At 61.1% G+C, this 57,671-nt stretch carries 50 protein-coding genes (1 of these 50 running past the window's edge); 25 read left to right on the top strand and 25 right to left on the bottom strand.

The features are described 5' to 3' along the window. Nucleotides 1-418: the final stretch of a TRAP transporter permease gene (locus tag ABCS64_RS11185; RefSeq protein WP_418891977.1), read on the top strand. 2,180 nt of this gene lie to the left of the window's left edge; the window shows 418 of its 2,598 coding nt (coding positions 2,181-2,598); its start codon lies beyond the left edge, outside the window; its stop codon occupies nucleotides 416-418. Nucleotides 419-782: 364 nt separating this feature from the next. On the opposite strand, the gene ABCS64_RS11180 is transcribed toward ABCS64_RS11185, so the two are convergent. The 6 genes from ABCS64_RS11180 to waaC form a co-directional block, all read right to left on the bottom strand. Then, nucleotides 783-2,057 (bottom strand): TRAP transporter large permease, encoded by a 1,275-nt coding sequence (locus ABCS64_RS11180; RefSeq protein WP_418891976.1) that lies wholly within the window; start codon nucleotides 2,055-2,057, stop codon nucleotides 783-785. A 21-nt stretch (nucleotides 2,058-2,078) separates the two neighbouring features. Then, nucleotides 2,079-2,576 (bottom strand): TRAP transporter small permease, encoded by a 498-nt coding sequence (locus ABCS64_RS11175; protein ID WP_418891975.1) that lies wholly within the window; start codon nucleotides 2,574-2,576, stop codon nucleotides 2,079-2,081. Nucleotides 2,577-2,662: 86 nt separating this feature from the next. Next, nucleotides 2,663-3,640 carry a TRAP transporter substrate-binding protein gene (locus ABCS64_RS11170; RefSeq protein WP_418891974.1) on the bottom strand — a complete coding sequence of 326 codons (978 nt, stop codon included), beginning with the start codon at nucleotides 3,638-3,640 and terminating at the stop codon, nucleotides 2,663-2,665. A gap of 683 nt (nucleotides 3,641-4,323) precedes the next feature. Then, nucleotides 4,324-5,703 carry an IS1380 family transposase gene (locus ABCS64_RS11165; protein WP_418889980.1) on the bottom strand — a complete coding sequence of 460 codons (1,380 nt, stop codon included), beginning with the start codon at nucleotides 5,701-5,703 and terminating at the stop codon, nucleotides 4,324-4,326. A gap of 140 nt (nucleotides 5,704-5,843) precedes the next feature. Beyond that, nucleotides 5,844-7,109, bottom strand: coding sequence for a lipid IV(A) 3-deoxy-D-manno-octulosonic acid transferase (gene waaA / locus ABCS64_RS11160; RefSeq protein ID WP_418891973.1), 1,266 nt, complete (start codon nucleotides 7,107-7,109; stop codon nucleotides 5,844-5,846). A 37-nt stretch (nucleotides 7,110-7,146) separates the two neighbouring features. Then, nucleotides 7,147-8,229 (bottom strand): lipopolysaccharide heptosyltransferase I, encoded by a 1,083-nt coding sequence (gene waaC / locus ABCS64_RS11155; protein WP_418891972.1) that lies wholly within the window; start codon nucleotides 8,227-8,229, stop codon nucleotides 7,147-7,149. 156 nt (nucleotides 8,230-8,385) lie between these two features. On the opposite strand from waaC, the gene rfbB reads away from it, so the two are divergent. The 16 genes from rfbB (at nucleotide 8,386) to ABCS64_RS11075 (ending at nucleotide 26,656) form a co-directional block, all read left to right on the top strand. Further along, entirely contained in the window at nucleotides 8,386-9,453 is a 1,068-nt protein-coding gene (gene rfbB, locus ABCS64_RS11150; RefSeq protein ID WP_418892215.1) for a dTDP-glucose 4,6-dehydratase, read from the top strand. Further along, nucleotides 9,450-10,355, top strand: a complete 906-nt coding sequence (gene rfbD, locus ABCS64_RS11145; protein WP_418891971.1) for a dTDP-4-dehydrorhamnose reductase — start codon at nucleotides 9,450-9,452, stop codon at nucleotides 10,353-10,355. The genes rfbB and rfbD overlap by 4 nt, the downstream gene beginning before the upstream one ends. Before the next feature lie 37 nt (nucleotides 10,356-10,392). Then, on the top strand, nucleotides 10,393-11,280 hold the full coding sequence (gene rfbA / locus ABCS64_RS11140; RefSeq protein ID WP_418892214.1) for a glucose-1-phosphate thymidylyltransferase RfbA: 888 nt from the start codon (nucleotides 10,393-10,395) through the stop codon (nucleotides 11,278-11,280). 10 nt (nucleotides 11,281-11,290) lie between these two features. Continuing rightward, nucleotides 11,291-11,836, top strand: a complete 546-nt coding sequence (gene rfbC / locus ABCS64_RS11135) for a dTDP-4-dehydrorhamnose 3,5-epimerase (protein ID WP_418891970.1) — start codon at nucleotides 11,291-11,293, stop codon at nucleotides 11,834-11,836. A gap of 23 nt (nucleotides 11,837-11,859) precedes the next feature. Then, nucleotides 11,860-13,068, top strand: coding sequence for a type II secretion system F family protein (locus ABCS64_RS11130; protein ID WP_418891969.1), 1,209 nt, complete (start codon nucleotides 11,860-11,862; stop codon nucleotides 13,066-13,068). Beyond that, nucleotides 13,065-13,601 (top strand): type II secretion system major pseudopilin GspG, encoded by a 537-nt coding sequence (gspG, locus tag ABCS64_RS11125; protein ID WP_418891968.1) that lies wholly within the window; start codon nucleotides 13,065-13,067, stop codon nucleotides 13,599-13,601. Before ABCS64_RS11130 ends, gspG begins: the two co-directional genes overlap by 4 nt. 46 nt (nucleotides 13,602-13,647) lie before the next feature. Continuing rightward, entirely contained in the window at nucleotides 13,648-14,079 is a 432-nt protein-coding gene (locus tag ABCS64_RS11120; protein WP_418891967.1) for a prepilin-type N-terminal cleavage/methylation domain-containing protein, read from the top strand. Further along, a complete protein-coding gene (locus ABCS64_RS11115; RefSeq protein WP_418891966.1) occupies nucleotides 14,045-14,503 on the top strand; it encodes a hypothetical protein in 459 nt (152 codons plus the stop codon). The genes ABCS64_RS11120 and ABCS64_RS11115 overlap by 35 nt, the downstream gene beginning before the upstream one ends. 62 nt (nucleotides 14,504-14,565) lie before the next feature. Further along, entirely contained in the window at nucleotides 14,566-15,228 is a 663-nt protein-coding gene (locus tag ABCS64_RS11110) for a prepilin-type N-terminal cleavage/methylation domain-containing protein (protein ID WP_418891965.1), read from the top strand. An 11-nt stretch (nucleotides 15,229-15,239) separates the two neighbouring features. Then, complete coding sequence (locus ABCS64_RS11105) at nucleotides 15,240-16,286, top strand: type II secretion system minor pseudopilin (protein ID WP_418891964.1); 1,047 nt, start codon at nucleotides 15,240-15,242, stop codon at nucleotides 16,284-16,286. An 84-nt stretch (nucleotides 16,287-16,370) separates the two neighbouring features. Further along, nucleotides 16,371-17,600, top strand: coding sequence for a hypothetical protein (locus ABCS64_RS11100; protein WP_418891963.1), 1,230 nt, complete (start codon nucleotides 16,371-16,373; stop codon nucleotides 17,598-17,600). Next, nucleotides 17,587-18,687, top strand: coding sequence for a hypothetical protein (locus tag ABCS64_RS11095; protein WP_418891962.1), 1,101 nt, complete (start codon nucleotides 17,587-17,589; stop codon nucleotides 18,685-18,687). Before ABCS64_RS11100 ends, ABCS64_RS11095 begins: the two co-directional genes overlap by 14 nt. Then, nucleotides 18,684-19,148, top strand: coding sequence for a hypothetical protein (locus tag ABCS64_RS11090; RefSeq protein WP_418891961.1), 465 nt, complete (start codon nucleotides 18,684-18,686; stop codon nucleotides 19,146-19,148). Before ABCS64_RS11095 ends, ABCS64_RS11090 begins: the two co-directional genes overlap by 4 nt. A gap of 46 nt (nucleotides 19,149-19,194) precedes the next feature. Continuing rightward, nucleotides 19,195-22,182 carry a secretin N-terminal domain-containing protein gene (locus ABCS64_RS11085; protein WP_418891960.1) on the top strand — a complete coding sequence of 996 codons (2,988 nt, stop codon included), beginning with the start codon at nucleotides 19,195-19,197 and terminating at the stop codon, nucleotides 22,180-22,182. Nucleotides 22,183-22,491: 309 nt separating this feature from the next. After that, entirely contained in the window at nucleotides 22,492-23,871 is a 1,380-nt protein-coding gene (locus ABCS64_RS11080) for an IS1380 family transposase (protein WP_418889980.1), read from the top strand. Between the two features lie 925 nt (nucleotides 23,872-24,796). Beyond that, entirely contained in the window at nucleotides 24,797-26,656 is a 1,860-nt protein-coding gene (locus tag ABCS64_RS11075) for a hypothetical protein (RefSeq protein WP_418891959.1), read from the top strand. A 470-nt stretch (nucleotides 26,657-27,126) separates the two neighbouring features. Here ABCS64_RS11075 and ABCS64_RS11070 read toward each other — a convergent pair whose 3' ends face one another. Continuing rightward, complete coding sequence (locus ABCS64_RS11070; protein WP_418891958.1) at nucleotides 27,127-27,858, bottom strand: helix-turn-helix domain-containing protein; 732 nt, start codon at nucleotides 27,856-27,858, stop codon at nucleotides 27,127-27,129. Nucleotides 27,859-27,985: 127 nt separating this feature from the next. On the opposite strand from ABCS64_RS11070, the gene ABCS64_RS11065 reads away from it, so the two are divergent. The 5 genes from ABCS64_RS11065 to ABCS64_RS11045 all read left to right on the top strand — a co-directional run bounded on the left by ABCS64_RS11065 (nucleotide 27,986) and on the right by ABCS64_RS11045 (nucleotide 34,689). Next, nucleotides 27,986-28,762 carry a hypothetical protein gene (locus ABCS64_RS11065; protein WP_418891957.1) on the top strand — a complete coding sequence of 259 codons (777 nt, stop codon included), beginning with the start codon at nucleotides 27,986-27,988 and terminating at the stop codon, nucleotides 28,760-28,762. Between the two features lie 35 nt (nucleotides 28,763-28,797). Next, nucleotides 28,798-31,038: a bifunctional acyl-ACP--phospholipid O-acyltransferase/long-chain-fatty-acid--ACP ligase gene (gene aas / locus ABCS64_RS11060; RefSeq protein WP_418891956.1), complete on the top strand. Its 2,241-nt coding sequence runs from the start codon at nucleotides 28,798-28,800 to the stop codon at nucleotides 31,036-31,038. A 26-nt stretch (nucleotides 31,039-31,064) separates the two neighbouring features. Continuing rightward, nucleotides 31,065-33,026 carry an MFS transporter gene (locus tag ABCS64_RS11055; protein ID WP_418891955.1) on the top strand — a complete coding sequence of 654 codons (1,962 nt, stop codon included), beginning with the start codon at nucleotides 31,065-31,067 and terminating at the stop codon, nucleotides 33,024-33,026. A gap of 18 nt (nucleotides 33,027-33,044) precedes the next feature. Then, a complete protein-coding gene (locus ABCS64_RS11050; protein ID WP_418891954.1) occupies nucleotides 33,045-33,812 on the top strand; it encodes a DUF3750 domain-containing protein in 768 nt (255 codons plus the stop codon). A gap of 175 nt (nucleotides 33,813-33,987) precedes the next feature. Beyond that, nucleotides 33,988-34,689, top strand: coding sequence for an HAD-IA family hydrolase (locus ABCS64_RS11045; RefSeq protein WP_418891953.1), 702 nt, complete (start codon nucleotides 33,988-33,990; stop codon nucleotides 34,687-34,689). A 1,004-nt stretch (nucleotides 34,690-35,693) separates the two neighbouring features. Here ABCS64_RS11045 and ABCS64_RS11040 read toward each other — a convergent pair. From ABCS64_RS11040 to ABCS64_RS11025, 4 genes are all read right to left on the bottom strand, one after another. Then, the gene (locus ABCS64_RS11040; protein WP_418891952.1) at nucleotides 35,694-36,356 is read right to left on the bottom strand and encodes a YiiX/YebB-like N1pC/P60 family cysteine hydrolase; all 663 of its coding nucleotides are present in this window, start codon (nucleotides 36,354-36,356) and stop codon (nucleotides 35,694-35,696) included. Continuing rightward, entirely contained in the window at nucleotides 36,353-36,757 is a 405-nt protein-coding gene (locus ABCS64_RS11035) for a DUF4878 domain-containing protein (protein WP_418891951.1), read from the bottom strand. The genes ABCS64_RS11040 and ABCS64_RS11035 overlap by 4 nt, the downstream gene beginning before the upstream one ends. Nucleotides 36,758-36,965: 208 nt before the next feature. After that, entirely contained in the window at nucleotides 36,966-38,156 is a 1,191-nt protein-coding gene (locus tag ABCS64_RS11030; RefSeq protein WP_418891950.1) for an amino acid aminotransferase, read from the bottom strand. Between the two features lie 342 nt (nucleotides 38,157-38,498). Next, nucleotides 38,499-38,807 carry a hypothetical protein gene (locus ABCS64_RS11025; RefSeq protein WP_418891949.1) on the bottom strand — a complete coding sequence of 103 codons (309 nt, stop codon included), beginning with the start codon at nucleotides 38,805-38,807 and terminating at the stop codon, nucleotides 38,499-38,501. Nucleotides 38,808-39,537: 730 nt separating this feature from the next. Between ABCS64_RS11025 and hrpA the strand changes: the two genes are divergently transcribed. The 3 genes from hrpA to ABCS64_RS11010 all read left to right on the top strand — a co-directional run bounded on the left by hrpA (nucleotide 39,538) and on the right by ABCS64_RS11010 (nucleotide 45,126). Beyond that, on the top strand, nucleotides 39,538-43,497 hold the full coding sequence (gene hrpA / locus ABCS64_RS11020) for an ATP-dependent RNA helicase HrpA (RefSeq protein WP_418892213.1): 3,960 nt from the start codon (nucleotides 39,538-39,540) through the stop codon (nucleotides 43,495-43,497). Nucleotides 43,498-43,633: 136 nt separating this feature from the next. Beyond that, nucleotides 43,634-44,374, top strand: coding sequence for an EI24 domain-containing protein (locus ABCS64_RS11015; RefSeq protein WP_418891948.1), 741 nt, complete (start codon nucleotides 43,634-43,636; stop codon nucleotides 44,372-44,374). Next, entirely contained in the window at nucleotides 44,371-45,126 is a 756-nt protein-coding gene (locus ABCS64_RS11010) for a competence/damage-inducible protein A (RefSeq protein WP_418891947.1), read from the top strand. Before ABCS64_RS11015 ends, ABCS64_RS11010 begins: the two co-directional genes overlap by 4 nt. A gap of 54 nt (nucleotides 45,127-45,180) precedes the next feature. On the opposite strand, the gene bamE is transcribed toward ABCS64_RS11010, so the two are convergent. From bamE to ABCS64_RS10940, 14 genes are all read right to left on the bottom strand, one after another. Then, nucleotides 45,181-45,666 (bottom strand): outer membrane protein assembly factor BamE domain-containing protein, encoded by a 486-nt coding sequence (gene bamE, locus ABCS64_RS11005; RefSeq protein ID WP_418891946.1) that lies wholly within the window; start codon nucleotides 45,664-45,666, stop codon nucleotides 45,181-45,183. 672 nt (nucleotides 45,667-46,338) lie between these two features. Then, the gene (locus ABCS64_RS11000) at nucleotides 46,339-46,860 is read right to left on the bottom strand and encodes a hypothetical protein (protein WP_418890317.1); all 522 of its coding nucleotides are present in this window, start codon (nucleotides 46,858-46,860) and stop codon (nucleotides 46,339-46,341) included. Next, entirely contained in the window at nucleotides 46,853-47,116 is a 264-nt protein-coding gene (locus ABCS64_RS10995) for a hypothetical protein (RefSeq protein ID WP_418890316.1), read from the bottom strand. The genes ABCS64_RS11000 and ABCS64_RS10995 overlap by 8 nt, the downstream gene beginning before the upstream one ends. Beyond that, the gene (locus tag ABCS64_RS10990) at nucleotides 47,100-47,282 is read right to left on the bottom strand and encodes a hypothetical protein (protein WP_418890315.1); all 183 of its coding nucleotides are present in this window, start codon (nucleotides 47,280-47,282) and stop codon (nucleotides 47,100-47,102) included. The genes ABCS64_RS10995 and ABCS64_RS10990 overlap by 17 nt, the downstream gene beginning before the upstream one ends. A 9-nt stretch (nucleotides 47,283-47,291) precedes the next feature. Continuing rightward, nucleotides 47,292-47,633, bottom strand: a complete 342-nt coding sequence (locus ABCS64_RS10985) for a hypothetical protein (protein ID WP_418890314.1) — start codon at nucleotides 47,631-47,633, stop codon at nucleotides 47,292-47,294. 79 nt (nucleotides 47,634-47,712) lie between these two features. Continuing rightward, nucleotides 47,713-47,913, bottom strand: coding sequence for a type II toxin-antitoxin system CcdA family antitoxin (locus ABCS64_RS10980; RefSeq protein WP_418890313.1), 201 nt, complete (start codon nucleotides 47,911-47,913; stop codon nucleotides 47,713-47,715). A gap of 42 nt (nucleotides 47,914-47,955) precedes the next feature. Beyond that, entirely contained in the window at nucleotides 47,956-48,396 is a 441-nt protein-coding gene (locus tag ABCS64_RS10975; RefSeq protein WP_418890312.1) for a hypothetical protein, read from the bottom strand. A gap of 110 nt (nucleotides 48,397-48,506) precedes the next feature. Then, a complete protein-coding gene (locus tag ABCS64_RS10970) occupies nucleotides 48,507-49,352 on the bottom strand; it encodes a DNA adenine methylase (RefSeq protein WP_418890311.1) in 846 nt (281 codons plus the stop codon). Between the two features lie 154 nt (nucleotides 49,353-49,506). After that, nucleotides 49,507-50,691 carry a hypothetical protein gene (locus ABCS64_RS10965; RefSeq protein WP_418890310.1) on the bottom strand — a complete coding sequence of 395 codons (1,185 nt, stop codon included), beginning with the start codon at nucleotides 50,689-50,691 and terminating at the stop codon, nucleotides 49,507-49,509. Next, complete coding sequence (locus ABCS64_RS10960) at nucleotides 50,688-51,242, bottom strand: hypothetical protein (protein WP_418890309.1); 555 nt, start codon at nucleotides 51,240-51,242, stop codon at nucleotides 50,688-50,690. Before ABCS64_RS10960 ends, ABCS64_RS10965 begins: the two co-directional genes overlap by 4 nt. Beyond that, on the bottom strand, nucleotides 51,239-52,129 hold the full coding sequence (locus tag ABCS64_RS10955; RefSeq protein WP_418890308.1) for a hypothetical protein: 891 nt from the start codon (nucleotides 52,127-52,129) through the stop codon (nucleotides 51,239-51,241). The genes ABCS64_RS10960 and ABCS64_RS10955 overlap by 4 nt, the downstream gene beginning before the upstream one ends. Beyond that, nucleotides 52,129-57,060, bottom strand: coding sequence for a phage tail length tape measure family protein (locus ABCS64_RS10950; RefSeq protein ID WP_418891945.1), 4,932 nt, complete (start codon nucleotides 57,058-57,060; stop codon nucleotides 52,129-52,131). Before ABCS64_RS10950 ends, ABCS64_RS10955 begins: the two co-directional genes overlap by 1 nt. A 31-nt stretch (nucleotides 57,061-57,091) precedes the next feature. Further along, the gene (locus tag ABCS64_RS10945) at nucleotides 57,092-57,340 is read right to left on the bottom strand and encodes a DUF1799 domain-containing protein (protein WP_418892212.1); all 249 of its coding nucleotides are present in this window, start codon (nucleotides 57,338-57,340) and stop codon (nucleotides 57,092-57,094) included. 47 nt (nucleotides 57,341-57,387) lie between these two features. Further along, nucleotides 57,388-57,671, bottom strand: a 284-nt coding sequence (locus ABCS64_RS10940; protein WP_418891944.1) for a phage tail assembly chaperone, incomplete at its 5' end; no start/stop codon positions are given.

The following is a 57,671-nucleotide window of genomic DNA, read 5'->3' as shown; positions in this document are numbered from 1 at the left end:
CTGGATGGACATGATTTACCCACACTACACCCAGGTGCCGGCGGCCGATCTGATGCAAGTCGTTGAAAAAGCGCCGGATGGCAAGCGCCTGCGTCTCTGGGTTGAAGGCGAGGACGCCAACGGCAAACTGATTAAAAAGGGAATGCTGCTGTCGCTGGGTGAGGCCGGACCAGCCGCCAAGCGCCTGGATGCCTTTGGTGTTCGCCTGCTTGAGATGGGCGGGGAGACGAACGTGGTTTCCGTCCGCTTCCGCAGTCGGGCCGAGAAAATCGGCTTCCGGCAGGGGCAGAAGGTCATTGCCATGGAAGTGGCGAATGAACGGCCGGCAGCCGAGTGGATGTTCATCCCGGCGCTTGGGGTATTGGCGCTGATCATCGTCATGCAGCGGCGGCGCATCGCCGCCGGCGCACCCTCCTGATTCCCGCCGCGGCGGCCTCAGCGCCGTCGGCCGCCGCCACGCCTGCCCGGAAGCCCGCGTATTTCGGGCATTTCCGAGCGGGCGCCCGGAAGCCCTTATAAACAGGGCGTCTCCGGGCATTTTGTCCGGAGATCCTTTATCCATAAGGGTTTCAGAGGTGCCTGCCCGCAAGCGCCCTATTTACGCGGGGTTCCGGGCATGTCCCTAAACGCCCTAGCCACGCGGACTCCGGCGGCGGTCTGGGCGGTATGGCGGCGGAGATGATGGGCCGCGGGCTCGTGTCAGTCAATGCGCAATGCCCTAAAGCCGAGGGGGCGCATGCGGCCGCCTCTCGCTTCAGTAGGGGGCATGGCAGCAGAGGCGATTACCGCATCGCGTAGGGCAATACGGTAACGAACCACGGGAACAGCGTCAGAATGACGAGCGTGACCAGCAGCGCGCCCAGATAGGGCAATGAAGCGATCATGACCCGTTCGATGGGAACCTTGGTAATGGCGCTGGCGACGAAAAGGTCGAGTCCAACCGGCGGCGTGATACAGCCGATGGCGAGGTTGACGACCATGAGAACGCCAAAAAACAAGGGATCGATCCCCAGCGTTTTGGCGACCGGCAGGAAAATCGGCGTCAGAATGACGACAGCCGCCGAAGCGTTGACCATCGTCCCGGCGATGAGCAGCAGAACGTTGAGGGCCATCAGAAACATGATGGGCGAGGTGGTGATCGAGACGACGAACTCGCCAAGCCGGTGCGGGATTTGCAGACTGGTCAGCAGCCAGCCGAAGACGTTGGCCGCGCCGACCAGCAGCATGATCATCGTTGTGCCGATGACGGCCTGGAAAATGATTTGCGGAAAATCCCTGAACTTGAGTTCCTTGTAGATGAACAGGCCGACGAAGATGCCGTAGACGGCAGCGACTGCGGCCGCTTCGGTCGGCGTGAAAATGCCGCCGTAAATACCGCCGATGATGATGACCGGCGTCATCAGGGCAAAAAAGGATTCCTTGAATGCCTTGGCCAGGTGGGCAAAAGAGAAATTTCCCTCCGGGCGAATGCCGCGTTTTTTCGCCATGTACCAGCTGACCAGCATCATTGACGCGCCCATCATCATGCCGGGAATGAAGCCGCCGATGAAAAGATCACCGATCGAGGTGTCGGCAATGACGCCATAAACAACCATGGTGATCGACGGCGGAATGACGATGCCGACAACGCCGCTGGAGGCCACGACGCCGGTCGCCCAATCACGGGCATATCCCTTTTTCTCCATTTCGTTAACCATTGTCGTGCCCAGCGCGGCGGTGGTGGCTGCCGACGATCCGGAAATGGCGGCAAAGAAACAGCCGGAAACGGAGACGGTTTGCGCCAGGCCGCCGGTGAATGAGCCGACTAGCGCTTGCGAAAACTGAACCAGGCGCGTCGTGACGCCGCCGGCAGACATGAACGAACCGGCCAGCATGAAAAAGGGAACGGCCATGAACGAAAATGAGTCGATCCCCGAAAACATGATCTGTGTGATCATGACGAGCGGCTTGTCCATGAAAAAGATCAGGATGCTGGCAACCGACAGGCACAGCGAAAAAGCTACGGGTACGCCGAGCGCCGTCAGCAGCAAGAACAACCCCAACAATACGTATTCCATGCCAGTTCTCCCTGTCGAGTGTCAGGTACTGCTGCCTTGGGCTGTTGGATCATTGCCCTTGAATAAACGCAGTGTGTTGCGAATCAGGTAAAGCAGCATCAGTACGCTGCTGACCGGAATGACCGCATAAACGTAGCTCATTGAAATTTCCAGTCCCGGCGCTTCCTGAAAGGTCATGACCTGAACCATTTTCGATCCCTGGAAGAACAAAATGGCGGTGAATAGATAACCGGCGACGAGCGAGATGAATTGCAGCACTTTTCCGAACGGGCGTCCTTTATAGTGGTTTGGCAGAAACTCGACGGCCAGGTGTCCGGATTCGCCCATGATCAGCGCAGAACCAAGGAATACGACGTAAACAAACAAGAAACGCGCCAGTTCTTCCGACCACTCGGGCGTGTAATTAAAGCAATAGCGTGTGATGACCTGGGCAAAAATGGTGATCAGCATGGTCGTCATGGCAAAACATGAAAACCAGTACAGAACCGCTCTCACTTTTTCCAGCAGCCTGTCGAGCATGAGCTTTCTCCTACGAAACCCGGACATCTCCATGTCCGGGTTTTTGGGGCACAACGCAATAGGTGATGACTATGCTGCCTTGCCGTTTATTTCTCCAGCGCCTTGATCTTGTCGATATTGCTCTGGCCGACGGTCTTGGCTAGTTGTTTATAGACGCTTTGGGTCGCTTCCATAAATGGCTTGCGGTCGACGTCGATAACCTCAATCTTGCCGGTGGCCTTGATCTTCTCCCAGAACGCCTGGTCCTCTTTCTCGGAGAGCTGGCGCTGCCAGGCAATCGCTTCGTTCGCCGCGGACTGGATGATCTCCTGCTGCGCCGGCGTCAGTTTTTTCCATGCCATCATTGAGATCAGCACGGGTTCGGGGGCGTAGGCGTGGCCGGTCAGCGATGCATATTTCTGAACTTCATAGAAGCGCTTGGTGAAAATATGCGCGCTGGGGTTTTCCTGACCATCGACCGTGCCCTGTTGCAGCGCGGAATACAGTTCCGAGAAGGCCATGGGTGTCGGCGAGGCACCCAGTGCCTTGACCATCTCGACGTATACCTTGTTGTTCATGACGCGAACTTTCAGCCCCTTCATGTCGGCGGGCGATTTGACCGGGCGGACATTGTTGGTCACATGGCGAATCCCGTTCTCCATGTAGCCGAGCAGCTTGATGCCTTTGGCTTCAAGCGGCTTGCCCAGTTCCATGCCGACCGTATCAAGCGCTTTGTAGGCGTGCGCGCGGTCCTTGAACAGGAACGGCATGTCGAAGATCGCCATTTGCGGCTGGAAGGTGCCCAGCTCGGCGGTGCCGGTCAGCGTCATGTCGACGGTGCCGTAGATCAGTCCTTCGATCAGCTCTTTTTGCGCGCCCAGTTGGGAGGAGGGGAAGACCTTGATTTCAATCTCGCCGTTCGATTTTTTCTTGACGAGTTCGGCGAAGTGGTCAGCGCCCATGGCATAGGGATTGGTTTTCTCGGCAATGTGCCCGAGTTTAAGCACTATGCCCGAAGCAAACGCCAGCGATGAGGAAAACAGCGTAACCAGGAAGGCGGAAAGATATTTCGAACGCTTTTGCATAATTACCTCTAATCTGTTGGTCTGGTGGGAAATGGCCGAACCGGCCTGCTACTGCTGCCACTGCAATTCCGGTTCGGTATGGCATCTATCCTGCCATGCCGCAAATGCAGATCGACGATAGCACGTCCGCCAGTTCATAGACAATACTGCGGCGAGGTGTTTTCTCGATATGCTGCGACCGCCTATTCGTCAGGGGCTACGACAGGTTCTTGCAGACTTTGGAACACTGAAAACCGTGCCTGCACATTCCGGTGCCGGTAATCCATCAAACGCCCCTTCCGGGAAACGGTTGAGCCGGACGCGGCGGGCAGCGGATGGCAGTCGATGGCGGTTGGGCGGCGGACTACGCGCCGTCGGCAATGATTGATGGGGGATTCGTCGGCATGCGGCGGAATTTATCCGCGGTGGAAAGGTGCTCTCGAGCGTTCTCGAACCGGATGTTTCGGCGTTAGCCCACATTTCTCACACCCTCACGGTTCGGCCCCCGTTGGCGCGGTTTTTTCCTTCACGCGTCGCCGTGACCGCGAGGATTCAGGCCTGCGAGCGGCCAATGGAGTGCAGGCGGGTGAGGTTCTGCGAGCGGTCAGGTGCGTTGAGGGGGCAAGCGGCGCTGTTTGGGCATGAGACCGCCTCGCGCGAACGGGAGCGCGATCGGATCAGCAGGGCCACGGTGGCGTGGCGGATCAGCCGGGGGCGAGTCTGGCCTGGGCCAGGCGCCAGGTGGTCTGGAACGGATGACTGCTGGCCATGCTGACATGGATGCGGCGCACGCTGATCTTGACCCGTGCGCCGATCTTGAGCAGTTTCAGGCGCAGGCTCTCGCAGGTGGCCTCGGCCAGTTCGGTGCCAGCCAGCCCGATGCGGCGCAGCGCTTCGAGCATGACGTAGGCGAAGGAGGCGAACCACAGCCGCAGCTGATTGGCCCGCATCGTCGCCGTTGAGGTGCGATCGGCGAACAGGTGTAGCTGGCACTCCTTGATGCGGTTCTCCATTTCGCCTCGGGCGCAGTACAGCGCCTCGTACAGTTCGCGTGCCGGCCAGCGCTGAGCGTCCAGGCTGGTGACGATGAAGCGCGGATTGGCCTTGCCCGGCAGCTGCTCGGCCTTGCCGACGACCCGCCGGGCGCACGACCAGCTGTCAAGGGTGCGGTAGGTGAAGTCGCGAAACCGCCGTGCGGGCTTGCCGGTCTGGGTGCATTCGGCCTGCGCCTGGCTCATCTCGGTTTCGATCTGGGCCTTGAGCCGGTCGTTCTTGGCCAGCCCGAAGACGAAGTCGATGTGCGTCTGCTCGCACCAACTCATCAAGGCATCGCGCGCAAAGCCCGAGTCGGCACGCAGCACGATGCGCACCTCCGGCCAGTGGCGGCGGATCTGGGTGACGATGCGTTCGAGTTCATCGATGCTGCCCGCCGAGGCATCCGTGTTGGCCCGGCGCAGCTTGGCGGCGAGCAGATGTCGGCCGCAGAAGATGTACAGCGGCAGGTAGCAGTAGCCGCCGTAGTAACCATGGAAGAAACGCCCTTCCTGCTGGCCGTGCAGCGGGTCGTCGGTGGCGTCCAGATCGAGGATGATCTCGTCAGGTGCCTGCTCGTGCGCCTCAATGAAGCACGCGACGAACAGCGACTCGAAGGCCGCCGGATCGTGAGCGATCTTGTGATAGCGCGAACCGTCCTTGGTGTCGGGGGCATGTTCGAGCCGGTTCAAGGTCGACTTGCCCGCCAGCGGCTCGCAGCCCTTGCGCCGAGCGCTGAGCTTACCGGCCAGCGTGGCCAGTACCGGGTCACGGCGCAATTGATCGTGATCGTTCAGGTCCTCGTAGCCCAGCGCGATCCCCACGATCCGTTGCATCACCAACGTGTGCACCGTGTGTTCGATCAGCTCCGGATCGCGCCCATCCTCGAAGCAGGCCGCCACCCGTTCGGTCAGCCGCAAGGTGCGATCGACCTCGCGCAGCAACAGCGCGCCCGCATCCGAACTGATCTGCCCTCCGTCGAAATCCACCGCCACCTGGCGGCCATCAATACGCTTCGCGCATGGGCTGACTACGGTACACTGTGTCGGCATCGCGGCTTCCTCAGAGATATGGTTAAGTCGTTCTCGCAAAAAAACTTTCTCATATCTCCGGCCGCGATGCACCTTCTATCTGTGAGAAATGCGGGGTAGTGCCGAAACCGCCAGAACCGCGGCCGGCGAGGCCTTGTCCGCTACCCGCCGTTTCCCATTAGCGTTTGAACCAGCGCCACGGTGCGAGTGGTCGCGCCGCGGTGTGCCTGACTAAATGCGCGGGCAGCCGCACGCATCCTGTCGAGTGTCGCATGGTCGCCCAGCAGGTGCGCGGCTGCGCGGGCAGCCGCATCGGCGCTGCCGATCTGCTGCGCCGCGCCGCAGGCCAGCGCGTCTTCGGTCGCCTGGGCGAAATTGTACGTATGCGGGCCGACCAGCACCGGACAGCCGCAGGCTGCGGCTTCGATCAGGTTCTGCCCGCCGAAAGGCAGCAATGTGCCGCCGATCAGCGCCAGATCGGCCAGCGTGAAATAAGCCGGCATTTCCCCCATGCTGTCGCCCAGCCAGAGACGGGTTGTGGCATCCGGCAGGCCGCTGCTGCGTCGCCGGCTGTTGACGCCGCGCGATGCAAGCATGGCGGCGACTTCATCGAAGCGTTCAGGATGGCGGGGCACGAGAACAAGCAGCGCTTCCGGCGGCAGCGTCTGGAGGAAAGCATCGACGATCAGCGTTTCCTCGCCTTCGCGGGTGCTGGCGGCTAGGCAGACGGGACGACGGCCGATCGCTGTGCGCCAGCTTTGGCCGAGCGCAATTTTTTCCGGCGCGGGGTCGGCGTCGAATTTGAGGTTGCCGAAGCTACGTACATTTTCGGCGCCGATGGCGGTCAGTCGTTCGGCATCGGCCGGAGTTTGCGCGGCAACGGCGGCCAGTTGCCGCATCATCGGCCGAACCAGCGGCGCGAAACGCAGATAGCCTCGTTGCGAATGTGCGGAAAGGCGGGCATTGATCAGCAGGATCGGTATTTGCCGCGCCTGGCCGAGGGCGATCAGGTTCGGCCAGAGTTCGGTTTCCATAAGCAGGCCGATTTGTGGGCGGAAATGCCGGAAGAAACGGCGGCAGGCGCCCGGTAGATCGTAAGGCAGGTAAGCCTGATGCAGGCGTGCGCCGTATTTGGCAACCAGTTCGCTGCCTGTCGCGCGGCCGGTCGGCGTCATGTGCGTCAGCAAAAGTTCGTGCCTGGGGAAGGCGGCAAGCAGGGCGCGGATCAGGGGTTCGGCCGCACGCGTTTCGCCGACTGAGACAACGTGCAGCCAGAGTAGGTGCGGCGACGCAGCGTGCGCATAGAAACCGTAACGTTCGCCCAGATGGCGCAGGTATTCGGGCTGTCGGCGCGCCCGCCAGAGCAGGCGCAGCCAGATCAGCGGCTGGACGAGGGTGAAAAGCAGGGTATAAATCAGGCGGGACATGGGTACGTTCGTGGTTCGTGTATTGAGTGGGGCTTCGTCACGTTGGCGAGAACGTCGCCGTCAAGGCCTGCTCTGCGGCAGTGAGAACGTCCGCAACGCTCGGTGGCGAGCCTTTACCGCCGAGGTTACGGGCAAAACCCGTGCCGAGTACGCCGGTCAGGGCCGGATCGGTGGCCGTATAGAGTGCAATCGTTGGCGTGCGCAGTGCCGTAGCCAGATGCGACAGTCCCGTATCGACGCCGATGCAGAGGCGGGCGTGACCGAGCAGTGCGGCCAATTCGCGCAGCCCCAGCGTCGGCGCGACGCAGGCGGAGGGGATGCCCGCCGCAATACGTTCCGCGCGTTGCCGCTCGGCTGCGTTACCGGAGGGGAAAACCGGCGTCAGACCGCGCTGGCTCAACGCTTGCCCGACTTCGCGCCAGTGGGCTTCATCCCACAGCTTGTCAGTGCGGCTGGTTGCGGTCAGCAGGACGGCATAGCGAACGACGCGGCTGCCATCAGGCGCCTTGCCCAGCCAGGGGAAATCCATTGCCGGCGGGCGAATGCCGTAATCGAGCGGCAAGGGGCTGGCGGACGGGGGCAGGAAAGCGACCTCAGGGATTTCGGTGGCTTCCGGGGCTTTAGGGTGTGGCGCGGGCGCCACGCCGACGGCGCCCAGTGCCAGAGCGGCAAGCCGGCGATTGCGCTCGACAGCGTGCAGATGGGTGGGGACGATGAACGTGCGGTCATAGAAACAGGCGGCCAGCGGTTCGCGTGCGACCTCTCGCGCGTAACCCAGTGTTTTGCCTCGCGCCTGGCGGGCGATCAGCGCGCTTTTGATCAAACCCTGCGTATCAAGGATGGCGTCGTAGGGCTGTGCCCGGAGCTGCGCTCGGGCGGCGCGGATTTCCCGTCCGAGCGTCGACCAGTGTGCCAGCTGGCAGAGCGACCTGCGCCAGCGGCGGACAGCGACGGGAATGACTTCTTGAACGGCCGGATGTAGGCGCGGGATGTCGGCAAACGCCTCTTCGACGCACCAGTCGATTCGTGCGTCGGGAAAACGGCGGGACAGATCGCTGGCGACCGGCAGGTTGTGCACGACATCGCCGAGTGAGGAGGTCTTGACCAACAAAATACGCATCAGCGGGTAGAATATCGGCAGGGATTTGCGTGGGCGCCTGTTTATATTGCGCATGGCGCTAAAAACGCTGCGCATTATATCGGGGATTGCCGCTTGCCTCGGCGCCCCGGATTTTTTGATGACCTGAGTTTATAAAAATACGAGAAAGGCTTGAACGTGATACTCGTCACCGGCGGCGCCGGTTTCATCGGCGCCAATTTCATTCTGGACTGGCTGCGCGCGGGCGATGAGCCAGTTCTCAACCTTGACAAACTGACCTACGCCGGCAATCTGGAAAATCTGGCCGAACTGGCCGGGGATCCGCGCTATGCTTTCGTGCAGGGCGACATCTGCGACAAAGCCCTGGTTGAACGGCTCTTCCGGCAGCATGCGCCACGGGCGGTGATCAATTTTGCCGCCGAAAGCCACGTCGATCGCTCGATTCACGGGCCGGGAGAATTCATCCAGACCAATATCCTGGGTACGTTCAACCTGCTCGAATGCGCACGCGCCCATTTGGGCGGCTTGGATGACGCTGCGCGCAAGGCGTTTCGCTTCCTGCACGTATCCACCGACGAGGTTTATGGCTCTCTGGCCAAGGATGACCCGGCTTTCACGGAACGTCACCGCTATGAACCCAACAGCCCGTATTCCGCGTCCAAGGCAGCGTCCGACCATCTCGTGCGCGCCTATTGCCATACCTACGGCCTGCCGGTGCTGACCACCAACTGCTCGAACAATTACGGCCCCTACCAATTTCCCGAAAAACTGATTCCGCTGATGATCGTCAATGCGCTAGCCGGCAAATCCCTGCCAATTTACGGCGACGGCCAGCAGATCCGGGACTGGCTCTATGTCGGCGACCACTGCGCCGCTATCCGGCGCGTGCTGGCAGCCGGGCAACCGGGAGAAACCTACAACATCGGCGGCTGGAACGAGAAGCCCAATCTCGACATCGTGCATGCCGTCTGCGCGCTGCTCGATGAATTGCGTCCGCGCGCCGACGGCCAATCCTATCGTGAGCAGATCACTTACGTGACCGACCGTCCCGGCCATGATCGGCGCTACGCGATCGACGCGACCAGGATTGAGCGCGAGCTTGGCTGGAAGCCGCAGGAAACCTTTGAAACCGGCATTCGCAAGACAGTTGCCTGGTATCTCGATCATCCTCAATGGATCGCTAACGTGCAGTCGGGTGCGTACCGCGAGTGGGTGGAGAAAAACTACGGCGGACGGGCGTCATGAAAATCCTTCTTTTTGGCAAGGGCGGCCAGCTCGGTTGGGAATTACAGCGGAGTCTGGTGGCGCTGGGCGAACTTGTCGCGCTCGACTTCGATACGCCGGGTGAGTTGTGCGGCGACTTCACCCGTCTGGCCGACATCGCGGCAACGGTGCGTCAGGTCAGGCCGGATGTTGTCGTCAATGCCGCTGCCTATACGGCCGTCGACAAGGCCGAGTCCGAGCCGGAGCTGGCGCGCCGGATCAATGCCGAAGCGCCGGGCGCGCTTGCCGATGCGGCCGAAGAAATCGGTGCCTGGTTCGTCCATTACTCGACCGATTACGTGTTTGACGGCAGCGGTGAGCGTCCCTGGCGGGAAGAGGATGCGACAAACCCGCTCAGCGTCTATGGGCAGACCAAGCGCGACGGCGAAATCGCCGTCGCCCGTTGCCGGAAGCATCTCATTTTCCGTACCAGCTGGGTTTATGCCGCACGCGGTGGCAATTTCATCCGCACCATGCTTAAACTGGCGCAGGAACGCGAGCGCCTGACGGTGATTGATGATCAGGTCGGCGCGCCTACTGGCGCCGATCTGCTGGCCGATGTGACGGCGCACGCCGTGCGTGCGGTATGCGCCGCGCCGGCGCGTTCTGATCTTACCGGCCTCTACCATCTGGTAGCGGGCGGCGAGACTTCCTGGTACGGCTATGCCCGTCTGATCATCGAGCAGGCGCGTAATGCCGGGCTGCCGGTGCGGGTTGCGCCGGATGCGGTCGTGCCGATTCCGACCGAGGCCTATCCGCTGCCCGCGCCGCGGCCGCGCAATTCCCGGCTTGATACGTCCAAACTACGGGCGGCCTATGACCTGGTTCTGCCCGACTGGCGCAGCGGCGTTCTGCGGGCGTTGACCGAAATCCTGAAACAGTAGTGATTAACACCTGCACAGAAAATCTCCCATGACCTCCATGAATCATCGTAAAGGCATCATTCTTGCCGGCGGCTCCGGCACCCGGCTCTATCCGGCAACGCAGGTCGTCTCCAAGCAACTGCTGCCCATTTTCGACAAGCCGATGATCTATTACCCGCTCAGTACGCTGATGCTGGCCGGCATACGTGACATTCTGGTTATCTCTACGCCGCAGGATACGCCGCGTTTTGAACAGCTGCTTGGTGACGGCGGGCAGTGGGGCATCCACCTCGAATATGCGGTGCAGCCCTCGCCCGACGGCTTGGCGCAAGCCTTTCTGATCGGCGAATCGTTTGTCGGCGATTCACCTTCGGCGCTTGTGCTGGGTGACAACATTTTCTACGGGCATGATTTTGCCCGCCTGCTGCGTGAGGCCGATGCCAAACGCGAGGGTGCAACCGTTTTTGCCTACCCGGTGACCGACCCTGAACGTTACGGTGTCGTCGAGTTCGATGAAAAATGGCAGGCAATCAGCCTGGAGGAAAAGCCCAAAGCGCCGCGTTCGCGCTACGCCGTGACCGGGTTGTATTTTTACGATCGGCAGATCGTCGAACTGGCCAAGAGCGTCAAACCCTCGGCGCGCGGCGAGCTGGAGATCACCGACCTCAACCGGCTGTACCTTGAACGCGGTCAGCTCAGCGTCAAGACGCTGGGGCGCGGCTATGCCTGGCTCGATACCGGCACGCATGAATCCATGCTCGACGCCAGCCAGTTCATTCATACCATCGAGCGCCGCCAGGGACTGAAAGTTGCCTGCCCGGAAGAAATCGCCTGGCGCAACGGCTGGATCGACGCCCGTCAGCTGGAAAGCATGGCGCAGGCGCTTGCCAAGTCCGGATATGGCCAGTATCTGCTCGGCCTGTTCCGGGACAAAATTCTGTCATGAGGACGCAGCCATGAAAGTCACCCCGCTGGCGATTCCCGACGTGCTGCGCATCGAACCCAAGGTATTCGGCGATGCGCGCGGCTTCTTTTTTGAGAGTTTCAACCGGCAAAGCTTTAAACAGGCGACCGGCCTGGAGGTCGATTTCGTCCAGGACAATCACTCGCGCAGCGTCCGGCACGTCCTGCGTGGCCTGCACTATCAGCTGCCGCCGAGGGCGCAGGGCAAGCTGGTGCGCATCGTCGTTGGCGAAGTGTTCGATGTGGCCGTCGACATCCGTCCGGAATCGGCCACTTTCGGCACCTGGGTCGGCGAAACGCTTTCAGCGGAAAACAAGCGCCAGCTCTGGATTCCGCCTGGATTCGCCCACGGCTTCCTCGTGCTCAGCGAAGCGGCCGAGTTTCTCTACAAGACGACCGATTACTGGGCGCCGGAACTGGAACGCTGCATCCGCTGGGACGATCCGCAGCTGAACATCCGCTGGCCGCTTTCCGCTGCGCCGCAGGTGTCGGCCAAAGATGCGACGGGCGCCGCGTTCGCATCATTGCTGTCGCGGTAGTCTGGAAATTTTCTGCATCGATCATGTTATTTTCCTACCGCGTACTCGATGCTTCCGGCGCTGTTAGACAAGGCGCAATTGAAGCGTCTTGCCAGGCAGATGCACTGGAGTTGCTACGGGAAAAAGGCCAGGTTCCACTGGAGCTGAAAGCGCAGACGGTTGCGGAGAATCATCGCAAAGTCATCTCCGGGGCGCAGAAGATCCGCCATACCGATGTGGTTGCCTTTGTCCGCGAACTTGCAACGCTCCTGAAATCCGGCGTGGGCTTGTCCGACGCATTCTCGACCCTGTTGGAGACGACCGATCATCCGCGCATGAAAGAATCGCTCTCGCGCCTTAATACGGCGGTTTTGGCGGGTGAACGCTTTTCTGCGGCGCTGGAAAAATCGGACTTTGGGCTGCCGCAATATGTGCATGCGCTGGCGCGTGCCGGCGAAGCCACCGGCGATCTCGGCAATGCGCTGGCCAGAAGTGCCGATCAGCTTGAATTCGAAGAGAAAATGAAGAACGAGGCGCGGGAAGCGCTGACCTATCCGATGATTCTGGTGTTTACCGGCATCGTCGCCATCAGCTTCATTTTTGCCTTCGTTGTCCCCCGTTTTGCGGGCATGTTCCAGGGGCGCAAGGTCGATTTGCCGTTGTTGTCCCAATGGGTGCTCGGCACGGGCGTTTATGTCCATGATCACTGGGTGGGCGTGCTGTTCGGATTTGCTGGCGTTGCCGTGGGCGCCTATCTGCTTTTCCGGAGTCGCGCCGCCAGACAGCACATGGCGCGTGTTTCTGCACGGCTGCCCATCATGTCCGGCTGGATTGCCGGCGCGGAAACGACGCGCTGGACCTCGATGCTTGCCGTGCTGGTGCAGAGCAAGGTGCCCATCCTGATGTGTATGGACCTGGCGGCGCTTTCGGTGCTGCTGCCGGAAAATGCAAACCGGCTGCGCAGTGTCCAAGATGATGTCCGCCGCGGCAAGCGTCTTTCCTCGGCGATAGAAGAGCGGCGCTTGCTGGAAGGAGCCTCCTTGACGATGCTGAAAGTCGGCGAAAAATCCGGCCAGCTTGGCGCGATGCTGGAGCATGTGGCAAGCTACGCGTCCGATAAGCACCGTGCCTTGCAGCGCAGTGTCGTAGCGCTGATCGAGCCGGTCAGTATTCTCGTCATCGGCCTTGTCTTGGGCGTTGTCATGGTCGGTGTCGTGATGGCCATGACCAGTCTTACTGAGATCAAACTATGAACAATCATCTTTACGCCAAACCCTCGAAAAAAAATCGAAGCCATCCAAGTCGCCCGCGCAACCGCTGCTGTGCGCGATATGCCGTCGCTGGTCGGGGTTTTACCCTGCTGGAGATGCTGGTGGTGCTCGTCATCATTGGCCTGCTCGTCAGCCTGGTCGGGCCGCGCCTGTTTGCCAAGGTCGATGCGGCCAAGGCGCAGACGGCGGCAGCCCAGATCAAACTGTTGCGCGGCGCAATCGAAACCATGCGGATGGATATCAATGTCTATCCGAGCGAAGAGCAGGGGTTGCGTCTGCTCACCGATGCGCCGAACGAGCCGGATATGAAACGGCGCTGGAAAGGCCCTTATCTGGAAGGGGCGGTACCGCTCGATCCCTGGGGCAATCCCTACCAGTATCGCCCGCCGGAGGTCAGCGGCCAGCCGTTTACGCTGATCTCGCTGGGTGGTGACGGCAAGCCGGGCGGCGAAGGCGTCGATCAGGACATCGGCGGCGATACCGGCACCAGTAGCAATTACGGTAAGTCGCAGTGAATCTCCATTATGGCGAAGACGGCGCCGCTGCCAGATGATGTCCGGAGTGTGGACAGAGCGCAGTGCGGCGGGCTTCACGCTGCTCGAAGTCCTCTTTGTGGTTTTCATCGTCGGCCTGTTGACCTCGTTGCTGGCGCCGCGCATCGGCGCCAGTCTGAGCAGCTTCGAAGCGGTATCGCAGCGCCGGCTGATCGAAGATCAACTGCTGCAGTTACCGCGTCGCGTTCGTTACATCGGGTGCGGGCTCGAATTGCCGCGCGACCAGGGGAAGAAAGATATCGGCGACGGCGCGCCGGCGTTGCAGCTTCCCGAGGGCTGGACGGCCGACATACAACCGCCGCTGGTCATCTCGCCGGTGGGCGCCTGTTCCGCCGCCGTCATCAAGCTGGTTTGCACCGACAGTCCAGGCGCTTCCGCGCGTTATGGCATTCACGAGATCAGCTGTGAAATCGAAAAACTGGCGGACGTGGCGGACTGACAGCAGTGAGCGCGGCTTCGGCCTGCTGGAAGCCCTGGTTGCACTCGTCCTGCTTTCCAGCATCGGGTTTACGCTGCTCGCCTGGGTGCAGCAAAACCTTGATACCCTGCAACGTATGCGCGGTTTTTATGCAGAACAGGAAGCGCGCAAGCTGGTCGCGGAATGGCTGCATTCGCTCAATCCAATGGAACGGCCAAACGGCGAAACGTCGATCGGCGAAACGATCCGGCTGGAATGGAAAGCCGCGCCGCAAGGCGACGCGATCAGGCAGATGGGCTACCCTCGGGGTATCGGCATCTATGACGTGCGGCTCTACGATATCGCCGTATCCGTTTACCGTCGTGAAGAAACACAGCCCTGGTTCGTCGAAACCGTTACTGGCATCGGCTACAGGAAAGAACGCACGATGGATATGCCGTTCTGATGAAGCGGCGATGGCCTTTTGCGGCCCCTCACGCCGCATCTTCCCGCGGCCTCAGCCATAACATGCGGCGCCGGCGCGCAGCGCGGCATTCGGCAGGTGCAGGTGGTTTTACGCTTGTCGAAGTCATGGTTGCGCTGGTGGTCACCAGTCTGCTGGTTGCCGTGCTGATGGGAGCGCTGTTTTATATGTATCGCGTGCAGGAAAGCCTGCAGGATGAACTGATCACGCGGGAAAAAGTGCTCAGGACGAGAGCCTGGTTTGAGGACGTGCTTTCCGCCTGTTTGCCTATCAAGGCCGACTCCGGACTGACCAATGTGCCTTTTTCCGGCAGCACGAGCGAAATCCGCTGTGAGACGACGCAGTCCCTGCGCCCTATGCTTGGCAACGCGCCTGTGCCCGTGCACCTCTCTTTAGTGCGCGGAGACCGGCGGACTCGGCTTGCCTACGACGAATACCGCCCCGGCTCGGAAGCCGCCGAAGGTACGCGCTTTACGCTGGCGGAATGGGAAGAGGCTGAAGTCGAATTTCGTTTCGCGGATCATGACGGCAAAGAAAGCGAACGCTGGCCGAAGGAGGATGGCCGCCAGGAGGAAACGCTGCCCGCGCTCGTCATGCTGCGCATCAGGCAAAAAGATACGCCGGAACAAGTCTGGATCGTGGGACTGCGCAACGATCCGTGGTTTGAACCGCCGCGGAAAATGCCTTTCGGCCTGGGAATCAAATGAGGCAATTTTTTGTGACAAAACCACCGCGCCGCCAGAAAGGCTACATTCTGGCGCTGAATATCGCCGTTCTGGCATTGATGCTGGTTGGCGCAGCCTACATGGAAAACCGTATCTCCTTGGCCAGAGACCTCGCCCGTGCCGAAAAGCAGCGGATCGACGGCGAGTTCGCCGTCGCCTCGGCCAAAGCGCGGGTGCTTTACCTGCTGAGCGCCGCGCCGCGCAGCCGCTTCGGCCTGGGCACGCTGCCGAACGCCAGCATTGCGCTCGACGGCACGCCGTATCGCATCGGCCGTGAGGTCATCGTAAACCTGCAAGACATCAAAGGCTTGTTCAGCCTCAATACGCAGGCGCTGGAAGGCAATGGGCGCACTATGCTCGAACGCCTGCTGGCAACCTACGACCTTGATGGAGAAACCGTGGGGCGTCTGGCCGACTCCTTGCTTGACTATCGTGACGGCGACGATCTGCGCCATATTAACGGCGCCGAAAAAGAAGATTACGCGCACGCTGGCAAAGCCGGCGATATCCGCAACGCTGATTTTTTATCGCCGACCGAGATTTCCCGTGTGCTCGGTTTTTCAGAAATTTTCCAACGCTGGCCGGAAACGGGATCGCTGGTTGATCATCTGCATGTTTCGCGCGTTCTTCTGTTTAATCCCAACACGGCTGACTGGCGCATCCTCGTTGCCATGACCGGCATCCCGGCCGAACTGGCGCAAAGCCTTGAGGCCTCGCGCCGGCGGGGAGAAACGCCCGACATCTCGCAGCTTCTGCTTTCCGGGACATCCAGCAACCCGTTTTCCGGCGCAGTCATGACGACGCTTTTCCCTTCGGAAACGATCATCGTCACGCTGCGTTACGTCGGCAGCCCGAGCGGGGTGCGTATGGCGGTCAAACATACGCCGACCTTCGCCCATTCGCCCTGGATTGTCCAGTACACATACCGCGTTCCGCTGCCTACGCTGACGCAGGAAGAAATCGATGCGTTGCCTGAATTGCCGCCGCTCTCATCGGTACGCAACCTGAACGCACCATATCAAGTACAATTCCCGTTTTGATTGAAGAGTCATGGACTTGCGCACGAAACCCGATGCGTAACGGAAAGTTGAGAGGCGGTTTTGTTCGGAACGCTGTTGGTAAAAATGAAGCAAATGCGCGCAGAGCGTTCGCCGCGCTGTTCCCGCCTGTTCGACGCTTGCCTGAAGTTTTTTGGCTGGAAACGCGACTTGTTGACCGTGCCGCGCAGCCAGGCGCGCTGGCTGAAGCTCGACGTGCGCGGCGTGCCGGCGCGCTTTCTGACCTCCGCCCTGGCACTGCAGCTCAATCAGTTGCTGGGCGCGGGGCGCTATGGCTTTTGCTATCGCGTATTCGACGACACGGCACATCTCTGGTACTGGGATGAGTCGCCTGAGGGCGTGCTGGCGGCCGCCTGGGGCGACAATACCCACGATGCCGAATATGCGCCCTGGCCGGAATCCCTGCTGCGCCCGCACCTGGCCGATGGCGTTCACCTGCTCGATTGCCTGGAAGGTTGCGAAGCGGTTTCGGTTACCGGCGGCCGTTTGACAAAAACGCGCTGGTTCGCCGCACCGCCAGATGAAGCGCAATGGCGCGCATTTGCCCGCGATGCGGGCTTCGACCCTGAGCGCTATCCCTTGCCGCTCGTGCGAAGCCTGCGCCTGGGGAAAACGCCGGAACCGGGCTGGAAGCTCTCCACGCGGCTTATCCGGCCGATTTCTCCCGTCGTCTGGCTGTCCGCCGCCGTGGTTGCCCTCGTCGGCGCCGTCATCGTTGCTTTTGGGATTTACAGCCTCAAACTCAGCTGGGCGATCGCCTCCGAACGGGCCGCCTACGAAAGAATAACCACCGAGCACGCCGAAACCATTGCGCTGCAAAAGCGGATCGACCGCAGCGTCGAATTTCTCGACGCCTTCAATGGCGTGCGGCCGTCCTGGGCGCAGCTCGAACTGATGCAGGCGGTTGCCGATGCAGGCCTCATTTCCGAATCGACGCGGATTCGTCTGACGGAATGGGAATATCGCGGCGACCGGCTGCGCCTGCAATTTGCCGTCCCCGCCGACAACTTCAGCCTCGGCCTGTTTCTCGGTGTGCTGGAAAGCCTGCCAGCGTTCAGGGAAATTCGCCTGATCACCGACTCGCCGCCCGGCACGGTCGGTATCCAGGCGCGCGTGGCGGAAACCCCGCCTGCGGCGGACGCCGGCGAATCGGAGGAAAAAGAGTCGCAGAACAAAACCGGCACAACGCCCGCCGCACCCGCTGCGGGCGCAAATGCGCCGGCCGCCAAACCGAAAGATGAAGCGACACCGGAAGAACGATTGACGACAGGGAAGGCAGCGCATGGCGGATCGTAAAGACGCATGGCTCGGGCACATCCGTGCGCTGACGGATGAAGTGCGCGCAAACCGCAAGCTGCAATACGGCCTGCTTGCCATCGCCGCCATTATTGTCGTCGAGCTGGGGTTGGACTGGTCGGACGCGATTTCCGCCCGCGAGCGCCGCTTGCAGGAACTGCGCACCGAATTGCGCCAGTTGCGCGGGCAATCGCGCGATGAGACGGCGCTGAAAGCGACTCTGAGCGATCTCGAAAGACAGCAGGCGGCAATCGAAAAACGCCTCTGGACCGTTTCTTCCGACCCGGTTGGCCAGGCAAAGCTCAAAGACTGGCTGACGACGCTAGCCAAAGAGACCGGCGCCAAAGAATTCAAACTCGTCCTCGCCACGCCCAAGGCCATTGGCGAGCGCACGGCGGCAAGCGCTGCCAGCAACAAGGAAAACGCACTGGGGCTGCGCGAATTTCGTGCCGACATCGGCTTTGTGTTTACGCCGGAAACGCTTGAGCGGATGCTCTATGCCATTGAAAGTGGCGAGACGCTGGCCAGCGTCGAATCCTTAAGTATCGTTTCCCGCACGCGCAAGGCCGAACTGGGCGTCAGCGTCGTCATGCGCCTTGGACAGCCGATGGATGCCGCCGAAGCGGCGCGCGCCGCTGCCCGGTTGAATGAAACCGCCGGGCAAAGCAAGGCCGCAGGCGGCGAAGAACAGGCGGCCTCCGAGGCGGCGCTTCCCGCCACGCAGCCCCAGGCACAGCCACACACTGCACCGACTGTTGCATCCGTGCCACCGGCGCCGGCCGTGCCTGACGCCGGCGCGCAAAACAATGGATCGCCGCCCGCGTCACCGGACGGGCCGCCTGCATCAGCGCACGCCCCTGCGCCGGCTACTGGCAGTCCGACTGTTCCCGAACCCGCCGGCAAGCCGCCGACACCGGCAAATATATCGCCATCGCCTTCTGCTGAAACCGGAACATTGCCCCCGTCGTCCGCTATGCCGCTTGCGCAGCCCGTCGAAAAGCCGCCTCTTGATCTGTCACAACCATCGGCCATGCCGCAGTTGCCGTCAGGGCAGGGCACAATGCCGGAAGGGGGCCAGCCGCAATGACCAAACCCGTACTGCTGCGCCTCCTCAGCCTGCTGGGGGCGGTATGGCTGGTCACGGCTCTCGCCGTCTGGCTGCTCGCCGACCCGTCGGATAATCTCGTCGTTACGCGCGGCGGCCGCGGCGGTGCGCGCCCGGACTACAATCTTGCTCTGCGCGACTTGCGCCCAGCCGCACAAGCCCTGGAGAAAAACCCGCTCTGGGGGCTTCGCCGCGACGGCTCCGTTGCCCCCAAGCCCGAGGCGAAAAAGGGCGAGGAAAAACCGCCTGAATGGCGTGTCATGGCACTGGTTGCCAAGGACAATGAAAAACACCTCCTGATCCGCATTGTCGGCCAGCCTTCGGCCACGGTCAGGGAAAATGAGCGCCTGCCCGACGGCCGCCGCGTCATTCGTATCGAACCCAAGCTGTACGTCGTTGAAAACGCCGATGGCGAAGAAGAAACCGTCATTCTGACATTCTGAACATGCCCAATTACCAGACCCTCTTTAGCTCATAGTGAATTCGCTCATGCACGACCACATCCTCCCCGCCGCCCGTCCCCTGATGCCGCAGCTTCTAGCGCACCGCGTTTCTGCGCGGCGTGCGGCGAACCTGGCATTCCTCGCCTGCCTGTTCCTGAGCGGCTGCGCCGAAACGCCTTTCGTCCGTTCGTCCCTGCCCATCGAAAAACGGGACAAAACGCACGAAACCGTGATCACCGGCCAGATGCACGAAGACCGGCGCACAGCCTTCTATCAGACGCCGCCGCCAGCTGCTGCCGAAAAAAATAGTGCCGGCAATGCGCCGCCGCCGACCAACCTGAAAAAAGGCGGCGAAAAGGGCGTGACGCTCAACCTGCAAAGCATGCCGCTGCCGGAATTCGTCAATGCCGTTTTTGGCGCCGTGCTCAAGCTCAATGTTTCCATCGACCCGCAAGTCGCGCAGCGCACGGATATGGTCAGCCTGCGCAGCGGCGCACCGATGGATGCAGACCAGATCTTTGCCGCCGCGCAGGCCGTACTGCGCTCCTACGGCATCGCCGCGCAGGAGTTCAACGGACTCGTCCGTGTCGTGCCGGAAAACAGTCAGAGCGGCTATCTGCCCGAAATCCGGCGCGGCCGCGCCATGCCCGACGTGCCGGAAAGCCTGCGCCCGGTTTTCTTTCTGGTCGAACTGGAGCACACGCAATCGACCCAGGCGGTGACCTGGCTGCGCACGCTGTTCGGCAACCGGGTCACCGCCACCGAGGACGCGCGGCGCAACATGATTCTGCTCAGTGGCCAGTCGGACGCCATCCGCACGGCGCTCGAAGCGATCCAGCTGCTCGATCAGCCGCAGATGCGCGGGCGCTACAGCGTGCGTATCGCGCCGGTGTTCTGGTCGGCCGAAGAGCTGGCGCGCCGTCTGGTCGATCTGCTCACTGCCGAGGGTTATGCCGCCTCGACGCTATCGTCCTCGCCCTCGCCGGTGCTGATCGTGCCGGTGGCGCCGATCAATTCGGTCATCGTTTTTGCCGCTAACCAGCAAATCCTCGAACATACCTTGCACTGGGCGCAGGAGCTTGACCAGACGCCGCCGAGCCGTAGCGGCGGCTACATTACCTACCATGTGCGCAACGTCGATGCCGCCGATCTGGCGGCCACCCTTGCGCAGGTCATGGGTGAGAGCACTGCAACTTCGGAACCGGCAGCGACGCCCGTACCTGCCGCACCAGGCGGCGCGGCGGTGCCCGGCGCGGCGGCGACGCCGGCATCCTCCGCAGTACGCCAGAATCCCAGCTCGCGCGTCGTCGTCAATAAAGCGGGGAACAGCATCATCATCAAGACGACGCCGGCCGAATACCAGCAATGGTACGGCCTGCTTCAGGAACTCGACCGCCCGGCGCGCGCCGCGCTGGTGATGGCGACGATCGCGGAAATTCGTTTGAATAAAAAAGACACCTTCGGTTTCAACTGGATGCTCCAACAGTTCCAGATGCACGGTCACAATATCAGCACTGGCACTTCTTTGCCGGTACTTCCGGGAAAGTCCGTTGAAACTGGTACTTTCCGCATTGGGATGGCGACGCTGAAGGGTGATCCGCGCGCCTTGCTTAGCATGCTATCGACCGAAAACCGCATCAAGGTGCTTTCCAACCCCAGCCTCATGGCGCGCAATGGCGAAACGGCCACTATCCAGGTCGGCACCGACGTGCCGATCCTGAGCAGCCAGATCACCACGCCGGTTGGCAACGCGGGCGGGGCTGCGAATCCTCCTTCGGTGGCCAGCCTGCAAACCGTGCAGTACCGCCAGACCGGCGTTATGCTGAAGGTCAAGCCCGTCATCCACGCCGGCGGCCGCATCGAAATCGACGTGACGCAGGAGGTGAGTCTCGTGCAGGAAGTGACTTCGGAAAGCGGTGCACAAAAACAACAAAGCCTGACGCCGCCAGTGCTGTCACGCAAGCTCGATACCAAAGTCAGCGTCGCTGATGGCAACACCATCGTTCTCGGCGGCCTCATTCAGGAAAATAAGTCGGAAGGTAAATCCGGCATCCCCTTCCTCAAGGACATTCCCTATCTCGGTGCGCTTTTCCGCACCAGCATGGCGAATGCGGTCGATCGCACGGAACTGATCGTCCTGCTGACGCCCTACGTCGTTGAGGACGATTTCGACGCCAACGCCATTACCGACACCTTCCGCAACCAGTTTTCCTGGGCGCAGGAGATCAAACCCAAGGATCTTTCCACAAAAAATACCGACGGCGACGCGCTGACCGAAAACGCCGTGCAGCCGCCGGCGCCCGTCGAGCGCCGCCCCGTACCGGGCAGCGAGGTCAGCGGCGGAACGGGCAGCGAAGCCGGCAATGGCGCAGGCAGTGCGGGCAGTGCCGGACTGACCGACACCGGCGGCAGCCACCGTTTCAGCGGTGGATTCGGCCAGGCGGGGGCACTGGGGACGCAAAACGGCGCGGCGCCGACCGCCGTGCCGACCACGCGCCCGAATGCTGGAACAACGCCCGACGACGCGCCGCCTCCGTCCTACCGCTCCCGTCCCTACCACCTCACCGACCTGAGTGAGGCAAAAAATGCGGCGCAGAACGCGCGGCGGCGGTCGGCAAATGCGGTGCATGAGCAGTCGCGCATCTTTGTCCCGCCCGATGACCTGCCCAAAACGGGCGCTTCCGATAAATCCGCTGCTGCGGCTTCCGGCGTGGCTGCTTCTGCAGCACGCTCCACTGCACCCGCGGCGCGGCGAAGCGCTGCATCGGGAGCACCGGCGTCTGGGCTGCGCGGCGCTTCCAGTCAGCAGGGCGCGACTGCCACTACGCCAGCTGGCACATCAGCCAATGCACCGGCCGGTACAACGCGCAATGCATCGGCGGGTGCCTCAACCAATACCGCGGCCGAGAGCGAGCGCAAACCGGTGACTGACGAAGCCATGAAAAAAGAACTGCTCGAACTCATGCGCGGCGCTGGTGGCGCGGGGGCCGCTGGTGCTACTGGCGCTTCTTCCGGCACAAGTTCCGGCAAATAACGGACGGAGATTGTCGGGCCGCGGCGTCGCTATTTCGCCGCCATTCCGCCGAACGCCCCGCGCGGCCCATGTCTTATCCGCCTCGGCGCAGTGCATCCGGCGGGGCGCTCTGCGAATATTCTGGCGGGATGCTGCCGGTCGTCTCTCGTCGTAGTCCTGTTCTACTAGCTGCTTCGGCGGCAGCGCACGCAGCGGTGCGGCGTTGGCCGCTTAGCCCGCATTTCTCACAGATAGAAGGTGCATCGCGGCCGGAGATATAAGAAAGTTTTTTTGCGAGAACGACTTAACCATATCTCTGAGGAAGCCGCGATGCCGACACAGTGTACCGTAGTCAGCCCATGCGCGAAGCGTATTGATGGCCGCCAGGTGGCGGTGGATTTCGACGGAGGGCAGATCAGTTCGGATGCGGGCGCGCTGTTGCTGCGCGAGGTCGATCGCACCTTGCGGCTGACCGAACGGGTGGCGGCCTGCTTCGAGGATGGGCGCGATCCGGAGCTGATCGAACACACGGTGCACACGTTGGTGATGCAACGGATCGTGGGGATCGCGCTGGGCTACGAGGACCTGAACGATCACGATCAATTGCGCCGTGACCCGGTACTGGCCACGCTGGCCGGTAAGCTCAGCGCTCGGCGCAAGGGCTGCGAGCCGCTGGCGGGCAAGTCGACCTTGAACCGGCTCGAACATGCCCCCGACACCAAGGACGGTTCGCGCTATCACAAGATCGCTCACGATCCGGCGGCCTTCGAGTCGCTGTTCGTCGCGTGCTTCATTGAGGCGCACGAGCAGGCACCTGACGAGATCATCCTCGATCTGGACGCCACCGACGACCCGCTGCACGGCCAGCAGGAAGGGCGTTTCTTCCATGGTTACTACGGCGGCTACTGCTACCTGCCGCTGTACATCTTCTGCGGCCGACATCTGCTCGCCGCCAAGCTGCGCCGGGCCAACACGGATGCCTCGGCGGGCAGCATCGATGAACTCGAACGCATCGTCACCCAGATCCGCCGCCACTGGCCGGAGGTGCGCATCGTGCTGCGTGCCGACTCGGGCTTTGCGCGCGATGCCTTGATGAGTTGGTGCGAGCAGACGCACATCGACTTCGTCTTCGGGCTGGCCAAGAACGACCGGCTCAAGGCCCAGATCGAAACCGAGATGAGCCAGGCGCAGGCCGAATGCACCCAGACCGGCAAGCCCGCACGGCGGTTTCGCGACTTCACCTACCGCACCCTTGACAGCTGGTCGTGCGCCCGGCGGGTCGTCGGCAAGGCCGAGCAGCTGCCGGGCAAGGCCAATCCGCGCTTCATCGTCACCAGCCTGGACGCTCAGCGCTGGCCGGCACGCGAACTGTACGAGGCGCTGTACTGCGCCCGAGGCGAAATGGAGAACCGCATCAAGGAGTGCCAGCTACACCTGTTCGCCGATCGCACCTCAACGGCGACGATGCGGGCCAATCAGCTGCGGCTGTGGTTCGCCTCCTTCGCCTACGTCATGCTCGAAGCGCTGCGCCGCATCGGGCTGGCTGGCACCGAACTGGCCGAGGCCACCTGCGAGAGCCTGCGCCTGAAACTGCTCAAGATCGGCGCACGGGTCAAGATCAGCGTGCGCCGCATCCATGTCAGCATGGCCAGCAGTCATCCGTTCCAGACCACCTGGCGCCTGGCCCAGGCCAGACTCGCCCCCGGCTGATCCGCCACGCCACCGTGGCCCTGCTGATCCGATCGCGCTCCCGTTCGCGCGAGGCGGTCTCATGCCCAAACAGCGCCGCTTGCCCCCTCAACGCACCTGACCGCTCGCAGAACCTCACCCGCCTGCACTCCATTGGCCGCTCGCAGGCCTGAATCCTCGCGGTCACGGCGACGCGTGAAGGAAAAAACCGCGCCAACGGGGGCCGAACCGTGAGAGTGTGAGAAATGCGGGTTAGCCCTTTATCGCCACCGGGTGCGCCAGCCGGTCTATGTCGCCAGACTGCCAAACCGGCTCCATGCGATCTCGTAGCTCATGCTACCGTGGAACCACTCCGTGTAGCTTCACCGTGGTGTCTGTGTCCGACGCTTTTCGGGCGGGTGCTCCTTGAACGCATCCGGCGCGAAAATCACTTACGGCCTCGCATCCCGCATTCCTTGGGCGAGTGCAACGGGGCGGCAAACTTTCGGAATCAGTAGGGGAGTGCGGATCGGGCGCAGGGCGAAACCGTCAGCGTTTCTTGCGTGCCGTTACCGGCCGGGCTAATCGAAAAACCGGCATAAATACCGACTGCAGTGTCCGCTTCTGATACAGTGCTCGATATTTTGGTCGCTGTATTTTTTTACATTTATGTTGCGTATGAGACAAAGTGAAAAAATATGGGCGGATATTCGCCCTAAATCTTGTCAATCTCACTGGTTTGTGTAAAATTATGCGAAACCTTGTAAAAGTGAGTGGCGTTCCGTGCTGCGGTGTATGCAGGCAGAGCGCGACAAGTACGGGAATTTCAAGGTTTTGTTGTTGTTTGTTCACCTTTGGGCGGCGCGGTCAGTCGACTGGTCGCGCAGCGTATCGGCAGGGCGGCTTGCTTGTTCTGTCCGTTTGACTGCCAGGCGCAACGCTTAAATTTTTTTTTGAGGATCCCTAGATGAATAAAACTCTTGCTTCACGTTTAGTCGTTGGCGCCCTCGCTGCCATCGCTGCCGGCGGCGTCATGGCCGGTCAGATCCAGTCATCTTCGACGCCGATCGCGCGCGAAGTCATTACCGCCGATGACATGAACATCGTTTCGCCGCAGATCGCTTACCGCTTCACCGGTGACGTTACCGCGACGGCGAACCACCAAGTCTTTCAGATGCAGTTCACCCTGTCCGCAGGCAAGTGGGTTGCAGTTCCGGGTGACGGAGCTTTTTCCATTACCGACGGTATAAGCAACGTGGTTCAGGACCAGACGGCCGGCGCGCCTGGCGGCGGCGCCCAGGCTGCCTATCAGATCGTCGGCAAGGGCCTGACCGCTGACGGCAAGACCCTGTGGGTGACCTTCGACGTGGCGCAGGGGCCAAATGCAACGATCCGCCAGCCCCTTATTTCCGTCAACACGACGAAGAACACAATCAATGGCGTGGCTTTGACGGACGTTTCCGCGCAGCGTAACGAAATTAACAACCTCAAGTCGGTTGTCGGCGATATCGTCGCCGATTATGAAGGGACGGCCGGTACGAACGACAACAACTTCGCCGCCAAGTGTATCGATAACAAAGAAATCAAGGTCGACATCAAGCACTTTATCGGCTTGGCTAATCCGGCTGCGATGGCTGTGGCAGGGACGAACGGTACGCCTGACGAACACACACGTGCCGCTTCGACCAACGAGGGCACGCTGTTTACCTTCCCGACCAACATCAAGATTAATGTAGAGCCGTCGACCGGCGCGGTGCGCCTGTCCCCGGGCGGTTCGATGCAATTCCAAATGGCAAGGCCGGGTGAAGCCTTTGTCAACCCCACACTGGCCAATATGGGTAAGGTCACGCTGGTGCAGAATGCGGTGGGTTCTGATGCAAACGTCACTGACAAGTACCTGCTGTCGGCTGGGCCGGGCGTGCTGGGGCAAGCGCCGGCAACCCGGAATGACGGCCCGGTAGAAGTGGAAAGCTTCAAGGTTAAGGTTTATGCATCTAATGGCTTTGTTCCGGGCGGCCGCGTCTTTATCTCCGAACAGGTGAACTGTGGCACCGACCTCGGCGGCGTTGACATTAACGCGGCCAATGCGGCCGGCCCGGTGACGCCGACCGTGCCTACCGGATCCATCAATACGCTCTTCCCGGTAGCCGGTACGGGTCCTGCCTATATCTGTTACCGTGTGCCCGGTGCGGAGACGATTCCTGCCTCCAGTTTCTGGGCGCGCGCCGATCTGGACAAGCCAACCGCCAATCCTAATTTGTTTGAACAGGACAACGTCTGTAACGGCCAGTTGTTCGGCATGGGCGGTGGCCTGAAGATCGACGTGCGTAACTACGCGCCGGCCGCAGGCGTTGCCACCAGCGGCTGGATGTCGGTGATTCGCCTCATCAACAACAGCGACAGCTCGGCGGCGGACGTCTACGCCCAGATCATCCATCAGGATGGCAAGATCGGCAAGTGGGGCAAGATTGCCCAACTGCCGGTGCGCGGCGTCACCAACCTGACCTCGCCACAGCTCGAAGCGATGCTGGTCAATGAACCTGAAGCGGCCGATGCAAACGCCAACAACGGCGAGGCAGCAAATCTGCGCGCCGACGAAAATCAAACCGGTGCGCCGCGTCTGCGTATCACCTCCAATACCGCTCAATCGCTGCGTGTTCAAAACTACGTCGTCAATAACGCTACCGGCGAAATGTTCGAAGCCTCGAACAGCCAGGGTGTTGACTTCGAAGGCCGCGAAGACCGTGCTGCGAAGACTACGCCAGACGACGTTAGCGGTCAGCAGTTCATCAGCCAGGACGCCAACAGCGGTCTCAACCTCCGCTAATTGGGTGCTGTCTTTCCGGGGTCGCCCGCCGATCCCGGAAGGCGCAAAAACGGCAAAGCCGGCAACCTTGCCGGCAGCAGTTACAAAGAGGGGCATTGCCCCTCTTTTTTTGCCCGTATTTCTGCCCTCTCCACAAGGAGAAGGCTCTTTTATAGCGGGTTAAATTAGCTTTCGATACAAAGCAGCCAGCCGCGAATAGTACAAGTAGTACGGCAAGGCGCAGCAACGCCGTAGCAAACGTTAAGTGAATTCGCTACAGTGCCCGACAGGGCGCAGGGCTTTTCAAGAGATGCCCTGAAACCCGCGTGGATAAAGGGCTTCCGGGTAGGGGGTCCGGAGATGCCCTATTTACAAGGATTCCAGAGCACCCTTTCGGAGATGCCCGACTGACACGGGCTTGCGAGCCCCCTTTTAGAAATGATGGCCTGTCACGCCAAGTGGGTAATGCGCTGCCTGCATTTGTCTAAGGCTTAGCGGCGCAGGGCGCTGAACGCGCCGATTTCCCACTCGCGCAAGGCGATCAGCATGCCCGTGCCGTGGCGTTTGGGCAGGGGCGAAGCGAGGCTTTCTTCGTGCAGCTCGGCGAATTTCTGGCGCAGCCGGCGCATTTCCGTCTGCATTCTGGCGATGGCGGCATCGGTCAGCATGGCGTGGGAAAAAGCCATGACGGCGTTTTCGCCGGCAAACTCGCCGGAGAGAAAGTCATGCATGCCGTGTTCGCGGAAGTAGGAGCGAATCGGCCCGTGCGGCAGCCAGTCAAAGTCGCGGGCGACGTTTAGGCGAATGCGGTTGCCGGGCATCAGCGTGATTAGCCGCAGGCGGTCGAGCCGGACGAGTCGTCCGATGCATTCGGCTTCGCTGATTTGGTAGCGTTCGACGATGTCGGCGATTTCCCACTGGTTGAGCACACAGACGGCGACGAGCAGGAGCTTTACGTCGGAAACCAGTTCCTTTTCCTGCACTGCGCTCAGCGTGTGCAGGCGCTTTTCCGCCACCGCCGCTTCCTGCGCCAGTTCGGCGAGCGTGTAGCCGAGCAGATGCGCGATGTCGACGATCCGGTCGAGGCTGAAGCGCCCGGAAGCGAACAGGCGCTTGACGCTGGCTTCTGACAGATGCAGCGCCTGCCCCAGATCGCGGTAAGTCATGCCCTGGATTTTGAGGCGGCGTTTGAGCGTGTTGACGAGCTGACGGGTTTCATTCATGGCATGCACCTTAAAAAGTCTCGATATTTAATACTAAATAAGATTATACCTAATACGAATAATGAATTAGTATCTTTTTAATCTCCCTTTTGGCATTCTGAGCGCACCTTGTTTGAGGAGAACAATGATGAAAAACATCGCTCGATGCCTGCCCTGGGCGGCGCTCTGCGCCCTGCTGCTGGCCGCACTGTGCCACGGGCCGGTTGGCCAGTTGCCTCATTACCATGATTTTGCCGACCAGACGCCGGTGCTGGGGATTCCCCATGCGCGAGATGTCGTTTCCAACCTGGGCTTTGCCCTCGTCGCGCTCTGGGGTTGGGCGCGGCTGAGAGGCGGTGAGCGTTTCCGCGCGCTGGGTGGCGGCGCGCCGGGCTACCGGCTGTTTCTGGCCGCCCTGTTGCTGACGGCGTTCGGCTCGGCCTGGTATCACCTGGCGCCGGATAACGCCCGCCTGATCTGGGATCGGCTGCCCATCGCGCTGGCCTGCGCCGGCCTGCTGGCGGGGGTTTGGGGCGAAACGCACGCGGCGAGCAGGTGCAGCGGCGCTTGGCTGAGCGCGCTGCTCGCGGTTTTCGCCGTGTTCAGCGTGTTCTGGTGGTATGCCACGGAATTGCGCGGGCAGGGCGACCTGCGCTGCTACCTGCTGCTGCAAATCGCGCCTTTCGTTCTGGTGCCGATGTGGCAATGGCTGCGCGGCCGTCCGGTGGCCGAGCGTCGTGCATTTGGCATCGCTTTGCTACTATACGCCGTAGCCAAAGCGGCCGAGCTGTACGACCACGAAATCGGCCGTCTGCTCGGCGGGCTGACCGGCCACACGCTCAAGCATCTGCTGGCAACGGCCGCCGCCGGCGTCATTGTGGCCGACCTGGTGCGGCGATCCCGTCAGCCTGCCCGTCAGAAATAAAGAAATAACGAGAGACAAAAAAGAAAGGAACTCCCATGCTCAAAGCCTTGCTGCGCTTTGTAATGAAAGCCCTGTTCCGCGTCGAACTACAGGGCGACACGGCAGTATTTAGCAATGAGAGAACGTTGATTGTAGCCAATCACGAGTCGTTTCTCGACGGCCTGCTGATCGGGCTGATGATGCCGGTCGATGCCGTGTTTGTCATTCATTCGCAAATTGCGGCGCGCCCGTTTTTCCGCTTCATGCTGCGCTTTGTGCCGCATTTGACGGTCGAGTCCACCAGCCCGCTGGCCATGAAGCAGATCGTCAAGCTGGTGGAAACCGGCCAGCCGGTAGTGATTTTTCCCGAAGGGCGCATCACCAAAACCGGCTCGCTGATGAAGGTCTATGACGGCGCCGCCTTCGTGGCCGCCCGAACCGGCGCGACCGTCGTGCCCGTGCGCATCGACGGGGCGGCGCGCAGCTATTTTGGCCGGCTGGCGGGCATCTATCCGCGCAAGCTGTTCCCGAAGGTGACGATGACGGTACTGCCGCGCCGCGCGATTCCCATGCCCGATTTGCCTTCCGCCAAAGAGCGCCGCCGCCGCGCCGGCGAGCTGATGCGCCACATCCTGCTCGACATGCTGGTGGCGACGCGGCCGCAGCGTACGCTGTTCGAGGCGTTCCTCGAAGGCCGCGCGATTTTCGGCGCGCAGTACAAGCTGGTCGAGGATATCCGCCTCGTCGAGGAATCCTACGGCTCGCTGCTCAAAATGTCGCTGGGGCTGTCGCGCATTACCGGCCGGCTGAGCCAGCCCGGCGAAATCGTCGGCCTGCTCATGCCCAACGCCGCGCCCGCCATGGGGCTGATTCTGGCGCTGTCGATCGGCAGGCGCGTGCCGGCGCTGCTCAACTATACGGCCGGCGCGGACGGCATGCGTTCGGCCTGCGTCGCAGCCGGCATCAAAACCGTCATCGCTTCGCGCGGCTTCATCGAAAAGGCGCGCCTGACGGCGACGGTTGCGCAGCTGGCCGAGGCGGGAGCGATTCGGATCGTCTATGTGGAAGACTTCCGCGCACAGATCACCTCGGCCGATAAGCTCTGGCTGCTCTGGCGCATGTATTTCCCCGCCGGCGCGGCCGTGCCGCAAACGCCCGACGACCCCGCCGTGGTGCTGTTTACTTCCGGCTCCGAGGGTAAGCCCAAGGGCGTCGTGCATTCGCACAATTCGCTGCTTTCCAACGTTGCGCAGATTCGCGCCGTCGCCGATTTTACGCCGCACGACAAGTTCATGATGGCGCTGCCGCTGTTCCACTCCTTCGGCCTCACCTGCGGCGTGCTGCTGCCGCTGGTGGCCGGCTGCAAGGTGTTTCTCTACCCCAGCCCGTTGCACTACCGCATCATTCCGGAGATCGTTTATGACCGCGACTGCACCGTGCTGTTCGGGACGTCTACCTTCCTCGGCAACTACGGCAAGTACGCGCATCCCTACGATTTCGGGCGGCTGCGCTACGTCGTTGCCGGCGCCGAAAAACTTTCCGAAGAAGTGCGCCGCCTATGGATTGAGAAGTTCGGCATCCGCATTCTGGAGGGCTACGGCGTCACCGAATGCGCGCCGGTCGTCGCCGTCAATGTGCCCATGGCCTGCAAGATCGGCACGGTCGGCCAGCTTCTGCCCGGCATTGAACAGGTGCTGGAGCCGGTGCCCGGCATCGATAACGGCGGGGCGCTGTACGTGAAGGGGCCGAACGTGATGAAGGGCTACCTGCTCTACGACCAGCCCGGCGTGATTCAGCCGCCGGCCGCCAAGGGTGCGGGCTGGTACGCAACGGGCGACATCGTGACGATCGACGATGAAGGCTTTGTGACCATTCGCGGGCGAATCAAGCGCTTTGCCAAGATTGCCGGTGAAATGATTTCGCTCGAAGTCGTCGAGAAGAACGCGGCCGACGCTGCGCCAGGCTTTGCCCACGCCGCATCAACGCGCAGCGACGCGGCCAAGGGCGAGGCGTTGGTGCTGTTCACCACGGCGCCCGCGCTCACGCGCGAGCAGCTGCTTGCCGCTGCCAAGGCCGCCGGTTCCACAGAACTTTCGGTGCCGCGCATCATTCGCCATGTGGCGGCCATTCCGCTGCTCGGCTCCGGCAAAACCGATTACGTCACGCTCAAGCGCATGGCCGAGGAGAACGCAGGCGATGAGGGCGGTAAAAACAGTGGGAACGGTGAAAGCAGTGAGAGTGGACAAAGCACACCAAGCGACCCCTCCGCCCGGAGCGCGGCCACTGCCGGCGCCTGAGCAAACACGCTGGAGAAATCATCACCATGAGTAACCAGTTTCAACTGATGCGCGAGCAGCGCTTCCGTCCCTTCTTTTTCACCCAGTTTCTCGGCGCGTTTAACGACAATGCGTTCAAGACGGCGCTGATCACGCTGGTCACTTTTCGCGCCGGGCAGCTCACCACGCTGGACGGCAAGATGCTGGCGACCCTGCTGCCCGGCCTGTTCATCCTGCCGTTCTTTCTCTTTTCGGCGACTAGTGGGCAGATCGCCGACAAATACGAAAAATCGATGCTGGTGCGCCTGACCAAATGCCTCGAAATCGGCATCATGCTGCTCGCTGCCTGGGGCTTCATGGCTCGCAGCTTCTGGCCGCTTGTTGCCGCCCTGTTTCTGATGGGCGCGCAATCGACGCTGTTCGGCCCGGTCAAGTACGCCTATTTGCCGCAGCATCTGCGCGAGGAAGAACTGATCGGCGGCAACGGCATGGTCGAAATGGGCACCTTCGTCGCCATCCTGGCCGGCGAGATTCTCGGCGCGTGGCTGGCAATGGCCAATGACGGCGCACTGCTGACGTCGGCGACGGTTATCGCCGTGGCCGTTGCGGGGTACTGGGTCAGCCGCGGCGTGCCGCATTCGCCAGCCGCCGACCCCCAGCTGCGCATCAACTGGAATCCGGTGAGCGAAACCTGGCGCAACCTGAAATTTGCGCGCGGCAACCGCACCGTCTGGCTGTCTCTGCTCGGGACTTCGTGGTTCTGGTTTTACGGGGCAACGATTCTGGCGCAGTTTCCCACCTTCACCAAAGACGTGCTGCACGGCGATGAAAGCGTTTTCATCCTGCTCCTGACGGTGTTCTCGCTCGGCATCGGCATCGGTTCGCTGCTGTGCGAAAAACTCTCCGGCGGCAAGGTGGAAATCGGCCTGGTGCCTTTCGGCGCTATCGGCCTGACGGTTTTCGGCGTCGACCTCTACTGGGCGAGCCTGAACGCTGGCGCAGCCAGCCTGCCCGCCGGGCTTGCCCACGGCGCTTATGATTTTCTGGGCGCGCTGGGGCAAGCCACGCACTGGCGCGTGCTGCTGGACATCGCCTTGCTGGGGCTGTTTGGCGGCTTCTACATCGTGCCGCTCTACGCCCTCATCCAGACGCGCAGCGAGAAAAGCCACCAGTCGCGCATCATCGCCGCCAACAATATTCTCAACGCCCTGTTCATGGTGATTTCCGCTGTCGTTTCCATGGCGCTGTTCGCGCTGGGGCTGTCGATTCCGCAGCTCTTTCTGGCGACGGCGCTGTTCAATGTCGTCGTGGCGGCGTACATCTACCGCCTGGTGCCGGAGTTCCTCATCCGCTTTGTCGTCTGGCTGCTCGTTCATTCCGCCTACCGGCTGGAGAAACGGGGCATTGAACAGGTGCCGGAAAGCGGCGGCGCGCTGCTGGTCAGCAACCATACCAGCCTTGCCGATGTCCTTCTGATTACAGCCGCCAGCGTCCGCCCGCCGCGTTTTGCCATCGACCCGAGGCACTTTGCGCGGCCGCTGCTCGGCGCCGTGCTGCGTGAAGGCCGGGCGATCCCTTTGCCTGGGGAGGCCGGTCAGGTCGGCGAGGCCGCAAGAGACGGCGCGCCGTCGGCGGCCATGCAGACGGCGCAAGCCGCCATCGAATCGGCGCTGGCTGCCGGTGAAATCGTAGTCGTTTTTCCCGAAACCGGCACTGAGGCCGACGGGCAGGTACGTCCCTTCTGCCCGTGGTTTGCGGCGCTGCTCGAGGTGCTGCGCGCGCGGCATCCGGCAACACCCGTGCTGCCTCTGGCGCTGCATGGGCTGGAGGACAGCGCCTTCGCTGCCGCCCGCCTGCGCCTTGGTCAGCGTCTGGCGCGGCTGCGCCCGTTCCGCCGGGTTGCCGTCACGGTCGGCGCGCCGCAGGCCGCCTCGGCAGCGGCCGCTGAATCCGTGCGGCAGGCGCTGTGTTTCCTGGCCGATGCCCAAACCGTACAATCCCGATTATGATGGGTCAGTGAATTTTCCATGAAACGCTTTGCAAAAATATTTTTGCGCGCGCTCAAAGGGGCGGGCGTGATTTTTGCCCTGGGCTTTGGCGTCGCGCTGCTGCTGGGCGGCGGGCTGTCCGCCTGGCACAACGACGGCCGGCGCATCGACTGGCGTACGATGCCGCGCCGCTCGGCGGGACTGGCGCCCGACCCGAAAAAGCACGTCGACACGGCCATCGTGCAGGTGTACGTCGCGCCCACCTATGGCTGGCGGGGCTACGTGGCCGTGCATCCGTGGCTGATCTACAAGCGGGCGGGGCAGACGGCGTTCACCCGCTACGAGGTCATAGGCTGGGGCGGCGGCAGCGTCGTCAAGCGCAACGCCGACCTGCCCGATGCCTTTTGGGCCGGCAAGCGACCGCGCTTGCTCATCGAGCATCGCGGTGCGGGCGTCGAGGCGATGATCAACCGCATTGAGGCGGCCGTCCGCAGTTACCCCTATCCGCGCGAGTACCGCAGCTATCCCGGCCCCAACAGCAACACCTTCATCGCGCACATTGGCCGCGAAACGCCGGCGCTGGCGCTCGATCTGCCGGCCAACGCCATTGGCAAGGACTACCGGCCGCTTGCCCATCCGTTCGGGCGCTCGCCCAGCGGCAGCGGCGGACAGGTTTCTCTGCTGGGCATGCTTGGCCTGAGCGTCGGGCCGGAAGAGGGCTTTGAAGCCAACGTGCTGGGGCTCAATTTCGGCATCGACGTCCGGCCGCTCGGCCTGCGTTTGCCTTTCGCCGGACGGCTGCCGTGACGGCCGGCGACGCGCTGCGGCAGATTTCACCGGCGTCCGGCAAAGCGGGTGTTTGCCGCCCAATCAACGGCGTTGCGCGCCCCGGCGCCGCGTCGTATCGTTGCTGCCGCCGAATACGGGCAGGGCGCGACAGATCGGTCAGGTTGGGCGAATCGTGACGGATCGCGAACGAAAAATGAACGACAGAAAAATGATGAGCCATGCGGCGGCTGCGCCGGGCAGGGGGATCAGGGCGGCGATTTTCGATGCCGACGGCACGCTGATCGACAGCGAAGAACCGGGCATGGAAGTGCTCTACGAACAGGCCGTGCGGATCGGGCTGACGCGCTCGCGCGAAGAGGCGTTCCGGTGTTTCCGCGGCAGCCGCATGGCCGACTGCGTGGCTTGGATCGCGGCCAATTCACCGGAAACGCAGCCCGCGCGCGATGAGGCTTACTGGACGGACTTTACGCGCCATGTGCGCGAACGGCAGGCCGAGCGTTTCCGTCAATCGCTGCTGCCGATGCCCGGTGCGGAAGCCTTGCTCGCCGGCCTGCGCATCCCTTTTTGTCTGGCGACAAACGGCCCGCGCCGGAAGATCGATCTGACGCTGGCGCTGACCGGACTCGACCGTTTTTTTGGCGAGCGTGTCTTTTCAGCCTACGAAAGCGGTTTTTTCAAGCCCGACCCGCGCCTCTTTCTCCTCGCCGCCGAGCACATGGGCGTTGCGCCGGAATACTGCGCCGTCGTCGAAGATAGCCTGCCGGGCATCGAAGCCGGGCTGGCCGCCGGCATGCAGGTTTTTTCGCTGCACGAGCCGGCCGGACTGCCCGTCCGCCTGATCGAGCGGGTCACGCATATCGCTGCGCTGGACGAACTGGCCGCGTACCTGACCTGAAGCGCACTCCCGCTTGATAGCGGCCCCCTTTGCCAAAATACGGCGTTGCTGTGTTGGCCTTGCCTTGCCGTACTACTTGTACTGTCATCGGCTCGCCGCCTTGTCTTTTGGCAAAGTTGAGCCGCTATAGATTGTCTGGTCTTTAAAAACGGCTGCCCGCAACCCCGCGTGGAGTGGGCGTTTACAGGCAGGTGCCTCTGGAACCCTTATAAATAGGGCGTTTGCGGATAGGGTGCCCGGAAACGCCCTAAATACGCGGGCTAGCGGGCAGGTGCCCTGAGATACTTTAAATATAGGAATTACCAAGGCCTGTGCGCTGACTTCCACCCACGGAACTTCTCTTGATGTCGTTGCGCTGAGCGGCAGCGCGCCCCGCTGACTTTCTTTGCCTCGCCAAAGAAAGTCAGCAAAGAAAGGCGACCCCAGGCGCAGATGACTCCTTGCCGCGGGCAGCGTGGCGGCGGGCTTGATTAACTCGCTGCGCTCAAATAATCAAGCCCTTGTTCCCGCTAAGCTGCCCCGCGCCTGCGGCTGCGCCTAAGGGGTTTTGGGGTGCTTCGTGGTGATCGAATACGCGAAAGGGCATATCTGGAAACCCGCGTCGATAAAGATGCTCTAGGTAGGTGCTCCGAACGCCGCGTGGATAGGGCGTTTCCGGGCGAGTGCTCTGAGATGCTCTGTGTATAAGGGGTTCTGGGCATCCTTGGAGATGTCCGTGGATAAAGGGTTTCAGAGGGTTGGTTGGGCACAGTGTTCCGGTTTATGTTTTTTGATGCTCTGAACCCCTTTATTTACGGGGACCTCCGGGCATTTTATGTTTTCTACCCTGTTTTTACGGATTTCAGAGGGGTGCTACAGAAGCTTAATAGCGGCTCGACTTTGTTAAAAGACAAGGCGAGCCAACGCCGTAGTTTGGTAAAGGAAGCCGCTATAAAAGGCAAGGCAAGGCCAACGCGGTATGTCTACCAAGGGAACCGCGATTAGGGAAAGCCGCCATGCAAGGTTCAGCGATATATCCACGCGATGTCTTCATGGGTGAACGCTTCGGGGAACAGGTATTCGCCGCGAAATACGGCGATGTCCAGGTACTGCCATTTCGGATTGAATTGCGGCGCGTGCCGGCGCACGGCATCGAGCACTACGTGCGTGCAGTAAAACGGCTGATGATTGCGTTCGTCCAGCACGAACGGTTTGCCTTGCAGACGGGCGGCGTAGTCGGCGCTTTGCCGGCGCTGGCTGGCGTTGAGAAAACGCGGGCGGGCGACGGCCACCGCATCCGCCTTGTCCGCCGCCGCGAAGTCGGCCAGTGGCGTGAGCAGAACCTGATTGGGCAAATTGGGGTCGTCATCGGTGGTGGCGTGCGCGACGACAATATGCGGGTCGGTCTGCACCACCATGCCGATATGCGAATACGGGCTGTGGCTGATGCGCTTGATGAAGCGGCTATCGACGGAAACGCCGCTTCGGAAGATCCAGTCGCCGGCCTGCAAGCGGGATGTGTCGGGCAGCAATGCCTGCGGTTGCGGCGCCGGCAGAGGCTTTGCGGGCGGTTGCCGGTCATGCGCGAACCCGATCCAGGCGGCGGCCGAGAGGGCCGCCGATAACGAGAGGGCGGCCGCAAATAATAAAACCGTCCGCTGGCGCGGGCGGTTTTTCCAAAATGTCACAGCCGGACTTTCCAGCCTGTGCCGGTGTCGATCAGCCTCACATAATCCTGCCGCGTATCTCCTAGCTTGAAGCGGATTTTGACCCTGACGTTGGCCCGCTTGTTGTCTTCGGGATCAAACCGGGCCGGTTCCGCCGTGATTTCTGCGATGCCGCCGCGTTCTTCGGCATATTTCTTTTGTTTGGCTACGCTTGCCTTGACTTTGCCGCTGACAATTTCTTTTTCGCCGGGCTTTTCTTTCCGCTCGTCGGGCATATAAATCATCGCAATGACCGCATCGGCATTGCCGCTGTAGCTTTCGGCAATGAATTTTTTGGCCGTTTTTTCTGGCGAACTGCTCGAACAGGCAGCCAGCAGAAATAAAATGGCAAGCACGGAAAGGCATTTGTTGATTACACGCATGGCGGAATCCTTATCGAGAAATATACGGTGATGAGAAAAGCAATTTTAAACCGCCGAACAGAGGCTGGCGGGCTGGGCTGAATGGGTCGCGGTAGCGTGGTGTAGGGAAAACGCGGGTGGAGCGGGTCGCTGGCTGTGGCGGGCGCCGCCTTTCGGCTTCCGGCAAAACAGAAAGCGGAAAGGCTGCCCGCCCGTCACCGTGCGTGGTCTACAGCACGGCGGCGATGGATTCGGCCACGTAATCGACGTTGCCTTCATTCAGCCCGGCGATGCACATGCGGCCGGTGCGGACGAGATAGACGCCGAATTCTTCGCGCAGGCGGTCGACCTGCTCCGGCGAGAGGCCGGAGTAGCTGAACATGCCGCGCTGGGTGATGAGGTAGCCGAAGTCGCGCCCCGGCGCTTTGGCCGAAAGCACGTCGAAAAGACGCTGGCGCATGGCCTTGATGCGCGTGCGCATTTCGCCGACCTCGGCCTGCCACTCGGCTTTCAGTGCGGGATCGCCCAGCACCGTCGAGACGACCAGCGCCCCGTACATGGGCGGGCTGGAATAGTTGCGGCGGATGTTGAATTTAAGCTGGCCAAATACCTGCGCCGCCTGCTGCGCATCCGGGCAGATGATGGACAGCCCGCCGCAGCGCTCGGCATAGAGCGAAAAATTCTTGGAGAAGGAATTGGAAACGGCAAAGCTAAGGCCGGCGTCCGCCAATGCGCGGACAAAAAATGCATCTTCCTCGAAGCCGTCGCCAAAGCCCTGATAGGCAATGTCCAGAAAAGGAATCAGCTCGCCCGCTTTGAGCACGTCAAGAATGCGCAGCCATTGTTCCCGGCTGGGGTCGAGGCCGGTCGGGTTGTGGCAGCAGGGGTGCAACAGGACGATGCTGCGGCGCGGCAGCGATTTGAGGCAGTCCAGCATGGCCTCAATGCTCAAGACGCCCTTTTTACCGTCGTAATACGGGTAATCATTGACGACAAACCCGGCGCCAGCAAAGATCGAGCGGTGGTTGTCCCAGGTCGGGTCGCTGACCCAGACCTGTGAATCGGGAAAAGTCGCCTTGAGAAAATCCGCCCCCACCTTGAGAGCGCCTGAGCCGCCGATCGTCTGGATGGTCGCCACGCGCCCGGCTTTGAGCAGCGGATGATCCTCGCCAAACAAGAGCTTCTGTACCGCTGTGCGGTACGCCTCCAGCCCCTCCATGGGCAGATAAGCCTTGGGCAACGCCATTGCGGCAATGCGCGCCTCGGCCGCCTGCACGCAGCGCAGCACCGGCACCTTGCCTGATTCGTCGTAATAGATGCCGATGCCCAAATTGACCTTGCGCGGGCGCGTGTCGGAAAGAAAAGCCGCCATCAGGCCGAGGATCGGATCGCCGGGATAGGGAGGAACGTGTTGGAACATGATGAAAACCTGTCAGAAAATCGGGAAGTCAGGAAAAGACCAGCATCAGCCGGAACAAGATGAACGCCGTGGCGGAGGGCTTATGCTGGCACGCCGAATATGCGTACTACCAGAACCAGCACGCCAGCCCGAAATGCCGAATCGGGTTCCTCAATGCCCACGCCGTGCTTACTTGCCGGGAGAACCGATGCTACCAGCTTTCGCCACACAGCGGCGGATCAGATAGGGTAGAAATCGACGATATCGGGGCGACTTCAGTTTCGGGTGAGTGGGCACATCAATATCTGATTGATGCATGGAATGATCGACTAAAGCCAGTTCTATGGAAAATGCAATAAAATTTTATTCGCGAGAATAAGTGTGAAAAATAAAAAAGAAAATAGCTATTAAAATTATAAAAAATATTCGATAAGGGTTGACAGGTAAATTTTTAGAGCGATTAGCTTGTTCGTAAATTGTAAAAAACAGGATAGAAATAGGGAATGGTTTAAAGGGGTCATTGTATGATTGAGCTTCAATTAAATTATCAGGATTTTTCCTTACAGTATAGTCTGCATAAATCAATAGTAATATAAAAACAATCCATATTGTGGCAATAAAAATCTCAAACGTAGACATATTTTTTACTATATCTATGATGATATCTATCATTTTTTATCCTAATAAAAGGCTTTAAGTATTTTACCCCGTATAATATTTATGCTATTGATTGTTTGAATACAAACTTAATTGTAGCTTATGATACCTCCTTAGGCTATATCTACTATTTTTAACGATATTGGGGCGCTCTGAAATACTCTGGTTTTTTATTTCAAATATAAATTTCACCTAAGTAATCGATGGCTGTAATTGTTAGCCTGTTTTCCTGGTAGGAAAATTTATCATTTGGCAAATGAACTTGGGAAGTATAAATGGATTTCTAAGTGACGGCCTAAAAAGCCAATCGTCAACATTCCCGGTGTGGTCATGCTGCAAAATGTCTATTTGCTAAAATGCACGTTCGAAAATTCCTTGCAGCGGCTTTGCGCCGCGTTTGTTGTCCTTGAAACGCCAGATTACCCACGACGATGATTCACGTGCCGGGCGCGCTGTCAGCGCCTCCGGGGCATTACCGGGCGCGGCCGATGCGCCCAGTGCGCCCAACCCCTCCGTCCTGCCTGATCTGCGGGGTGCGCCCGAATCTCCCGAATCCCCCGATTCTCACCATGTACCCGCTGCGCCGGGTACGCCGCGTGCGTCCCGCGTGCGCCGGGAGGCGACCACGCCCCAGCCTCCGCACATGGCCAATGTGCCCAACGTGCCCAAGACGCCCCATACACGTCAAGCGCCGCGCGCGCCGCAGCCCGACTGCCTGGCCGCGGATGTGCGCCGTTTGCGGGCGATGGCGCGCGATTTGCGCCATCTGTACGGGGCGCGGCGCGATGCCTTGCAGGCTGAATACGATGCGTTGCGCGAAAAGTCACAGGCGGCGGTGGCGGCACGGCGGGCGGGGATGCCGCGGCCGATATTTTCCGACGAGCTGCCGGTCAATGCGCGGCGCGCGGAGATTGCAGCGCTGATCGCTCGCCATCAGGTCGTCATCGTTTGCGGGGAAACCGGCTCGGGCAAAACGACGCAGCTGCCAAAAATCTGTCTGGAACTGGGGCGCGGTGCAACCGGGCTGATCGGCCACACGCAGCCGCGCCGCATCGCCGCGCGGGCGACGGCCGCGCGCATTGCCCAGGAGCTGGGCAGTGAGCTTGGCCGCCACGTCGGCTACAAGATTCGCTTTACCGACCGTACTTCGCCGGCCGCGTACATCAAGCTGATGACCGACGGTATTTTGCTCGCCGAGACGCAGGGCGATCCGCAGCTGGCGCAGTACGACACGCTGATCATCGACGAGGCGCACGAGCGCAGCCTGAATATTGATTTTCTGCTCGGCTACCTGAAGCAGCTGTTGCCGAAGCGCCCTGACCTGAAGCTGATCGTGACTTCGGCGACGATCGATGCCGAACGTTTTGCGCGGCATTTCGCCGTTGGCGGGCGGGACGCGCCGGTGATCGAGGTGTCCGGACGGCTGTTTCCGGTCGAGGTGCGCTATCGCCCGGTCCAGGCGGAAGCGCCGGCCGGCACCGAAACCCCGGAAGACGGGGCGCGCGGAGCGCGGGAAGAACGCGATGCGCGTGATGAGCGTGATCTGTACGAAGCCATCGTTGATGCCTGCGACGAGGTCAATCGCATCGGCGCCGGCGACATTCTGGTTTTTCTGCCCGGCGAGCGCGAAATCCGCGAAGCGGCCGAGGCGCTGCGCAAGCATACTTTCAGCCGCGGCGGTTTCAACACGTCGACGGAAATTCTGCCCCTGTTCGCCCGCCTGTCGGCCGAGGAGCAGGCGCGCATTTTCCGCCCGCATCAGGGGCGGCGCATCGTGCTGGCGACCAATGTGGCCGAAACTTCGCTGACCGTGCCCGGCATTCGCTATGTGGTCGATACCGGGCTGGCGCGCGTCAAGCGTTATTCTTACCGCAATAAGGTCGAACAGTTGCAGATCGAGCCGATTGCGCAGGCGTCCGCCAACCAGCGCGCCGGACGCTGCGGGCGGGTATCCGCCGGGGTGTGTATCCGCCTTTACGATGAGGCGGACTTTGCCCGACGGCCGCTTTATACTGATCCGGAAATCCTGCGCTCGTCACTGGCGGGCGTCATCCTGCGCATGAAGGCGCTGCGTCTGGGCGACATCGAATCCTTCCCTTTCCTCGAAGCGCCGCCCGGTAAAGCGATTGCCGACGGCTACCAGCTTTTGCAGGAGCTGGGCGCGGTGACGGACGCACGGGCGCTGACGCCCGTCGGCCAGGAACTGGCGCGCCTGCCGCTCGATCCGCGCGTGGCGCGCATGATCGTCGCCGCGCGCGATGAAGGCTGCCTGCGCGAGGTGCTGGTGATTGCCGCCGCGCTGTCGGTGCAGGACCCGCGCGAACGCCCACAGGAAAAGCAGGGGGCGGCTGATGCGGCGCACAAGGCGTTTGCCGATGAAAAATCCGAATTTCTCGGCTGGCTCAAGCTGTGGCGCTGGTATGAGGAGGTGCTCGAACACAAAAAGTCGCAGCGCAAGCTGGTTCAGGCGTGCCAGGCGAATTTTCTCTCGGCGCTGCGTATGCGCGAGTGGCGCGACATCCACGGCCAACTGCGCGCACTGATTACCGAGCATGGATGGCGGGAGAACGAGGTGCCCGCGGATTACGCGGCGATCCACCGTGCGCTGCTTGCCGGTCTGCTCGGCAATATCGGCTGCAAGTCGGAGGCATCCGGCCATTATTTGGGCGCGCGCGGCATCAAGTTCCTGATTCATCCGGGCTCGCCGCTAGTCAAGAAGGCGGGTAAGTGGATCGCTGCCGCCGAGATTGCCGAGACGAGCAAGCTTTTCGCGCGCGGCGTTGCCCGTATCGAACCGGAGTGGCTGGAACAGGTGGGCGCGCATCTGATCCGGCGCAGTTACTTCGACCCGCACTGGGAGAAGAAGGCGATGCAGGCGGTCGCCTTCGAGCGCTCGACGCTCCACGGCATCGTCATCAACCCGCGCCGGCGCGTCAATTATGGGCCGATGAATCCAGCCGAAGCGCGCGATCTGTTCATCCGTCAAGGGCTGGTGGGCGGAGAAATCGCCGACGAATACGTGCGGCGCTGGGCGTTCTTTACGCACAATCAGCGACTGCTGCTCGATATCGAGATGCTCGAACACAAATCGCGCCGCCCGGATGTGCTGGTCGATGACGAGCTGATCGTCGCCTTTTACGATCGGATGATTCCGGAAAACGTCGTCGATGGTGCGTCGTTCGAGCACTGGCGCAAGGGAGCCGAGCGCGAGCAGCCCAAATTGCTGTACTTGCAGCGCGAGGACCTGATGCGCCACGCGGCGGCGGGCGTCACGACGGAGGCGTTTCCGCCGCGCATCCGTCTGGGCGGCGTGGATTTCGACCTGTCTTACCATTTTGAACCGGGCTCGCCGCGCGACGGGGTGACGATGACCGTGCCGCTGGCCCAGCTCAATCCGATTCCGGCCGAGCGCTGCGAATGGCTGGTGCCGGGCCTGCTCAAGGAAAAGGTCATCCAGCTTGCCAAGACGCTGCCGCAGCGGATTCGCGCCAAGCTGGTGCCACTGCCTGCCTTTGCCGCGGAATTTGCGGAGGCTGCCGCCCAGGTCGGCACACACGCGGGAACCGCGCCGGAAGTGCGGATGAATCAGGGGCTGATTCCCGCGCTTATCCAGTACATCCTGAAAACGCGGGGGCTGAACGCGCGCGGCTGGGAAATTACGCCGGACGCCTTCCGCCCCGACGCCTTGCCGGCGCATCTGTCGTTCAACTTCAAGCTGGTCGATGAATACGGCCGGCAACTGGCGATGAGCCGCAACCTTGCCGAACTGCGCGCCGAATGGGGCGGGCAGGCGCGGCGGGAATTTTCTGAACTGCATGAAACGCCGGCGGAATACACCGGCCTGACCGACTGGCGCTTTGGCGAACTGCCTGAACTGATGGAAATTCCCGTCGGCGGGCAGCGCGTGATCGGCTACCCGGCGCTGCGCGACGATGGCGATTCGGCCTCGCTGTGCGTCTTCGATACGCCTGAGGAGGCGCAGGCCGTCCATGCCGGCGGTCTGCTGCGGCTGTTCCGCCTGCATTTCCGCGAACAGATCAAATATCTTGAAAAGAATCTGCCGAACCTGACGCAGATGGCGATCCGGTTCATGGCGCTCGGTACGCAGGCTGAGCTGCGCGAACAACTGATCGCGGTGACGCTGCGCCGCGCCTGTTTGGCCGAACCCTGGCCGCTCGATGCGGCAGCATTTGCGCAGCGCTGCCAGGAAGCCCGGCCGCGCCTGGGCCTGCTGGCGCAGGAAATGTGTCGTCTCGTCGGACAGATTCTCGACCAATGGCTGACGGTACAGAAGAAACTGGCGGGAGCCAAAGCCTTTACCACCACTGTGCAGGATGTCGAGAAACATCTCGGCCGTCTGATGACGAAGCGCTTTGTCGCCGAAACGCCGTTCGAGCGTTTGCAGCATTTTCCCCGTTATCTGCAGGCTATCGCCATGCGTCTCGACAAGCTGCGCAGCGGTGGCGGAGAAAGCGGCGCATTGCGTGATGCGCGACTGCTGGCTGAGTTCTCACCGCTCTGGACGGCCTACGAGCGGCGCGCCCAGCTGCTTGCCCGGCAGGGGGCGACGAACCCGGCCGTCGACCAGTTCCGCTGGCAGCTTGAAGAACTGCGCGTGCAGCTTTTTGCGCAGGAATTGCGCACGCCGGCGCCTGTCTCGGTCAAACGGCTACAAAAGCTGTGGAAATCAATTCAGTCGGCCTGATGCGCGGTATCCGGCGTACCGACCGGCAAGCCGTCATACGGCGTACCCCGATGACCCGGCTGATTCGCGATAATGCCGGTTCAATGGTTAAAATGTGTCAATCCCGCGCCAGGCGGTGCGGCAGCGGAGAATTCCCATGAGCGACATTCTGCAAGCATTTCGGCGCACCCTGTCGACGCTCTCTAACGGGCGTCCGTGGCGCTATATTTTGACGCCGGCGCTCGTTGCGCTGCTTTTGCTCGTCATCCTGTCGTTGCTGTGGCTCAAAGCGCTGGCTGCACTATTTATGAGCCTGCCGCCGATCAGCTGGCTGGATGCCTGGAATCTGCACTGGCTGGCGCAGATACTGGCGTTTCTGGGGGGCTGGCTGGCAATTTTGTTATTCAGTTATGTCTTGGCGGTGCTGCTGGCTGCTGTTGCCGTCATGCCCTGGTTGCTTGATTATCTGGCCGAAGGCGAGTATGCCGACGTTGCGCGGCGGGATACGCGCAGCCTGACAGCGTCGGTCTGGAATAGCATCTGGTCGGCGCTGATTTTTATGCTGGGCTGGCTGCTGACCTTGCCCTTGTGGCTGGTTCCCGGGTTGAATCTGGCCTTGCCGACCCTCTGGATGGCCTGGCTGAACCGGCGGACTTTTGCATACGAAGCCTGTTCGCTGCACACGACGGTGGCTGAGTGGGACAAGCTGCGCCAGCATCACGCCGGCGCGCTGTTTCTGCTCGGCCTGCTCATGGCGCTGCTGGCTTATGTGCCGGTCATCGGGTTGCTGGCGCCTTCGCTGACGGCGCTGGTTTATAGCCATTATTGTTTGGAGGCCGTGCGTCGCCTGCGCCTGGAGTGCGCGGAAGAGGCCTCTTTGCCGGGAGAAACTTCATGAATTTCGGTGCGTTGATTCTCGGCGACGAAATCCTTTCGGGCAAGCGGCAGGATGCCCATTTTGCCCGGCTTGCCGGCCTGCTGGACGAACGGGGGCTGCGTCTGTCGTGGGTGCAGTATCTGGGCGACGATCAGACGCGCATTGCCGAGGCGCTGCGGCGCAGTTTTGCCGCGGGCGATGTGGTGTTCAGCTTTGGCGGTATCGGCAATACGCCAGATGACCGGACACGGCAGGCGGCGGCTGAGGCGCTGGGGGTTGATCTCGTCCTGCATCCGGAGGCCGAGCGCGAAATTCGCGCCCGTTTTGGCCGCGAAATTACGCCGCAGCGGCTCCTGCTCGGTGTTTTTCCACGCGGCGCGGAAATTATCCCCAACCCGTTTAACCGTATTCCTGGTTTCGCCATTCGGCAGCACTACTTTCTGCCCGGGTTCCCGCAGATGGCGCACCCGATGGCGGCGTGGGCGCTCGATACGTTTTATTCCCATCTTTTTCATCGCCAGCCGAAAGTCGACAGGGCATATCTGCTGACCGGTGAACGTGCTTACGAGAGCGGCCTGCTTGATCTCATGGAACATATCGTTGCGGCGTATCCCGATCTGCGCCTGTATAGCCTGCCGTCGATCGACGCGGACGGGCAGCGCCGTCATCTGGAACTGGGTGTGGAGGGGGAGGCAACGCGGGTCGAACGGGCGCTCGATGAAATTCGCCGCGAAATCGAGTCGCGCGGCATCGCCTGGACGTGGCGGGATTGACAGGGCAAAGCGAAATGCCGGCGCGCTGAGACGCGCGCTTCTGCGGCGCGCGTTTTAATGCCGGCCTTCCGTGCTGCCAAAGGCGCGGACGACTTTGCCGCTCTCGTCGAAACTAACGTTGAAGTAGGCGTCGAAGCCGCTGTTGCTGGGGGTTCTCCAGTACCAGACGTATTCATTCTTGAGCGGGAAATACTGTTCGCGCGCAGGCTGGCCGAGCAGGCGGCGAATCTGTTCGCGTGTCATGCCCGGCTGGACGCGCGCAAAATTTTCTTCGGTCAATACCTGGCGAATGGCTTTCAGTTTGCCGTCCGGTGCGATGTCGAGCATGTAGTTGACCACGCCTTCTGGTGTGCGCGGATATTCCCAGGTCTGCGATCCGTCGGCATCGCGCCATTCGCGGGCGGGCGCGCCCATGACCTGGCGCACGGTTTCCATCGAGGATTCTCCGGGTTTGAGCCGGGAAAAGTTGTATTCATCGCAGGCGGGCAGAATCAACGCCGTCAACCCGGAAAGAAGGCTTGCTGCAATACGCATTTTCATGAACGGTCTCTATGCGCGTCTGTCAGAAATGTCCCGAATGATACTCCAGACGCACCGTTCGTCAGCACGGGCGCTGCGTTCGGCTCGATGCAACGCGGCCAAGAAGCCTGACTTATGGGCGATGTATTGTAGGTTAGCGCGCGTTTTGTCCACGGCTGCGGGTTTTTTATCCAAAAAATTTTGATGCCGGTGGAATTTTTGGACAAAAAAACATGCCGCGTTAAATAACGCTAAAGATGCTTCTAAAAAACACCCGTTTTGCGCAAAAACAACACCACGATTAACTGACCCGAATTACTCAAAAAATTACTGTAATCTAGACTGCTCTCTATGTACAATATCAACACGGTCGCAGCATAAAGGGGTTGGCGGCATATCCGCCCGCTCTCATGAGCAAGCCCTGCGCTGTCCGATGTCGGTCTAGGGACGGAGGAGCGCCTGTTGATACCACAGGTACCGACGCAAAGAAGCCCCATCCGGAGGGGTGAGCTGTCTAGACATTAATCCGCAACCTGCCAGCGGTAGGCAATGCGGTCGCCGACGAGCAATACGGCCTGGACTCGTCAAAGGCGTTGGGCGGCCGGTTTGAGGTTTTGCCAGAAGAGCAAAGCCAGGTATCAACAATAGGGGGCGCGCTTGACCGAAAGGTCAGCGTGCCATTGTTTTGCCCGGTTATTTGGCCTCATCGCCCGGCGGCACAGACGCCAGCGCCGGGTTGCGCGTTATCCATGCCCAGGCAACGCAGCGCTCAAAATCACCCAGCCAGCCTACTGCATCCAGAAACATCGGCAGCGTCGGATGCAGCGCGACGGCGCACCAGGGCACAGACGGCATTTTGACCGCCTCCGCCGCGCCAAACATATCAACCATCATCCGCCATAGCGGCGCGGCCTCACGCGAGCGCTGGGCAATCCCCAGCGTCACGAGCGGCGCGAGGCGCTCACCGCGATAGGGTTGCCCTGCGATGTGAGGCCCCAACGGGCCGTAGACCGTAACCATCACACCTCGATCACGGAGCACATGCGCACTGTAATGCGCGAGCGCGGGCACGGGTAACGGCATCGGATTACCGCTCTCGATCGCCGCCGTCATCCACGGATGTAAGAGCGCCAACGTCTCGTCGCTCACCTCATCACGCGGCGACCGGCGGCAATGGCCGGTCGTCAGTGTGACGTGGTTGATGTAGTTACTCATGCGCCAGCGCAGCCTCGACCGCAGCGGCATCTAATGACCGCACGGCGCCGGCATTGATCTGGACGTATACGCCAATGGGCGTCCTGGCCAGGGCACCCGTGTCATATTTGCCCCGGGTTACTGTACCCAACACCTCCCAGTTACGGGGGAGAGGCTGAGAGTTATAGAGCCGCCACGGGCCGTTGCGGTCAATTGTGAACTTGTCCATGTTGGATGGACGGCCGACAGGGCGCTTGACCCTAGGATGATTGACCATAAACAATCTCCCCGTCAGGGCATTTGACGCGCAGGTTGCGCCAACCCAAATTGGTCTCCAGCTCGCGCATCCCTGACAGCGCCTCATCAAGGCTCGCAAAATCCCCCTCCGGAATGTCCTCCCACTGATACTGGGTTTTTTGCTCGATACAGTACTCGTTTCTCATTTTTATCTCCTATTTGCGGTATGCGTGGCGCGCCTGGTTGAGAATATTCAGTCCGGCATTTTCTGCCAACGGGGTTCCAGCAACAATTCCATGCCCACCCTGGCTAAAGCACAAGTAGCTGCTTTTGCGGTCAATCCACTCGCTAGCTCTCGCCTCGTCCATGAATGCCTGCAAATATTCGCGCACGGCCTGACGGATTTCCTCCATCATTTCCGGCTCGTCGTCGTATTCGCGCTGGAGGTATTTATCGATTTCTGCCGTGATTACTGCAATGTTCGCCGCAGCTTTTTCGCGCAGGTCTTGTGCCCACGCAATCTGTTTTTGGCTGCCTGTCAGTTTGATATTGCTCATTTGTAATCTCCTGCCTGCTACCGGAGGCGTCGGCGGATAACAACGTGCTATCCATGACCGTAATTATATACACACAAAATTATTTGTCAACAGGTTTTTGCAAAATTTTTTGGATTTTTTGCGTCAGCGCTACCCTGATCCCGGCGCTGATGTTGCCGTCGCCCAGCGCTAGGGCAACATCTAGACTCTCGTCGTCCAGATAAACGTTGACGCGCCGACCGCCGATGATGGTCGGGCGGCCAACGCGGCGCTTGGTCGGACGCGTATGCGCATCACTCATTTACTTTCTCCCAGCCCCGCCAATCTGGCGGGGCATTGACTATTAGCTAAAAACCTGCTCAACCGCCCAGTACATACCAGCGTCTCCGGCCGATAGGAGCATGATGCGCGGGTCGGCAAACCATGTACAGCCATACAATTTAAGCGCCGCCTCGTAGGCCCCCCACGGGGTATCGCCCTCCGTGAGGCGGTACTCAAAATGGCTTATCGCTCCCGTCACATCTGCGTCATTAACAGCTGCACCAATGCGCAGCAGCGCACGGGCAACTGTGGCTGTAAAGTCGTTGGCGTTTGAAAGATTGTCCAAAAAATTATCGTGCTCTTTGAGCGTAGCCTCATCAGCTACGGACAGGTCGATATTGTCAAAATCTATATCACTGTAGGATGTGACTGGGCGCGTATTATTATTTTTGTCATAAGCGGCCAAGATTTGGATGATTGCAGCATAGCCGTCTGCGGGGGTTTTGAGGGTGATGTTGCTCATTTTTGTCTCTCCTGCCTGCTACCGGAGGCGTCGGTGGATAACGATGTGCTATCCATGACCATAATTATATACACACATAATTATTTGTCAAGCGGTTTTTGCAAAAATTTTTAATTTTTTTGTTGCAACGCATCAGCTGCCCGGGGTGAGATCCAGAGCATCTCCTGCCGGGTAAGATCGCCCGCCGTGCCAAATACGCGGGCGCGCCTTGTCACGCGCATCCAGCCTGCGAGCAGGTCGTTGTAGAGCTCCGACGGATAGCCACTGACAAGCGCCATCCCGCCGATGGCGCACAGGCGCTTGAGCAGCGCCTCGTGGTCAGCAACCGTCATCTCATGCGGGTAACGAGCCTCGCTGGTGCGTGTCTCGGGCAGGTAGGGTGGGTCAGCGTAAAACAACGTCTGCGGGCTGTCGTAGAGACTGACGAGACCGAGCGCTGGCCGATGCTCGATGATGACGTGCCGCAACCGGCGCGTAACAGCCGGTAGGCCTCGTCGGTAGTTGCGCCATGTCGCCGCCGGGCTACGCGTCCTGCCGGTGCGAAACGTTGCAGTTGATCGCCCGATGGCACGCGGATGGAACCCCATGCTGCTGCGCACGATAAGGCGGCGCGCCGTCTCGACCATATCCCGGCCGGATGTTGCAAACGCGGCCCGGTAAGCGCTGACACCGTAGGGCGTGCGCTGCAGCAGGCGCAGCAGACGGCGCATCCTGACCGGGTTGCGCAACACCCGATAGAGGATATCGATCTCGTCGCTGATGTCGTTGACGACCTCAACCGGCGCGGGCGGCTTACTGAGCAGCACCGAGGCCGCGCCGCCGAACAGCTCGACGTAACAGTGGTGCGCCGGCAGATGCTCGACGACCCACGGCGCGATGCGCCATTTGCCGCCTAAATAATTAAGGATAGGATGCGTAATGCCATTGCGCCGAGGCGCGGATAATTTTTGTCTCATTTGCAAGCCTTTTTTGGTCCGTTAAAAACTGATAGGCTTGGCGCGCCGTGTGCACGGTGGCGGGCCTTGCCGGGCTTGCAGGTGCATCTGCATGTTCGGGGGATGCGTCGGCGCTCGCTACGCCGGCGCATCTCGCCCGTCTTATCTGTCGCCCCTACTTAACGCGCACACACCAACCTGGACCGGGCGAGGACTGTGCCCCCACAAAATCCGGCGTGCCGCCAAGCGTTGTCCCCAGATCGACGAGGCCGCCGACCGTCCCGGAAAAATTGGCAATCCAGCGATTGCCCGCGCGCGTGATCGTGCCAACGCCTGCCGTAGCACTTACGCCGGTGCGGCCGGTATAGACCTGGAGCGTGCCCCAGGTCTCACCGTGGTCAGCGCTCAACGTCACAAAATGCTCGCGCCCGGTATTGACGGTGGCCACAATCGTCCCGGTATTATCGGCAGTGAGGCGCACCGCGCCCGGATCGACGAGACTAAACGGCGTAACGATACGGTCAAACTGGGTGAGGTTGGCAGAGCGATAGACACCTTGACTGGTGAGGAGCAGATAGTGGCTAAACGTGCTCACCACATCGAGCACCTGGGCATTTGCTGCCGCCCAGGGGATACGGCGAGTAATGTCCCATACGGCTGAGTGCGGGGCGGAGCTGTAGGCGATCTTGCCTGCGCCAGCCGAGTTGGAGGCGCCGCCAAACACAAACCCGGCGTTGCCGTAGGCGATGGCGTTGCACCGCTCCATGCCGACAGAGGTGTTGCTGCCACGCTCCCAGGTCTGCGATGGATCAGCGCTCCCGCAATAGACGAGCTCTCCAGCATTGCCGCGGAGCGATGCCGCCGCGACCCAATACACCGGCGAGGCGGTGATTGCCCGATAGGGCATACCGCCGCCGGTAATCGTGACCATGTTGAGCGCGCCGCCCCCCGGGCCGATCACGCCGATCCCCGATCCCATCGGTACGGCGATCTTGTCCATAACGGCATTGACTCCCGCCCGGCGCAGGTCGGCCGGGACGCTCTGCGCGCCCGGATGCGCTGTCCATTGGCGCAGGTCGGTGCTGTAATAGCTCCTGTCGCCCGCAACAACCGCAACAAACATTGTGCCGACCTTGTGGTAGGTTACGGCACGATTGCCGACCCCTGCATTAACGCTCGTTGTGTCGTTGCCATAGACGCGCAGATACGGCGCGCGCCTAACGCTCTCCTCATACTCGCTGCTATAGGGCACGAGATCGCCGCAGCGCAGGTAATCATCGCTCGGCACGTCATAACTTAGTATCTGGCAGCCGACCGGCACGCCGGCGCCGCCCTGGACAAATTGGCTTAATCTGCTCATGCGATCCACCATCCTCTCGTTGCATCTAGATAGACAAACCGATACGTGATGCCACCCATATCAAGCTGCATCGCCTCGTCAAGCCTCATAACCTTGTGTCCACCGCCGTTAAACACGTTATCCGAGCGCATGTTGGCGGCGCTGATCCAGAGCACATCGCCCGTAGCGGCCTGCGCCGGGCCGGTCACAGTTGTTGCCGCATCAGCGGTCAGGACGTAATGCCCGTGCGCGATGGCGTTACAGGCCGTCGCGCTGACAAGGGTCGGCGGCAGCACCGTCTTGTTATTAGTTAGCGCCTTGAGGATCGCCTCGCTGTCGGGCATGCGCTCAAGCAGTGTCTTGATGCCCGCCTCGGCCTGCTGCGCCGATTTGGCGGCCGCCTCGGCCGATCCACTGGCCTTGCCTACCGCTGTATTGACAGCAGTAATCGCCTCGTTGACGTCCTCGGTCATCGCCGGCAGCGCCGCGACAAAATTATCCGCGCGGTCGTAAAAACTTGTCGGATCACGCCGGGTCGGCGGGGTGGGTAAGGGTCTGATCGGTAGGGTCATATGAGTCCTCGTATGGTCAGAGTGCAGTAGGAGATGGTCTTGTAAGCAATGTCGATCGCAAAATCATCGTACTTGCCGTAGATGACGAGCGATTGGTACAAATTTTTTGCGCCGACCCAGACAACCGGGGTGGCGCGCAGCTCGGCAACAAGCGTCTGGATGCGATCAACCTCACGCGAGGGGATGATCATGCGCACCTCGGCGCGCTTGGCCCACTCGCCGCGCGTTAAGCGCAGGCCGCCAAAGCCATCGTCCGAGACCTTGCTGTAGTCGGTGATACTGATCTTTGCCTCGCGCAGCACGCGCCCAAGGGGGGCGGACAGGCCCGCCGAAAGGAGACCGCAGGCAACATCGCCGCCCGGGCGTGAGATGACAACATCGAGCGTTGCGCTGCCCATCACCGGCAGATCGTCAAACACCACGTCCTGACGCTCGCGGATCGGCTCGTAAAAATAGTCGTACCATGAGGTGCCGCCCTCACAATCGACCATTGAGGCCGTGCGCTGATAGACGATCTCACTACCTGAGCGCATGATGACCTCGACCGAGGCGGCGCTGACATTGAGGAGCGCCAGTGTATTGATGCGCCCTGGGCGCAATGTGCATCTGATCTCGTTCTGCGCGCGCGTCTGTGTGCCGACGCGCGCATCAAACATGGCAAACCGGTTGGTCGCGCCGACCTCCGACCACCAGCTCTCCGAGCCAGGCGCAGTCGGATCGTGCCCGGCATTAGAGTCCTGCGCGCTCTGCCAGATGCGGTGATCCCTGATGCAGCGCCCCCCCTTGGCGTAGACGGTGGCGCTCACCCACTGCGGATGGTCATCCTCGGGGACGTTGGATGAGACGAGCTTGTCAGCGGTAATCGTTACCGGGCGGATCACGTCCATCAGGCGGCCTCCGTAAGGACGGCATTACCCCCGCGGCTGACGCGATCGAGCAGGGTAAGGATTTTGCCGGTGTTGTGGGCGCTCTGCGCCTGCCCCGTGCGCAGGTCGGCGCGCAGGGCGTTAATGGCGGAGAGCAGCTCGGAGAGATCAAGGAGCCCCTTGCTCTGCGCATTGGAGTAGATGCGCGAGGGGGCGGTGTACTCAAGCTCTGGACCCTGCTCGCCAACAATGCGCCAGCCGCCGACGTGCGCGCCACCGGAAGCAAACCGGGGCGTGCCGACACCACGAAAGATGCCATAAACGCGCTTGATTGCCTCTGCCCACTCCTCAGATTTGTCGGCCAAGGTGTAGGGATTGTCCTCGCGATTAAATATGTACTGACGCCCGTGCGTATCGGTGTAGACGCCCCTGTTTTGCGAGATGCGGGTAGCCGTACCATGCGGATGCTGTGTGCTCCGGCCAATCGGGGTATGCTCAAACCATCTTGCCCAGTCAGCGGCCATGCGGCCTGGATCGGCAACAAGGGTGGGCAGTTTGGTCTGTGAGCCAGCAAGATTTGACTTGATCGCGTTGAGCGCGTCGAGCTGGGCCTGCGCGATCCTGATCTGCTCCTGGGCGAGGCTCCCCTTGCGCCCGGCCACGGCGCCGACCTGATCCAATGATGCCAGCGCCTCGGCAAAATCGGCGCGGTAATCGGCCGCGCTGGTATGGGCGGTCTTGGAGGCGCGTAAAAATGTGCCGACCACCTCTTGCAGGCTCTCAACAGCGGATGAGTCCCCCAGTTTGGCCTTGGCCACCGTTGTCTGATAACGACGGCGCGCCTCTGTGTAACGCACGCCGTCATCAAGCGGTGAGACATCCGAGGCGAGCAGTCCCTCGCGGTATTTTTTAAGCGACTCCGCCAGGCGCGTAAACGTGTCCGCCACCTGCTTGGCCGAGGTCACCTGCGCGTTAAGCGCCTCCTGCTGGCGGGCGCGCTGCGCATCAAACAGCGCCTGCATGCGGTCGGCCTGCGCATCCTGCATCTGCATGAGGCGCTGCGCCGCCTCAACCTGCGCGCGTAGGCGGGCATTGGCATCATACTGAGCGACCTCATCGGCGCTCATGCCGGCCGTGTCGATCTTGCGCTGCAATGCGTCAGCCTCGGCATTGCGGTTTTGCGCACGCAATAGCTCAATCTGCAGGCGCTGCGCGTCGTTGATGAGCTGCTGCATTGATGAGGACACCGACGAGGCGACCGACGAAGTCGCGCTATTGACGGCATCGGCCCACTGCCCAAATACGGTTGAGAGCGAAAGGAGCCGGGCGAGCGTCTGTCCGCCCGCCGCACCCGTCTTGCCGATGCTCTCAACGAGTGCCCTAAACTGCGCCCGTGTCTGCGGCATGGTGAGCCCTAGGGCAGCAAACTGTTTGTTGAGGTCACTGCCTAGCCGGGCGGTTTTTTCCGCCGCCGAAAAATATCCCTCGTAATAACTCGACAAATTGGATGAGAGCGCATCCAGCCCGCCGGCGGCATCGACCAGTGTCTTGCTCGCTAGATCGGCTGAGAGATTAACGCGCTCGAGCGCCGGGCGCAGCCTCGAGACAATCGATAACTCATTGAGCACCGCCGAGAGCTGCTCGGAACTGGCAGTCATCAAATCAACCGAGTTGGCGATGTCCTTGTAGACCTGCGCAACGTCAGATGCGCGCACGGCGGCAATCATCATGCGCTGCATCTCGAGCTTGAGCTCAGTCTCATAAGAGCCGTGCCCGGCGAGCCGGTTTTGCCCGTAGTATTGGCGACCGTCGGCGCCGGAAAGCCCAGCGATGATCTGATCCTGCGCTTTGCCCTTGGGGTCGGTAATAAACCCGACGTTAAGCCCAATCCCGCGGGCGCTGCCACCTAAGCCCCGGATCAGCTCGGCGATGCTCTTGCCGATCGGCGCGAGCATCTCCTGCAGCGAGGCGTTAGCCATGCTGCCGTTGAGCCAGTCGCGTCCGCCCGTCGTCGGTGTGGGACGCGCCGTCAGCCCGCCGGCATCATCAAGCAGGGCGTAGGCATCGCCCTCGTATTTTTTGCCACCGCGTTTTTTTTTGAATTTTTTAAAAATTGCCATCGCTGCGCCCAGCCCGGCGCCAACCCAGCCGAGCGTCGACATGCTGGGCATGAGGCTGGAGAGGCCGCCAGCGCTGCCGCCAATGCTACCGATGCTGCCGCTAATACCGCTACCGAGCGCACCGCCGCCGATGCTGCCACCAATGCCACCAATCCCGCCGGTGATGCCGCTACCTAGCGCGCCGGCGCCAATGCCGCCACCAATGGTGCCAGTAATACCGGCGCCAGCAAACGAGAGACCGGCGCCGACGCCGCCCATGCCGGCGGCGGCTGTGATGCCACTGCCCAGTGACTTGCCCCAGCCAAACATCCCGGCAATGCGCCCGATCATGCTGTTGCCGCTATAGAGGTCGTAACCCGTTTTGCCGAGCGATAGGAGGTTGCTGAGGCTGCCCATGCCGCCGGATTTGGAGAGGCCCAGCATGCCCAAGCCCTCGTGGACGGTGCTCTGGATTGTCAGCTTGAGCACGGTCGTTTTAAACAGGTTTTTGATCGACTCGATAAACGTTTGCCCAAAGCTTTTGCCCTGCTCAAAACTGCGATACAGGCTGTCGGTCAGTCCCCGCTCAATATCATCCGTAAATTTGGTCCAGGCTTTGTCGCCCTCGTTAATGATCTTTTTAATCGCGCGCGTGGATTCGGAGACGGTTTTTTCGGTGAGCAATGGTTCCGCGCCCGCCTCACGCATCTTGTCGATCAATGCCTGCAGTTGCGGGATCATCTCATCGCGGATTTGCGCAACACGCTCGTCCGCTGCAAACCCAGCGAGCAGACCACCGTCGCGGCTCGCCTCCTCGCGCACCTCCTCCATGCGCCGCGTCATGTCGGCAAACAGGGCATCGTACTTACGTTTGAGGTCGTCAAATTTAACGCGAGCAAGCCCCGACTTAAAACCGTCCTCCAATGCCTGCGCTAGCTCCTCATTGCCCGAAGCGATCGCGGCTTTAAGGGCGACACGGTTTTTAGCCTCCCACTCCAGCGTATAGGCGGTCTGCATGTCACCCGCGCGTTTGGCTGCCTCAGCCTGGCGCGTCAAGCGCTCGCTCTCCGCCTTTTGGTCAGCAACGGCCAGATCGTCGGCCAGCTTTTGCTGGGCGGCCAGGCGCTCGGCATCGAGCACCGCAAGGCGTGCATTAAGGCGCGCGGCCTCTTGCACGGATGCGCCGGCAAGCTTTTGGCGGCTTGCCAAAATATCGGCGTTGAGCTTGTCCTCGGCCGCCTTGGCCTGCTCGATGATGGCCTGACGCTCGCTCATCTCGCCGAGCGAGACGGCGGCGCGGATGTGCGCAGATTGCGCACGCTGCGTCACATTGGCAAGCTGGCTGGCAAGATCAATGGATGCGGTCAGGGCGCTACGGGCCGCCTTGGTGTTGTCATGCATGCCCTTTTGGTAGCGCTTGTTGATCTCGTCAATCGCCTCGGCGCCCTCCTGACGGATGGCCGCAACCGTTGTCCGATACTCTGCAGCAGAGAGCTTTTCGGCGTCCAGCGCCTTGAGCCGCGCGGCCGTCGTCTCGTTGATTGCCCTGGTTTCCGCCGCCAGCGAGGCTCTACGGTCGGTTTTTGTCGTAATGCCCAGTGTCTTTTTGACAGCGCTAAACTCGAGGTTGGCAACCTCGGAGGCCGTTACATCAAACCCCATCGCATTACCGGCATTAACGATAGACTGACGCTTTTGCTCGAGCTCGATATTTTTGCTGAGGTGCTTGTTTTTAAGGTTGAGCCAGTTAAGCTCCGCCTTGCGTCGCGACTCATTGGCCTCCCTGATCTCCCCCTCAGCGCGCAGCCCCTCTATGCGCGCCTCAAGGACACGCGCCTCCGCCTCCAGTTTGGATGTGTCGTAATAGACTTTGCCGGCCGCGCCCATTTTTTCGGCCAGAGCCTTGCGCTCAGCGATCTGCTTGTTGATCGCAGCGAGCTGATCGGGGAGCGGCGCCTCGCGGCCAACGCTGGCGATAGCATCAGCTGTCGACTTGACGGCATCTTTAACAGCCAGCCAGGCGCGCTCAACATAGCCGAGATTTTGCTGTGCCTCCGAGGCCATTGATTTGAGCGCATCGCCAAAGAGCTCTTGCGCCTTTTGCGCCGCCTCGGTCTTTAAGCCGACCGCCTCCAGATCGTCAATCTGCTGCAACTGTGAGGCGTGTAAAAAATTGTATTGCTCGTTGAGCTTGCGGATGGCCTGCGCTGGCGACTTGCCCAGCTCGTTAAACTCCTTGACCGTATCAGAGACCGAGATGCCGAGCGCACGTGACATGGCCACCGCCGCCTCGGCTGCGCCCTGCATGGCGCTCTCGGCAACCTTGCCGGTGGAGGCGAGCTCCGTAATCGCTTCCGCCGCCGCGCCCTTTGTTGCGCCGGTGGCGGCGGCCACGGCATCGCGCATCTGTGAGAGGCGCTCAACCGTCGTCCCGGCGGCGTTGCCGGTGAGGATCAAGGCGCGGGCAAACTCGTCGGCCTCCTGGCTCCCCTTGTACCAGGCCGCGCCCAGGGCGGTGGCAACAGTCAGCGTGATAGTGAGGGGATTAATAAGGCCGAGGATGTAGCCGCCAAGCGCCTTGGCGGCAGGCACCGCGCCGCCGAACATGTCCTTTAACTGGCCGCCCTGTTGCAGCAGGACGGTAATTGGGCGCTGGCCTGACTGGAGCGCGACGACAATATCGGTAAACTGCGCCGGCACGCCGCGCAGCGCGGCGGACATGGCCTTGGCCGACATCTCGTTTTGCTGCGTGGCCTGCGCGAGCTCGGAGAGCTTGCGGCGGGAGTTATCAATACCGCTTGATAACTCCTTGCCGTCGTACCCGACCTTAACGCCGACCTTTAACTCGCTCATTAATTATCCCGTAATTGCCCGTTATTGCCCGTTATCCGTTTTGCCGCGCTTTGGCCGCCTCGCCCCAGACGCGCAGCACCTCGCGCTCGATAATTTGCAGCCCCTTAAAACACTCGGCGCGCCGTTTTTTGGGGACGTTAAGACGATCCTCAACGACCGGCAGCGCCGAGTAATCGAGCCCCGTTGCGCCGCCCATACCAATGCGCCATTGCGTCTGCATCGCCATAAACACCTGCATCGGCAGGGCGTTTTCGGGCCATAGCTCGATCTCAATGTCCAGATCCTCGTCGGTAAACCCAAGAGCCTTAAATCCCTCGGTGTCCTGACCTAGCTCTGCCCAGTCGCGGGCGGCGTCGATGAGTTTTTTTCCGCGGCGCCCATCAGTGCCGCGCCGTAGGCGCGCATGATCTCGGTGGCGGCCAGCTCGTAGTTATCGAGCAGCGACTCGAGCGCCTCGCGCGAGTACGGCGTGTCCGCCCCCTCCCAGCCGACGATGATGCCGGACAAAATCTCGGCGTCATCCTCCTTGCCCAGACGCTCGTCAAAATATTGCTTGCGCGCCTTTTTGCCCAGATGCTTAAACGTCACGGTGAGGCGCGCCTTTTGCGCTT

The sequence above is a fragment of the Dentiradicibacter hellwigii genome, from assembly GCF_041770905.1.
Classification (GTDB): domain Bacteria; phylum Pseudomonadota; class Gammaproteobacteria; order Burkholderiales; family Rhodocyclaceae; genus Propionivibrio; species Propionivibrio hellwigii.
The sequence above is the reverse complement of the archived record's forward strand: the minus strand, read 5'-3'. Positions and strand labels throughout refer to the sequence as shown.

Coding starts and splice junctions, on each gene's coding strand:
- ABCS64_RS11180 (WP_418891976.1), bottom strand. CDS start 2,057: ATGGAATACGTATTGTTGGGGTTGTTCTTGCTGCTGACGGCGCTCGGC.
- ABCS64_RS11175 (WP_418891975.1), bottom strand. CDS start 2,576: ATGCTCGACAGGCTGCTGGAAAAAGTGAGAGCGGTTCTGTACTGGTTT.
- ABCS64_RS11170 (WP_418891974.1), bottom strand. CDS start 3,640: ATGCAAAAGCGTTCGAAATATCTTTCCGCCTTCCTGGTTACGCTGTTT.
- ABCS64_RS11165 (WP_418889980.1), bottom strand. CDS start 5,703: ATGCCGACACAGTGTACCGTAGTCAGCCCATGCGCGAAGCGTATTGAT.
- waaA (WP_418891973.1), bottom strand. CDS start 7,109: ATGTCCCGCCTGATTTATACCCTGCTTTTCACCCTCGTCCAGCCGCTG.
- waaC (WP_418891972.1), bottom strand. CDS start 8,229: ATGCGTATTTTGTTGGTCAAGACCTCCTCACTCGGCGATGTCGTGCAC.
- rfbD (WP_418891971.1), top strand. CDS start 9,450: ATGAAAATCCTTCTTTTTGGCAAGGGCGGCCAGCTCGGTTGGGAATTA.
- rfbA (WP_418892214.1), top strand. CDS start 10,393: ATGAATCATCGTAAAGGCATCATTCTTGCCGGCGGCTCCGGCACCCGG.
- rfbC (WP_418891970.1), top strand. CDS start 11,291: ATGAAAGTCACCCCGCTGGCGATTCCCGACGTGCTGCGCATCGAACCC.
- ABCS64_RS11130 (WP_418891969.1), top strand. CDS start 11,860: ATGTTATTTTCCTACCGCGTACTCGATGCTTCCGGCGCTGTTAGACAA.
- gspG (WP_418891968.1), top strand. CDS start 13,065: ATGAACAATCATCTTTACGCCAAACCCTCGAAAAAAAATCGAAGCCAT.
- ABCS64_RS11110 (WP_418891965.1), top strand. CDS start 14,566: ATGCGGCGCCGGCGCGCAGCGCGGCATTCGGCAGGTGCAGGTGGTTTT.
- ABCS64_RS11100 (WP_418891963.1), top strand. CDS start 16,371: ATGAAGCAAATGCGCGCAGAGCGTTCGCCGCGCTGTTCCCGCCTGTTC.
- ABCS64_RS11095 (WP_418891962.1), top strand. CDS start 17,587: ATGGCGGATCGTAAAGACGCATGGCTCGGGCACATCCGTGCGCTGACG.
- ABCS64_RS11090 (WP_418891961.1), top strand. CDS start 18,684: ATGACCAAACCCGTACTGCTGCGCCTCCTCAGCCTGCTGGGGGCGGTA.
- ABCS64_RS11085 (WP_418891960.1), top strand. CDS start 19,195: ATGCACGACCACATCCTCCCCGCCGCCCGTCCCCTGATGCCGCAGCTT.
- ABCS64_RS11080 (WP_418889980.1), top strand. CDS start 22,492: ATGCCGACACAGTGTACCGTAGTCAGCCCATGCGCGAAGCGTATTGAT.
- ABCS64_RS11075 (WP_418891959.1), top strand. CDS start 24,797: ATGAATAAAACTCTTGCTTCACGTTTAGTCGTTGGCGCCCTCGCTGCC.
- ABCS64_RS11070 (WP_418891958.1), bottom strand. CDS start 27,858: ATGAATGAAACCCGTCAGCTCGTCAACACGCTCAAACGCCGCCTCAAA.
- ABCS64_RS11065 (WP_418891957.1), top strand. CDS start 27,986: ATGAAAAACATCGCTCGATGCCTGCCCTGGGCGGCGCTCTGCGCCCTG.
- aas (WP_418891956.1), top strand. CDS start 28,798: ATGCTCAAAGCCTTGCTGCGCTTTGTAATGAAAGCCCTGTTCCGCGTC.
- ABCS64_RS11055 (WP_418891955.1), top strand. CDS start 31,065: ATGAGTAACCAGTTTCAACTGATGCGCGAGCAGCGCTTCCGTCCCTTC.
- ABCS64_RS11050 (WP_418891954.1), top strand. CDS start 33,045: ATGAAACGCTTTGCAAAAATATTTTTGCGCGCGCTCAAAGGGGCGGGC.
- ABCS64_RS11045 (WP_418891953.1), top strand. CDS start 33,988: ATGAACGACAGAAAAATGATGAGCCATGCGGCGGCTGCGCCGGGCAGG.
- ABCS64_RS11035 (WP_418891951.1), bottom strand. CDS start 36,757: ATGCGTGTAATCAACAAATGCCTTTCCGTGCTTGCCATTTTATTTCTG.
- ABCS64_RS11030 (WP_418891950.1), bottom strand. CDS start 38,156: ATGTTCCAACACGTTCCTCCCTATCCCGGCGATCCGATCCTCGGCCTG.
- ABCS64_RS11025 (WP_418891949.1), bottom strand. CDS start 38,807: ATGATAGATATCATCATAGATATAGTAAAAAATATGTCTACGTTTGAG.
- hrpA (WP_418892213.1), top strand. CDS start 39,538: ATGGCGCGCGATTTGCGCCATCTGTACGGGGCGCGGCGCGATGCCTTG.
- ABCS64_RS11015 (WP_418891948.1), top strand. CDS start 43,634: ATGAGCGACATTCTGCAAGCATTTCGGCGCACCCTGTCGACGCTCTCT.
- ABCS64_RS11010 (WP_418891947.1), top strand. CDS start 44,371: ATGAATTTCGGTGCGTTGATTCTCGGCGACGAAATCCTTTCGGGCAAG.
- bamE (WP_418891946.1), bottom strand. CDS start 45,666: ATGAAAATGCGTATTGCAGCAAGCCTTCTTTCCGGGTTGACGGCGTTG.
- ABCS64_RS11000 (WP_418890317.1), bottom strand. CDS start 46,860: ATGAGTAACTACATCAACCACGTCACACTGACGACCGGCCATTGCCGC.
- ABCS64_RS10995 (WP_418890316.1), bottom strand. CDS start 47,116: ATGGTCAATCATCCTAGGGTCAAGCGCCCTGTCGGCCGTCCATCCAAC.
- ABCS64_RS10990 (WP_418890315.1), bottom strand. CDS start 47,282: ATGAGAAACGAGTACTGTATCGAGCAAAAAACCCAGTATCAGTGGGAG.
- ABCS64_RS10985 (WP_418890314.1), bottom strand. CDS start 47,633: ATGAGCAATATCAAACTGACAGGCAGCCAAAAACAGATTGCGTGGGCA.
- ABCS64_RS10980 (WP_418890313.1), bottom strand. CDS start 47,913: ATGAGTGATGCGCATACGCGTCCGACCAAGCGCCGCGTTGGCCGCCCG.
- ABCS64_RS10975 (WP_418890312.1), bottom strand. CDS start 48,396: ATGAGCAACATCACCCTCAAAACCCCCGCAGACGGCTATGCTGCAATC.
- ABCS64_RS10970 (WP_418890311.1), bottom strand. CDS start 49,352: ATGAGACAAAAATTATCCGCGCCTCGGCGCAATGGCATTACGCATCCT.
- ABCS64_RS10965 (WP_418890310.1), bottom strand. CDS start 50,691: ATGAGCAGATTAAGCCAATTTGTCCAGGGCGGCGCCGGCGTGCCGGTC.
- ABCS64_RS10960 (WP_418890309.1), bottom strand. CDS start 51,242: ATGACCCTACCGATCAGACCCTTACCCACCCCGCCGACCCGGCGTGAT.
- ABCS64_RS10955 (WP_418890308.1), bottom strand. CDS start 52,129: ATGGACGTGATCCGCCCGGTAACGATTACCGCTGACAAGCTCGTCTCA.
- ABCS64_RS10950 (WP_418891945.1), bottom strand. CDS start 57,060: ATGAGCGAGTTAAAGGTCGGCGTTAAGGTCGGGTACGACGGCAAGGAG.